The following is a 56,966-nucleotide window of genomic DNA, read 5'->3' as shown; positions in this document are numbered from 1 at the left end:
GAACGGTCGCATCGGTGGAGCTGTAGCCCCGACCGATTCTTCGTGTCACTGCCTGCGGACCACGAATGGCAGCGCGGGGACCGCCTGGCGGCGCCACGGCACCGCCAATGGGGAACGGTCGAAGGGGCGAGCGGGTCGACGATCTAGGCTCGTGGGCATGCAGCGCATCATCGGTATCGAGGTCGAGTACGGGATTTCCTCCCCGACGGAACCGACCGCGAACCCCATCCTGACCTCGACCCAGGCGGTACTGGCCTACGCGGCGGCCGCCGGTGTGCCGCGCGCCAAGCGCACCCGCTGGGACTACGAGGTGGAATCGCCGCTGCGCGACGCCCGCGGATTCGATCTGGGCCGCTTCAGCGGGCCGGCGCCGGTGATCGATGCCGACGAGGTCGGCGCGGCGAACATGATCCTCACCAATGGCGCCCGGCTGTACGTCGATCACGCGCACCCCGAGTACTCCGCACCCGAGTGCACCGATCCACTGGACGCCGTCATCTGGGACAAGGCGGGGGAGCGGGTCATGGAGGCTGCCGCCCGGCACGCGTCCAGTGTTCCCGGTGCCCCGCGGCTCCAGCTGTACAAGAACAACGTCGACGGCAAGGGCGCGTCCTACGGAACCCACGAGAACTACCTCTGCTCCAGGGAGACCCCGTTCTCGGCGATCATCGCCGGACTGACGCCGTTCTTCGCCTCCCGGCAGGTGATCTGCGGATCCGGGCGGGTCGGCGTCGGCCAGTCCGGCGACGAGTCCGGGTTCCAGCTGTCGCAGCGCGCGGACTACATCGAGGTCGAGGTCGGGCTCGAGACCACGCTCAAGCGCGGCATCATCAACACCCGCGACGAGCCGCACGCCGATGCCGACAAGTACCGGCGCCTGCACGTGATCATCGGCGATGCGAACCTCGCGGAGTGGTCCACCTACCTCAAGGTCGGCACCACCGCGCTGGTCCTGGACCTGATCGAGGCGGGCGTTGACCTGTCCGATCTGCAGCTCGCGCGCCCCGTCACCGCCGTGCACCTGATCAGTCACGATCCGACGCTGCGACAGACCGTCGCGCTCGCGGACGGGCGTGAGCTGACAGGTCTTGCGCTGCAGCGGATCTACCACGAGCGGTGCGCGGCGTTCGCCGAACGCCAGGGCAACGACGATCCGCGGGTGGCGGACCTGCTCGACAAGTGGGCCACCGTCCTCGACATGCTCGAGCGGGACCCGATGGAATGCGCACACCTGTTGGACTGGGTCGCGAAGCTCCGGCTGTTCGAGGGCTTCCGTCAGCGGGAGGGCCTGTCCTGGTCCGCACCCAAGCTGCACATGCTGGACCTGCAGTACTCGGACGTGCGCCTCGACAAGGGGCTGTACAACCGCCTGGTCGCGCGTGGCTCGATGGAACGGCTCGTCACCGAGCAGCAGGTGCTGGACGCGATCAGCAACCCGCCAACGGACACCAGGGCGTACTTCCGCGGCGAGTGCCTGCGCAGGTTCGGGGCCGACATCGCCGCGGCCAGTTGGGACTCCGTCATCTTCGACCTGGGCGGCGACTCCCTCGTCCGCATTCCCACCCTCGAGCCGTTGCGCGGCAGCAAGGCGCACGTCGGCAAACTGCTGGAGTCGGTGGATTCCGCCGCTGACCTGGTCGATCAGCTCACCAGCTGAGACGCGCGCACGCGACACGCTCGTCCACCACCTCAGGGTGCCTCGCACTCGGTAGGGTAGGGGTCCGTGCACGAGCGCACACTGGTTGTGCCGGTAATTGTGCAAGAGCTAAGAGGAGGTCGGCGGCTATGGCGCAGGAGCAGACCAAGCGCAGTGGCGGTGGCGACGACGACGATGCCCCGATCGGCGACGGTGCCGCGGGACAGGAACGTCGGGAGAAGCTCGCCGAGGACACCGACGACCTCCTCGACGAGATCGACGACGTTCTCGAGGAGAACGCCGAGGACTTCGTGCGCGCGTACGTGCAAAAGGGCGGCCAGTGACGGCGGATCATCAGCGGTCCGTGGCGGGGGGCGAGCGACTGCACTTCGGTTCACAGCTGTCCTCGTTCTCCGATCACCTCCGCAAGCATGCGCCGGAACTGTTGCCGGAGAACCGGATCGACCTCGGTCGTCAGCGCGCCGGAAGGGGTGGCTCGATGGATGCTGCGGACATCGCTCCGCACGGCACCACGATCGTCGCGTTGACCTTTGCCGGTGGCGTACTGATCGCCGGTGATCGCCGGGCGACCATGGGCAACCTGATCGCCAGCCGGGACGTGGAGAAGGTGTATGTCACCGACGACTACTCGGCTGCCGGGATCGCGGGCACCGCGGGCGTGGCGATCGAGTTGGTGCGGTTGTTCGCCGTCGAACTCGAGCACTACGAGAAGATCGAGGGCGTTCCGCTGACATTCGACGGTAAGGCCAACCGGCTCTCGTCGATGGTGCGCGGCAATCTCCCCGCGGCGATGCAGGGACTCGCGGTGGTGCCGCTGCTCATCGGCTTCGACCTGGACTCGGCCACGCCCGAGAAGGCCGGCCGGATCGTGTCCTACGACGTGGTCGGCGGACGCTACGAGGAGCGGGCCGGGTACCACGCGGTCGGTTCCGGATCGCTGTTCGCGAAGTCCGCCCTCAAGAAGCTGTTCGATCCGAGGGCGGACGAGGAGCACGCGCTGCGGGCCGCCATCGAATCCCTCTACGACGCCGCGGACGACGACTCGGCCACCGGCGGCCCCGACGTCAGCAGGGGCATCTACCCGACCGCCGTGGTGATCACCTCGGCGGGCGCCGTCACGGTTCCCCAGGAGCGGACGTCCGCGCTCGCCAAGGCGGTCATCACCGAGCGCACCGAGGAAGCGGGGGAGAACGCATGACATTGCCGTATTACGCCTCCGCCGAGCAGATCATGCGGGATCGCTCGGAGCTGGCTCGCAAGGGAATCGCCAGGGGCCGCAGCGTCATCGTGCTGACCTACGCGCAGGGCGTGCTGTTCGTCGCGGAGAACCCGTCGACCGCGCTGCACAAGGTGAGCGAGCTGTACGACCGGCTCGGGTTCGCCGCCGTTGGCAAGTACAACGAGTTCGAGAACCTGCGACGGGCGGGCATCGTGCACGCCGACATGCGCGGCTACTCGTACGACCGCCGCGACGTCACCGGCCGCTCGCTGGCGAATGCCTACGCACAGACACTCGGCACCATCTTCACCGAGCAGCCGAAGCCGTACGAGGTGGAGATCTGCGTCGCCGAGGTGGGCCGCGTCGAGCAGCCGAAGCACGCGCAGCTCTACCGCATCACCTATGACGGATCGATCGTCGACGAGCAGCAGTTCGTGGTGATGGGCGGCGCGACCGAACCGATCAGCACCGCCCTCAAGGCGTCCTACCAGCCGGACCTCGAGCTGGGGCCCGCGGTCGAGGTCGCGGTGAACGCGCTGCGAGTCGGAACGGCGCTGCCGGGGAACGGCGAGGCCGAACCCCGCGCCATCGGGGTCGAGGCTCTGGAGGTCGCGGTCCTCGATCAGACCCGACCGCGGCGGGCTTTCAAGCGGATCACCGGCGCGGCGCTGGCCGGATTCCTGCCCGCCAACATGGTCGGTGGATCGGACTCGGCGAAGGAACCCGAGGCCACCCCCGAGAGCGGCGAGGGCACCGGGTCCGGCGAGAACGGGACCGACAAGGCCTGACCGGCTCTACCGGTACGTCACCGGTAGAGCCGTAACGCCAGCGGCCTACTGGTGAACCGGAAGCGGTTTCCCTTCCCGACCACCTCGCCGTCGGTGGCGAGCGAGATGGCCTCACCGTGTACCCGCACGTCCAGGTCGGCGACCATGGTGCGCTCGTACTCGGCCGAGCCGCCGAGGGTGCCGGTCGCGGCGGCCCACAACAGGCGGGTCCGCGACCAGGGCCGGTCGGCCCGCAGGGAACGGACGTCGAGTAGGCCGTTGTGCAGCTCCGGCCGCGACATCGGGACCTGATCGGACGGCGAGTAGCGACCGTTACCGACGAAGAGCATCCACACCGCGATCCGTCGGCCGTCCATGGACACCTCGAGGGGCTGCGCCTGCGCGAGGACCCGGACCATCGCGGCGGCGGCCGCGGGCCACTTGCCCACCCGGTGCTCCCAGCGTTCACGCAGCCGGACCGCGTCCGGGTAGCCACCGAGGCTCGCGGTGTTGACGAACATCATCGGGTCCTGCCCGTCCGCACTGACCTCCGCGACGTCCAGCCGTGTCGCCCGACCCTCCGCAACGGCCTCCCTGGTGGCCTCGATGTCCTCGACCCCGGTGTCCCTTGCGAAGTGGTTGAGGGTGCCACCGGGGAACACCGCAAACACGAGATCGTTCCGGATCGCGGCAGCCGCCGCGGCCACAACGGTGCCGTCGCCGCCGCACACGCCGAGCGCCCGCGGCCGCACCCTCGCGATCGCGTCGTCGAGCTGGGTTTCGAGATCGGTGTCCGGATCCGCCTCGACGAGCGTCGCCTCCGGCAGTAGCTCGGACAGCTCGGCGGCCGGATCGTCGTCGGCCGTCCCCGATCCGGGGTTGACGAGGACGAGCAAGCCGGCACCGTTCGGCATCTCGGGCGCCGCCACCGTCGGCCCAAGCGTGGCCGGTTCCTCGGTCCGCACGGCCCACCAGCGACGGGTCGAGAGGGCGATGCCCCCGCCGACGGCGGCACCCACGACCACATCGGACGGCCAGTGCACGCCGATGTGGACCCGTGAGTAGGCGACCGCGGCGGCCACCGGGGCGAGCAGCGCGGCAGTGGCGGGCGATTCGAGGGCAACGCCGGTCACGTAGGCGGCGGCGGACGCCGAGTGGCCGGACGGGAACGACGAGGAGGTCGGGACCCGCCGCGCCTGCCGGTGCTCGGCCACCCACCCCACGGGCGGGCGTCTGCGGGGGAGTATCGGTTTGAGCACGGCGTTCGTGAGCGCGCTCGCACCGCCGAGCGAGAGCAGACCGCGCACCGCCGCACGCCTGGGCCTGCCGCCGATCGCGAACAATGCGGCGCTGATCCCGAACCACAGCACGCCGTGATCGGCAGCTCGGCTGAGCGCCCTGAGGCCGCGGTCAGACGCGAGCGGCGCCATGGGCAGGACCCGCTCCGACGTGGTCATCCGTTCAGAGTAGACGGCGCGAAACGCCGCGGAGGTATGTATGCGGTGAGCCGGTCCAGGGGGCTCCCGGCGCTGTACTGTCAGAGTGTGGAGCGACGAATCATGGGCATTGAGACCGAGTTCGGTGTTACGTGCACCTTTCACGGCCACAGGAGGCTGAGCCCCGACGAGGTGGCCCGCTACCTGTTCCGTCGCGTGGTGTCCTGGGGCCGCAGCTCCAACGTCTTCCTTCGCAACGGCGCCCGCCTCTATCTCGACGTGGGATCGCACCCCGAGTACGCCACCGCAGAGTGCGACAGCCTGGCCCAGCTGGTCACCCACGACCGGGCGGGCGAGCGGGTGCTCGAGGATCTGCTGATCGACGCGGAGGAGCGGCTCGCCGAGGAGGGCATCGGCGGGGACATCTATCTGTTCAAGAACAACACCGATTCGGCGGGCAACTCGTACGGCTGCCACGAGAACTTCCTCGTGGTGCGGGCCGGCGAGTTCTCGCGGATCTCCGACGTGCTGCTGCCGTTCCTGGTCACCCGTCAGCTGATCTGCGGCGCGGGCAAGGTTCTGCAGACGCCCAAGGCGGCGACGTTCTGCCTCTCGCAGCGGGCGGAACACATCTGGGAGGGTGTCTCGTCGGCCACCACCCGCTCCCGGCCGATCATCAACACCCGCGACGAACCGCACGCGGACGCGGAGAAGTACCGGCGCCTGCACGTGATCGTCGGCGACTCGAACATGTCGGAGACCACCACCATGCTCAAGGTGGGCACGGCGGCGCTGGTGCTGGAGATGATCGAGGCCGGGGTCTCGTTCCGCGACTTCGCGCTCGACAATCCGATCCGGGCGATCCGCGAGGTCAGCCACGACATGACCGGTAAGCGCCCCGTCCGGCTGGCCGGGGGCCGCCAGGCCAGCGCGCTCGACATCCAGCGCGAGTACCACGCCCGCGCGGTGGAGCATCTCAAGACCAGGGCACACGATCCGCAGGTCGACCAGGTGGTCGAGCTGTGGGGCCGCACCCTCGACGCCGTCGATTCCCAGGACTTCGCGAAGGTCGACACCGAGATCGACTGGGTGATCAAGCGCAAGCTGTTCCAGCGCTACCAGGACAAGCACAACCTCGAACTGTCCGATCCGAAGATCGCCCAGCTCGACCTGGCGTACCACGACATCAAGCGCGGCCGCGGCGTCTTCGACCTGCTCCAGCGCAAGGGGCTGGCCAAGCGTGTCACCGAGGACGAGCAGATCGACGAGGCGGTCAACACACCGCCGCAGACGACCAGGGCCAAGCTGCGCGGCGAGTTCATCTCAGCCGCCCAGGATGCCGGCCGGGACTTCACCGTGGACTGGGTGCACCTCAAGCTCAACGACCAGGCGCAGCGGACGGTGCTGTGCAAGGACCCGTTCCGGTCGGTCGATGAGCGCGTCGAACGCCTCATCGCTTCGATGTGAGTGCCGGGCGGTCACCGTTCTGGCACTAGGCTGCTGAGCCGTGGCGATCACCAAAGTCGAGCGGTTGATGAACCTGGTCATCTGTCTGCTCTCAACCCGGCAGTTCCTGACCGCCGAGAAGATCCGGCACAGCGTGGCGGGCTACGACGAATCGGCCAGCTACGAGGCCTTCAGTCGGATGTTCGAGCGGGACAAGAACGAACTGCGCGATCTCGGGGTTCCGCTCGAGACCGGCCAGGCCTCCCGCTTCGGCACCGTTGAGGGCTACCGGATCAACCGGGACGCGTACGAGTTGCCGGACATCGATCTGAGCAGCGAGGAGGCCGCCGCCGTCGCGATCGCCGTGCAGCTGTGGGAGTCGCCGGAACTGAGCTCCGCCGCCCAGGGCGCGCTGCTGAAGCTGCGCGCGGCCGGTGTGGTGGTCGACCAGGATTCGGCGTCGGCGATCATCACCGCCCTGCCCGCCCGGTCGAGGGGGTCCGAGCCCGCGCTCGAGAAGCTGCTGGCCGCGGTCGACGCCGGACAGAGCGTGCGCTTCGAGCACCGATCGGCCCGCAACGAGCCGCTGCGCACCCGGACCGTGCAGCCGTGGGGTGTGGTGACCCACGCCGGCCGCTGGTACCTCGTCGGGCACGACACCGACCGGGACGCCACCCGCACGTTCCGGCTGTCCCGGATCGGCGACGACGTCACCGCGTTCGGGCCGGTGAACTCGGTGCACAAACCCGATGGCGTCGACCTGCGCCAGATCGTAGACCGGATCGTCGGATCGGGCGGGGTCACCGGCATCGCCACCGTGTGGGTCGCGGACGGTCGCGCTCAGGAACTGCGGCGGCTCGGCCGCGCGGGCTCGGAGCGGACCGTCCGGGGACGACCGGGCACGATGCTCGAGGTCCCGGTGCGGTCCTGGGACTGGGTGGCAAGGCTGATCGCAGGCTATGGGGAGGACGCGCTGGTGTTCGAGCCCGCGGAACTGAAGGAGGACGTCCTGGACAAGCTCCGATCGGCGCTGTCGACGTCCGGTGGCGACGGGCGGGCAGGCCGATGAGCCAGAAGCTCTCGTCCCGGCTCGCCCGGCTGCTGAACATGGTCCCGTACTTCATCGCCAATCCGGGGATGAGCGCCGCGGAGGCCGCCGCGGAACTGGGAGTCAGCACAGCCCAGCTGATGGACGACCTGAACCAGCTGTGGATGTGTGGGCTGCCCGGGTACGGACCCGGCGACCTCATCGACCTCTCGTTCTCCGAGGAGAGCATCGAGGTGACCTTCTCGGCAGGCATCGACCGGCCGCTGCGGCTGACCTCGACGGAGGCGACCGCACTCCTGGTGGCCCTGCGCTCGCTCGTGGAGATGCCGGGCACCGCGGACCCCTCGGCCGTGCAGGGTGCGATCGCCAAGATCGAATCGGCGGCGGGGGTCGCCGCCGGCGGATCCGTCACCGGCGTGGCGGACCAGCGCGAGCGGGCGGAGGACCCGGTCGCCGCAACCGTGCGCTCCGCGGTGCGCCGGGGCATGGCCTTGGAGCTGACCTACTTCTCCGCGTCGCGGGACGCGGTGTCGCAACGGGTCGTGGACCCGGTGCGCATCGTCCTCGTCGACAACCAGAGCTATCTACAGGCGTGGTGCCGGCAGGCCGGCGGCGTCCGGCTGTTCCGGTTCGACCGGATCGACGCGGCAACCGAGCTCGACGAGCCCGCCGCCGCGCCCGAGGCGGCACTCGAGGACGGCCATTCGATGGACCTGTTCCACGACGACCCGACGCTGCCGCAGGCCCGGCTGCTGATCGCGCCGGAGCACGCCTGGGTCATGGACTACTACCCGATGACAGACGTCATCGTGGCCCCGGACGGCTCGATCGAGGCGTCGATGCGATACGGCTCGCAGGACTGGATGACCCGGCTGATGGTGGGGTTCGGTCCCGGGGTGCGTGTGCTCGGCCCCGACGATCTGGCAGCGTCCGTGCGAAACCGTGCAGAGGCCGCCCTTGCCGCCTATGGTGAGGCCTCGACCGCTGACTGACCCGCACTCTCCGCGGGGGCCTGGCCGCTCTGGTCCGGTAGCATCGAATCATCTGATACCTGGAGGTAAAAATGGGAGCCATGAGCCCCTGGCACTGGGCCATTGTGGCGCTTGTCGTCGTCATCCTGTTCGGTTCGAAGAAGCTTCCCGACGCCGCGCGCGGCCTGGGTCGTTCGCTGCGGATCTTCAAGAGCGAGGTCAAGGAGATGCAGAACGACGGTGCCACCACCGCCGCCGCGCCTGCACCCGCCGCCCCGCCCGCCGAGCTGCCCCCCGCGGCACCGGTCGCCGATCCGACGCAGTCCGCGGTCACTCACACCGAGCCCCGGACTTCCTAGTCCCGATTCCGACGGTCCCGGGGCTGCGTCTCGCGCCCCGGGCCGACTGCTGACCAGAACCAGGGCCAACTGTGCGCATCCCATTCGACCCGCGGCGGAGCAAACGCAGGGTCAATCCAGACGGCAGCATGTCGCTGACCGATCACCTGTACGAGCTGCGGACCAGGTTGCTCCTGTCGATTCTCGCGGTGCTGATCACCACCGCGTTCGGCTTCTACTGGTACTCGCACGAGATCTTCGGCATCCAGAGCCTCGGTGACCTGATGCTTGGGCCCTACTGCTCGTTGCCGCAGGCGAACCGCGCCGAACTCACCAGCGACGGCGCCTGCCGACTGCTGGCGACCGGACCGTTCGAACAGTTCATGCTCCGGTTCAAGGTGGCGTTCACGGCGGGCATCGTGCTCGCCTGCCCGGTCTGGCTGTACCAGCTCTGGGCATTCATCACCCCAGGGCTGTACGCGAAGGAACGCCGGTACGCGATCGGGTTCGTCGCGGGCGGCGCGGCGCTGTTCGTCTCGGGCGCGGTCCTCGCCTACGTGGTGGTCTCGAAGGCGCTGCACTTCCTGCTCACCATCGGTGGCGACGTCCAGGTGACCGCGCTCAGCGGTTCCGAGTACTTCGGCTTCGTGATCAATCTGATCATCATCTTCGGTGTCAGCTTCGAGATCCCGCTGCTGATCGTGGCGCTCAACGCCGTCGGAGTGCTCAGCTACGACAGGCTCAAGGCCTGGCGCCGCGGCATCATCATGGGCCTGTTCTTGTTCGCCGCCATCGCGACCCCCGGCCAGGACCCGTTCTCGATGCTCGCGCTGGCGGCCGCGTTGACCGTCCTCGTCGAGTTCTCCATCCAGATCGCGCGAGTGAACGACAAGCGCAAGGCCCGCAAGCAGGAGGAGGGCTGGGGCGCTCTCGACGACGACGAGGCCTCGAGCATCTCCGGGGCGACGCCGCTCGACGACGCGTCGACGATCTCCGGTGCGACACCGCTCAAGGACCTCTCCGATACCCTCTGATACACCGGACCCGATGCACGGGCTGCCCTCACGACCTCCGTTCGCCGGCCGGTTCGATGGCAGCCCGTTCGTCGTTGGCGGTACCGGCCGTGTCGTTGGCTAACCTGGCTGTGTGGAACTCGAGACCTTCGCGGCGCAGCTGAGCTTTCCGCTCGATCCCTTCCAGAAGGAAGCCTGCCGGGCGCTGGAGGCGGGGCACGGGGTGCTGGTGTGCGCTCCGACGGGCGCGGGCAAGACGGTGATCGGCGAGTTCGCCGTGCACCTCGCCCTCACCTCGGGCCGAAAGTGCTTCTACACCACCCCCATCAAGGCGCTCAGCAACCAGAAGTACGCCGACCTGGTCGACCGGTACGGCAAGTCCTCTGTCGGCCTGCTCACCGGCGACCTGAGCATCAACCCCGAGGCGCCGGTGGTCGTGATGACCACCGAGGTGCTGCGCAACATGCTGTACGCGAACTCACCGGTGCTGCGCGGGCTCTCGCACGTGGTGATGGACGAGGTGCACTACCTGGCCGACCGGTTCCGCGGCGCCGTGTGGGAGGAGGTCATCCTGCACCTGCCCGAGGAGGTCCGTCTCGTGAGCCTCTCCGCGACCGTCAGCAACGCCGAGGAGTTCGGCGCCTGGATGGAGACCGTGCGCGGGGACACCGAGATCATCGTCGACGAGGTCCGGCCGGTGCCGCTGTGGCAGCACATCATGGTGGGACGGCGGCTCTTCGACCTGTTCGACACCGACGCGCAGAAGGCGGACAGCGGCGCCAAGCTGATCGTCGACCGCGAGCTGGTGCGGCACCTCAAGCAACGCCAGGCGCTGGACCGGGCCGACTCGTGGCAGCCGCGCGGACGCGGGCGCGGGGACCGGAGCGGCTCGAACGGCAACTTCCGGCCGCTGGCCCGTCCCGAGGTGATCGCCCGTCTCGACGAGGAGGGCCTGCTGCCCGCGATCACCTTCATCTTCAGCAGGGCGGGCTGCGACGCGGCGGTCGCCCAGTGCCTGCGGTCGCGGCTGAGGCTGACCACCGAGGAGCAGGTCGAGGCGATCACCACGATCATCGACAAGCACACCGGGGAGTTGCCGCGCGCCGACCTCGAGGTGCTCGGCTACTGGGAATGGCGGGAGGCCCTCGAACGGGGCATCGCGGCACACCATGCCGGGATGCTGCCAGCGTTCCGCCACACCGTCGAGGAGCTGTTCGTCAACGGGTTGGTCCGGGCCGTGTTCGCGACGGAGACGCTTGCGCTTGGCATCAACATGCCCGCCAGGACGGTCGTACTCGAACGTCTGGTCAAGTACAACGGCGAGACCCATGCCGAGCTCACCCCCGGCGAGTACACCCAACTCACCGGCAGGGCGGGCAGGCGCGGCATCGACATCGAGGGCCATGCCGTCGTGCTCTGGCAGCCCGGGATCGAGACCACCGAGGTGGCGGGACTGGCCTCCACCCGCACGTTCCCGCTGCGGAGTTCGTTCCGGCCTGCGTACAACATGTCGATCAACCTCATCGACCGGATGGGGGCGGCCGAGTCACGCTCGCTGCTGGAGCGGTCCTTCGCACAGTTCCAGGCGGATCGGTCGGTGGTCGGGATCGTCCGCACGATCGAACGCAACAGGGTCACCCTCGCGGAGCTCAGCGATCAGCTCGGCGGCGCCGACGGCGAGTTCTTCGAGTACGCCCAGCTGCGGGAGCGAGTGCGCGCACGCGAACGGCAGCTGGAGAAGCAGGGCCGCACGGATCGCAGGCAGGACGCGGTGAGCTCCCTGACGGCCCTCCGGCGCGGCGACGTCATCGCGATCCCGGTGGGACGGCGGTCCGGGCTGGCCGTGGTGCTCGAGACCGATACCGATCCGAACGACCCTCGTCCGCTGGTGCTCACCGAGGACAAGTGGGCTGGGCGGATCTCCGCGGCCGACTTCCCGGCACCCGCAAAGTCGCTGGGCAGCATGCGGTTGCCCCGCCACGTCGACCACCGAACCGCGCGCAGCAGACGGGATCTCGCCTCGGCATTGCGCAGCACCGGGATCGTGCCGCCGGGCCGGTACAGCAAGCGGAAGTCGCCGGCGGCCAGCGACCGCGAGCTGGCGACGCTCCGGCGGGCGCTGCGTTCGCACCCGTGTCACAGCGCGCCGGATCGAGAGCAGCTGAGCCGGATCGGCGAGCGGTACAACTCGCTGGCCCGCGAGACGGAGACGCTGCGGCAGAAGGTCGCGGCGACGACGAACTCGTTGGCCCGGACCTTCGACCGCATCGTCGCACTGCTGGCCGAACGCGAGTACATCGAGCAGGAGGGACACGGGATCACCGAGAACGGGCAGCGGCTGAGCCGGATCTACTCCGAGAGCGACCTGCTCGTCGCGGAATGCCTGCGGGGCGGCCTGTGGAAGGGACTCGGACCGGCCGAGCTGGCGGGGGTGGTGTCGACGATGGTCTACGAGTCGCGGCAGGACGGCGACACCGGTGACCGCGGACCGACCGGACCGTCACGGCACGCGCTCACCCGGACGTTGCAGGTGTGGAGCGAGATTCGCGCGGACGAGGTTCGGCACAAGCTGCCGCTCACCAGGGAACCGGACTTCGGATTCGTCTCGGCGATCTACAAGTGGGCAAGAGGGGAGCCGTTGGTGGACGCGCTGCTCGCCGCGGGCGATCGCGGGCAGGCCCTCTCCGCAGGCGATTTCGTCCGGTGGTGCAGGCAGGTGATCGATCTCCTCGACCAGGTGCAGTCGACCTCGCCGGACCGGGAGGTGCGCGCCGCCGCGACCAAGGCGGTGCACGCCATCCGGCGGGGCGTGGTTGCGATCGACGCTGCCTGAGCGAGTCGAACGTGATCGCGTTCGACGGCTTCTGCGACCGCCACGCCGTTTGACCTCGGGGTGTCGAGCCGAGGGGGACTACGGTGTACCTCAACACAACCTTCAGGGGAGGCAACGATGAGTGGCCCGGTCGGACCCAGCCAGCCAGACGAGCGCGGGGCGTCAAGCGAGGACCAGCCCGGTGCCGGTGAGCAGTCACCCGCCGAAACCGAGGCGCCCGAAGCCAACCCGCTGGAGGCAGTAGGCGAGCCGTCACAGCCGGGGGGCGAGCACACGCCACAGCACGGCAGCGACCAGACGCAGCAGTTCCAGTGGCCGCAACAGTCCGGTGCGGAACCCACGCAGGCGTATCCGTCTGCGCAGCAGCCGTATCCGGGACAGCAGTACCAGCCGCGGCAGTACCCGGGTCAGCCGCAATACCCGGCGCAGCCCGCGACCGACCCGCAGCAGTGGAGCCAGCAGGCCTGGGGCGCACAGCAGCCCGGACAGCCACAGACCGGCGCCCAGCCGCAGTACCCCGCTTACTCCGCGCCGCAGCAGCCGTATCCCGGTCAGCCGCAATACCAGCCGCAGCCATACCCGGGTCAGCAGCAATACCCGGCGCAGCCCGCGACCGACCAGCAGCAGTGGAGCCAGCAGGCCTGGGGCGCACAGCAGCCCGGACAGCCACAGACCGGCGCCCAGCCGCAGTTCCAGGCGTACAACGCGCAGCAGCAGCAGTACCCCGGCCAGCCCGGTCAGTATCAGCAGGGTGGATACCAGCCCGGCCAGCCGCAGTGGGGCGCACCGGTCGCCGGGCAGCCGGGAGGCGGTTCGTCGAAGGCTCCGCTGTGGATCGCCCTCGGCGTCGGCGCCGTGGTGGTGCTCGGCGCCATCGCCGTGATCGCCGGGATGGCGTTCGTCGGCGGTGACACGTTGGACCGGGCGGCGGCCGAGCGGGGCGTCGAGCAGGTGCTCACGGGCTCCTACGGCATCAAGGACGTCGACAACGTGACCTGCCCCGCCGACCAGAAGGTCGAGAAGGATGAGAGTTTCACCTGCGAGCTGACCGTCGACGGCGAGCCGCAGCAGGTGACCGTGACCTTCACCGACGACTCCGGCACCTACGAGGTCAGCAGGCCGACCAGCAAGTAGGTCTTCCCGGGCCGTCCGATCCGACCGTCCACCCGTCCGCCCGACCAGGGCGTCGGGTGGACGGTCGGATTCGTTTTCCGCCACGGTGTCTCGCGTGTTGACGGATTCGGGTGCAGCGTCGCCAATTCTTTGAGAAGGTTCATTGACAATGGCTTTCCAAGGCCTGCGGCCGGCGCCGTCGTGGTCGCGCGTGACACCTGGAGGAAATGTGACGAATGCTCAACCACCCGACATGAAGTTGCAGCGCACAAGCCGCGACATGGCCGTGGTTCCTGGCGCCCTGGCCAGGTGGCTCGCCACCAAGCTCCCCGAGGGAGCGGAGCCCACCGTCACCCTTCATTCCGGGATCGACGCCAACGGGATGTCCTCCGAGACCCTCGTTTTCGACGCGGCATGGTGGGAGGACGGCGAGCACCGCACCGCCGAGTATGTGGCCCGCGTCGTGCCGTCCGCCGAGGACTTCCCGGTCCTCGAGACCTACGCATTGCAGCACCAGTTCGACACGATGCGGATCGTCGGCGAGCTGAGTGACGTCCCGGTACCCCGCGTGGGTTTCATGGAGCCGTCGGGTGAGGTGCTGGGGATGCCGTTCTTCCTCATGGACCGTCTCACCGGAGTCGTCCCACCCGACGTGATGCCGTACAACTTCGGCGGCAACTGGCTTTTCGACGCATCGCCTGCGGACCAGCGGCGCCTGCAGGACAGCACCGTCAAGGCGCTCGCGGGATTGCACGCGATCCCGGCGGCGGACGAGGCGTTTGCCTTCCTCGACCCGAAGCAGGCAGGCGCCACCGCGTTGCAGCGCAATCTCGCCCGCACCCGCGCCTGGTACGAGTTCGCGGTCCGTGACCTCGAGCGCTCACCGCTGATCGAGCGCGCCCTGGCGTGGCTCGAGTCCACCCTGCCGGAGACCACCGAGTCCGTGCTTGTCTGGGGCGACGCCCGCCTCGGCAACGTGATGTATGTCGACTTCGAGCCGGTCGGAGTCCTCGACTGGGAGATGGCGAGCATCGGCCCGCGCGAGCTGGACCTGTCCTGGCTGATCTTCGCCCACCGGGTCTTCGAGTCGATGACTACTACCTTCGGCCTCCCTGGCATGCCGGACTTCATGCGCGAGGAGGACGTCGTGGCCGAGTACGCCGAACTGACCGGCGCCCCGATCGGCGACCTGCTCTGGTATCACGTCCACAGCGCGGTCAACTGGGGCGTCCTGTTCATGCGTACCGGCGCGCGATCCATCCACTTCGGGGAGATCGAGCGCCCCGAGGACGTCGAGTCGCTGATGCATCACCGATCACTGTTCGAGAGCCTCCTGGACGGTCTGGACGAGGTGGCCCCGTGAGCGAGCAACTGAACGAACTCGGCTACTACGCGGTCACCCGGCACCCGGCGGACGCCCGGGTGGTCTTCTCGGAGGCCCGCGCGGCGGAGGAGCTCGGGCTGGGCTCCTGTCACGTCGGAGAGCGGTTCACCGTGAAGGACGCAGGGGTCCTGTCCGGTGCGTTGGCGGGCTGCACGAGCACCCTGGGCATCGGCCCGTCGACCAACCCTCACACCAGGCACCCAACCGTCACGGCCACCGTGGGGTCGACCATGCACGCGCTGACCGAGGGGCGCTTCTCCCTGGCGTTCGGCCGAGGCATGGGCGCCTATTGGAAGGCCGTCGGTCTTCCCGTGCTGACCGAGGCCCGGCTGCGTGATTACACCGACATCCTGCGGCGCCTGTGGGACGGGGAGACGATCCTGAACCACGATGGCCCGGCCGGGAAGTGGCCGATGTTGCGCCATGCGAACGGGCTGGCGGACGCGCCACCCATCGGCTTCGTGGCGGTCGGCCCCAAGACGATGGAGCTCGCCGGTGAGATCGGTGACTTCGTGGTGCTCCACACGTTCTTCTCCGACGAGGCGACGGTCGCGTCCGTCGAGGCCGTGCGTCGCGGCGCCGAGCGCGCGGGCAAGGACCCCGACAGCGTCCGCATCTGGGCCTGCCTGGCGACAGTCGGCGACAACCTGCCGGAGGAGGACCGCCTGCGCCGAAGGGCCGGGCGGCTCGTGACCTACCTGCAGGCCTATCCGGATGTGCTGATCCGCGCCAACGGCTGGGACCCTGCCGTGTGGGAGCGGATTCGCCAGACCGGGCTCTACATGAACGCGGCCGCCGTAGGGCCCATCGACGCCAGCGCATCGGTCGAGACACTGGAGCAGCTCGCCGCGATGATGCCCGACGAATGGCTGGATTCGGCAGCCTCGGGTTCGCCCGAGGCCTGCGCGAAGACCATCGCCCGGCAGTACGACCTGGGCGTGCACTCGGTCATCATGCACGGCGCGACCCCGCAGGAGCTCGCGCCGGTCGTGGCGGCCTACCGCGCCGATCGACCGACGCTGCGCCGCGCCGTCGCCGCGAATCCGGGAAGATTCGCCTGATCGACCGCCGGTAAACTGTGCGCAAGACCGGGGGGCGTCGCCCCGGTCTTGCGCACACCCGACACGTAGGACGGACGGAGATGTCAACAACGTCGACTCCTGTTGGCGCGGCTCGGGTGCCCCGGACCTGTGGGTCATGACGAGTGAGTCCCCGCAGGCAGCCCGGGCCCTGGAACAGTGGCTGGTGGCCGTCCCGACCCCGGTCACGACATCGGCCGCCGGTACGCGGCTGAACAAGCGAGGCCTCGAGACCAGGGCACGGCTGCTCGAGGTGGCCATCCGCTGCCTGGCCGAGGAGGGCAGTGAGCCGGTCTCGGCGAACCGCGTCGCCAAGGAAGCGGGCGTGACCTGGGGCACGGTGCAGCACCAGTTCGGCGACCTCGACGGGCTGTGGGTCGCGGTGATCACCGAGATCCATGCCCGCAGTTGGGCCGAGATCCCGGGTCCATGGCCCGCCCTGAGCGGTTCGCTGCGCGAGCGGGTCGAGGGCGCCATCGACTCCGTATGGATCTACCTCGACACGCCCGAGGGACGGGCGCTCACCGCGTTGCGGACGTGGCTGCCGCCGCGACGCTCGGACATCGTCGCCGAATACCCGAGGACGGCAGCGGCATTCGCCGCCCGCGAGCACGACTGGATCCAGGGCTTCGACTACCTGATGGACGGTCTCGACCTGGACCCGGTCAAGCTGGACCAGGTGCGGTGCCTGCTACCCGCGGCCGTGCGGGGCCTGAGCAACGAGCGCCAACTCGGCTTCACCTCGGACCTCGATGTCGCCCGTCGGACGCTTGCCGAAGCGCTCGTGGCCTTCCTGATCTGAGCCACCACCGACCTAGGGCGTGTCTGACAAAGCGTGGATCCATGCGATTGCGGCGTGGATGAGGACGGCAGCTCGGTAGACGATCGCGTGTTTGTCGTATCGGGTGGCGAGGCCGCGCCATTGCTTCGTTTGGCAGAACCGGCGTTCGATCACATTGCGGTTCTTGTAATCGTGGACGTCGAGCCCGACCGGTGTGCCGCCGCGTGAGCCGCGGCGTTTGCGATGCCCCTGCTGGTCTTTGGGCTCGGGGATGACGGCCTTGATGCCGCGCTCGCGCAGGTGCTGTCGGATCGCGCGCCCTCGACCATCGACCGCGCATCCGAGAACTTCCGGCCCGGGCGTCCCGTCGGTTTCGGGAGCATCCCCTCGATCAACGACCCTGGGCATCCGAGAGCAACTGAAAACGCGACACGGGACCAGAGTTCCAGCCAGAACGCTCAACCTGTGCCAGACCCGCCCTAGCCGCACCCGGCCGATGGCTTCGGGTCAGGTCCGCTTGCGGCTCGCGATCTCGTCAGAGAGCTGCTGCACATGGGCGGGGTCCGCGTTCCGGGCAAGGGCGACGTAGTGGTCCATGACGGCCGGCCGGTAGCGCACGGGCAACGTCTGTCGTGGGGCGAGTCGGGTGAGCTCGGTGATCGTGAGGCTCTCGTCTGCGATACCGCGGAACGAGATGCCGTCGGCGGTCTCCACATCGAACATCAGGACCACGCGTGGATTGCTGTTGACCTCCCGCCAGTCGACGAGAACGCCGAGCGCAAGCGCCCCCGTACGCAGTTCCGCATTGCGCTTCATTGCATCACTGCTCATGAGCGGGTTCGGGGCGACGCCCGGGAAGTCGGGCCCGACGCCGAGCGATTCCCGACTCAGGTCGGGCCTGAGCTGTTCCATCAGATCGTTGAGCTTCTTCTCCGAACCGAACATCTTCGAACCGAACATCCTGCCGAGCATCCTGCCGAACATCCTGACCCCTCCCTCACAGCGGTGCCGGAATCTCGGCCTGGCGCTTCGCCCTCACCGCGACTGTACGTCGCCGGCCATTCCCTTCCTGCCCGGGCGTCCCGTCGGTTTCGGGAGCATGAGCATCCCGTCGATCAACGACCACTGGGCATCCGAGAGCAACTGAAAACGCGACACGGGACCAGAGTTCCAACCAGAACGCTCAACCTTTGTCAGACGCGCCCTAGCCGCCATACCCGTTCCGTGGGGCGGCCATCGCCTTCGTCAGGCGGCCGATCGACGCCCCGATCGCCAGTTCGTCAGCGAGCGCCGCGAGCCGCTCCGCATCCACGGGAGCGGCAGGCAACGGGTCCGGCCGCGACATCTCGACCGCCGCATCGGTGGCCACCCGCACCACCGGCAGCGCGGCATCGAGATAGTCCGAGGCCGCGGTGAGCTTGGCCCGGATCCCCTTGGCCAGACCGGACTTCGGATCGTCGACCGCCGCGCGAAGCGCCTCGACCGACCCGTATTCGAGCAGCAGCGAGGAGGCGGTCTTCTCGCCCACTCCCTTGACGCCCGGCAACCCGTCGGAGGGGTCGCCGCGCAGGAGGGCCAACTCCGCGTAGCCGATGCCCGGTCGATCCGCGGGCACACCGTACTTCTCGGCCACCTCGAGCGGACCGAAGAGTTCGGCCTTCGACAGTCCGCGCCCGACGTACAGCACCCGCACCGGCACCGGCTCGTCGGCGACGACCTGCAGCAGGTCCCGATCGCCGCTCACCACGACGACCGTGTCGGCGCGTTCGCGGGCGGCAAGGGTGCCCAGCACGTCGTCCGCCTCGAAGCCCTCGGCACCGGCGGTGGCGATACCGGCCGCGGCCAGCACGTCGAGGATCATGTCGACCTGCGGCGTCAGCGTGTCCGGCACCTCCTCGACGTCGGGACCCACCTCGGTCTCGACCGCGACGCGATGGGTCTTGTACGAGGGCACCGCGTCGACCCGGAACTGCGGGCGCCAGTCCAGATCCAGGCACACCGCCAGCCGCTCGGGCTGATGCCTGGTGATCAGTGAGGCGACCATGTCGGTGAATCCGCGGACCGCGTTGACCGGTCGCCCGTCGCGGGAGGTGAACGATTCGGGGAGTGCGTAGTACGCGCGGAACCACAGGCTCGCGCCATCGAGCAGGAGCAGGGGGCCAGTCATGGCCCTCATCCTGCCAAACCGAACTAACCTGAGTGGCATGAGTTCCCACGGCGGTTCCGCGAGCACCTCATCCGACAGTCCAGAAACGCAGGCGCCCGCGCGCTTCCCGACCGCGATCTACGCGGAACGCCTGCGCCGGGCCGCCGAACTCACCGCGGCGGCGGGGCTCGACGCCCTGCTCATCACCCCTGGCCCTGATCTGCGGTACCTGCTCGGTTCGCGGGCGGATTCCTTCGAGCGGCTCACCTGCCTCGTCATCCCCGCCGACGGATCCACTGCCTCCGTGGTGGTTCCGCGGCTGGAGTTGGCGGCGCTCGGCGATTCGGCGACCGCGGAACTGGGTCTGACGGTGCGGGACTGGGTGGACGGTGTCGACCCGTACGCCTTGGTCGCGTCGGGGTTGCCCTCGCCGGCACGGACGGCGGTCGCCGACGCGATGCCCGCGCTGCACGTCATCCCGCTGACCTCGGCCTTCGGCGCACCGCCGGTTCTGGCCACGGACGTGCTCCGCGAGCTCCGGATGATCAAGGACCCGGCCGAGATCGATGCGCTGCGGCGCGCGGGTGCGGCCATCGACCGGGTGCATGCCCGGATGGCGGAGTGGCTGCGTCCCGGTCGCACCGAGGCAGAGGTGGCCGCGGACATCGACGCCGCGATCATCGAGGAGGGCCACACCGCGGCGGAGTTCATCATCGTCGGGTCCGGTCCACACGGGGCGGACCCCCACCACGAGGTCTCGGATCGGACGATCCAGGCGGGGGACGTGGTCGTCGTCGACATCGGCGGCCCGGTCGCGCCCGGCTACAACTCCGATTCGACCCGCACCTACTGCCTCGGTGAGCCCAGTGCCGAGGTGGCCGCCCAGTTCGCGGTGCTGGAGCGGGCGCAGCGGGCCGCCGTGGACGCGGTTCGCCCCGGCGTCACGGCAGAGTCCGTGGACGCCGCTGCCCGCGACGTGCTGGCCGCGGAGGGCCTCGCGGACGCGTTCGTGCACCGCACCGGCCATGGCATCGGCCTGTCGGTCCACGAGGAGCCGTACATCGTGGCGGGCAATCGCATCGAGCTCGCCGAGGGCATGGCCTTCAGCATCGAACCGGGCATCTACTTCCGCGGCGCCTGGGGCGCGCGGATCGAGGACATCGTGGTGGTCACGGCGGACGGCTGCGAGCCGATGAACTCCCGTCCGCACGGACTGACGGTGCTCGGGGGCTGACGGCGCACGTCAGAGGCCGAGCGCGGTGACGGCGTTGCCGTGCAGGCCCGCGTGCTGGCGGGAGTAGATCGCGATCATCCGCTGGTCGGTGTGTCCGCTCTGGGTCATGATCTGTTCGGCGCTCGCGTCGTTGCGGACCGCCTGGGTCACGAATCCGGCCCGGAGGCTGTGCCCGCCGAGCAGGGCAACGAACTCCTCGGCGTACCCGGCCCCGACGGCGCGGCGCTTGATCATCGACGCGATCGCCTGCCCGGACAGGGCTTTGGTGCCCACGCCACCGGTACGGTGCACGGGCCGGAACAACGGCCGGACCTCGGACTCACGGCGCCCGAGTGCGCCGCGGCAACGATGCGTGAGGGGTTCGGGGTCTGGCTCGGCGAGCAACGCACTGACCGCGGGTTTGCCGTCCCGGTCCCACGCGTCCAGCACTTCTCGCCACCGCCAGTAGGCGCATACAGGGCAGGTGATCTCGGCAGAGCCGTAGGGCAGTGTGACCGTACGTCCCGCCGCGGCTTGATCGGTCTTCGACCGGCGGATCGTCACGTACAGTCCGTCCGCCCTGTGCGGGACGACGTCGCCGACCGCGAGCCCCGACAGCTCCGATCGCCGCATCGCGCCGGTCAATCCGAGTAGCAGCAGCGCAGTGTCCCGCCGCTCGGCAGCCCGGTCGGCCCACGAGCCGTGTGCGGACTGGGCACGCATGGACTCGACGATGCTGCGGATGTCGGCGGTGAGCAGCGGCTCGCGCCGAACCGGCGGCGTGGCCCGGGTACGGGCGATACCTCGCAGGATCTCGCGCACGGTGGGGGACTGCCCCGGCTTGGGATGGCCGGCGAGCGAATGGACCTTGTTGATCGAGGCGACCCAGCGCGTCATTGTCGACGACGCGTAGGCGGGTCGGCCGTCCGGCCGTACCTCCGAGGACTTCTCGGTCAGGAACCAGCCCACCAGGTCGGGAGAGGCGGGCAGCGGATCCCGGCCGACGCGCTTGCACCAGCGGATGAAGCTGGTCCAGTCACTCAGTTGCGCGGCGCGTGTGTTTGGGGAGACGGATTCGACGCGCAGGCGATGCATGGCCGCGGCGGCGTCGACCGGGACCGCGAGTGCTCCGGCCGACGAGTCGCCAGCGGTGAGGGATTCGAGTTCGGCCGACACGACTCAGGACGATACGTGGCCGAACCGACAGTTCGCGGCCGGCAGGACCATCCAGGGCGTGCATCTCGGCCAACCGTCACATGACGTAACGAAACCGGGGTGTCGGCGCCCGGAATGCGCTCCGGACGCCGACACTCGCGGGGCATCTTCGTTGCCACTGCGGCACTCCGCCGCAAGTCCTCGCTCGTCCCGTCCCATCGTCGGCAGCCCACTTTTCCGAATCCGTTTCGCCGACGGTTCGGCGCACAATTCCGACCCGAAATCCTCTCAGCTAGTAACTCACGATAAGTGGGGATTATGACGATCAAGATTCATCATTTCATTACATGCCTTGTTACGTAACCTGATACGTTACGTAACTATAAGACGGATCGGCAACGAACAGGGGAGTGCACGTGAACACCGAGGACGAGAAGGACGCGGAAACCGCCGAGGAACCGAAGGTGCGCCCAGGCCGGCCCCGGCAGTACGCCAGCGACGCAGACCGCGTCAGGGCCTTCCGCTCGCGCCGGAAGGCCCGCGAGCAGCAGGGCGAACTCGACGCGCTCGCGAACGCGACGCCGAGCGAGGTGGTCGGGGTCCTCGAACGGACACTCGAGGACCTCCGAACCGTCACCGCCAATTCGATCGAGCAGTTCAATGTGTTCGCCCGGCAGATCACCGCCGCCGTGGACAAGCTCAGCGACCCCGACGCGCTCGACGTTGCACTGCACCGCGCCACTGTCGAACTCGCCCAGACGAAGGCGAAGTACGAGACGGACCTGGCCGAGCTGCGGACACGGCACGAGGCCGCGGTGGAGGATCGGGTGAACGCAGAGGCCACCGTCGACGCGGTCGATGCCGAGCTCTCCTCCGCGGTAGAGAATCACCGGCTCGAACTCGAACGACTGTCCACGGACCACCAGGCCGAGCTCCGGAATCTGGAGCAGACGCATGCCGGGGCGCTGCGAGCCGCGACCGAGCGGGTGGCGGCCGTCGAGGCGGATCGCGACACCCGCCTGTCTGCCGCGGAGTCCGACCTCGACGATCTGCGCGGTAGGTTCCGCGAGGCGCAGTCCCAGGCGGAGGCGGCCGAACGAAGGGCCGCGGCCGCCGAACAGTCCGCGGCCGTATCGGAGCAACGTGCCGAGCAGGCAGGCGTGGCGGCCGAACAACGCCTCGAGCAGGTCGTCGCCTCGGCGGAGCAACGGATCGCCGACATGCGCGCCGCGGGCGAGCTCGCTGCGAACACTGCCGCGGCAACGATCGCGCGGCTCGAGAAGTCCGTCGACCACGAACGGTCGGCGGCCTCGTCCGCCCGTGAACGCGCCGACACTCTCAGGGACGACCTCGAGCGGGCCCGCCTCGACACCGGCGAGGCGCGTACCGCCGAGGCCGCACTGCGGGAGAAGTTGGAGGAGCTACGGCCCCGCACTCTCGAAGGTGAGCCGGCAGAGACCGCGACCACGTGACGTTATCGAGGACTGCCCGACCCCGGCGATTCCTTGACAGGCCCCGGCCGCATGGAACCATGGTGAATGGGTATTCGCGACACGCACCGCGACCACAGGAGCGCCGTCATGACTGTTTCCTCACCGACAAGACAGGGTTTCGGATCGATCCGCGCGGGCGGACTGAACTGGGATTCCTTCCCGCTGAGACTGTTCGCCAAGGGGAACTCACTGTTCTGGGATCCGGCGAACATCGACTTCCGGCGCGACGCCCAGGACTGGCGTGAGCTCAACAGCGAACAGCAGCGCAGCGCGACCTACCTGTGCACCCAGTTCATCGCGGGTGAGGAGGCCGTCACCGAGGACATCCAGCCGTTCATGAAGGCGATGTCCGCGGAGGGGCGGCTCGGCGACGAGATGTACCTGACGCAGTTCTGCTTCGAGGAGGCCAAGCACACCGCCGTCTTTCGGCTGTGGATGGACGCGGTCGGCCTCACCGGCGATCTGCATCCCTTCGTCGCGGAGAACCCCTACTACCGCACCCTCTTCTACGAGGAACTCCCCGGCGCTCTCGGCGTGCTCGAGACCGACCCGAGTCCGGCCAACCAGGTGCGCGCCAGCGTCACCTACAACCACGTGATCGAAGGCAGCCTCGCCTTGACGGGCTATTTCGCCTGGCAGAAGGTGTGCACCAAGGAGGGGATCCTGCCCGGGATGCAGGAGCTGATCCGCCGGATCGGCGTCGACGAGCGCAGGCACATGGCGTGGGGCACCTTCACCTGTCGGCGTCACGTCGCCGCCGACGACTCGAACTGGGACGTGGTTCAGCAGCGGATGACCGAGCTGATGCCGCTCGCCCTCGGCATGATCGACTGGGTCAACAAGCAGTTCGAGGTCCAGCCGTTCGGGCTCGACGAGCAGGAGTTCATCGACTATGCGGCCGACCGGGCGCAGCGCAGGCTGGTCGCCATCGAGTCTGCCCGCGGCCGCCCGCTCGAGGAGATCGATGTCGACTACTCGCCGGAGGCTCTCGAGGACCAGTTCGGCAGGGAGGACGCGGCCGTGTTCGTCGAGGCCAGCGAATGAGCTCGGCTAGACGATGAAGGTCCCGGTCGACGGACTGTTCGAACAGATCGGGGCGCTGCCCAGGTTGATCGATCCGAACGCGGTCGCGATCACCTCGCCGTGCCCGGTGTAGACCGTCTTGGACAGGTACGGGTACGCGCCCTCGAGGTTCACGATTCCGCTCTGGCCGGTGGTCGTGTTCACCCACGCGACGGTGACCTGTCCGGCCGCGGGGATCGGCGGGGCGGCAGGGAAGGACTGGAACCTGATCTCGCCGGGCGCGATCCCCGGTTCTGGCCCCGACTGCCCGGTCGCCGCGGTGAGCGACATCAGGCTGCCCTGATTGGGACAGCCGATGGTCAGCACGGGCAGACCGAACGGGTGGGGTGGCAGGGCGGTGGCCGGCCCGGCCACCAGTCCGCCGATGAGGGCTGCGGCGGCCGCGGGGGCAGCCAGCGTGAGGATCATTCGAGTCGTGCGTAGAGCGCGCATTGCTGCTCCCTGGGTCCGAATGTCATTGCCGGACCGGTCGCGGCGGGGCACACGGCCGGTCCCCGACGAGCAATGTATGACCTGGATCACATTAGCCGCCCCCGGCGGGACGCGTCGAGCAGCGATGCTCAGCGGCCGAGCAGTGTGCCCAGGCCCATGACCCGCTGCACCGCGATCTCCACGACGACCCGGGTCGGGTTCTCCCTCGGCTGGCGGTACCGGGCGGCGTAACGGGAGACCGCGTCCGCGACCGCCTCGGGGTCGGACCGCACGGTCGCGGGCCCCTCCAGGGTCAGCCACCGCGGGCCCTCGATCTGGGTGACGGCGGCGTACCCGCGGCGTTCGGCGTTGATCGCCTTCTGCGAGCCGCCGTTCGTGATCACCCTGGCGAGCCCGCTCTCCGGATCCCAGGTGAACCCGACCGCCACCACATGCGGGGTGCCGTCCAGGCGCAGCGTCGAGAGGGTGGCCAGGTGCCGATCGGTGAGGAAGGCGAGCGCCTCGGCGGACAGATCTGCTGGGTTGAAGGGGGTGCGGGCCATGTGCCGACCGTAGTCCAGCACACTTGACGGTATGAGTGTCGGATCAGTCGTCATCCTCGGGGGCCGCAGCGAGATCGGTCTCGAACTGGCCACCAGACTCGCCCCCGGGCGGACCGTCGTCCTGGCCGCGAGGCGAAGCGGGGACCTCGAAGACGAACGCCGGGCGGTGCTGGCCGCCGGAGCCACCTCGGTCGAGACCGTCGAGTTCGACGCCGACCGCCTCGCCGACCACGCCCGGGTGCTGTCGGAGATCGTCGAGCTCGGCCCGATCGACGTGGTGGTGCTCGCCTTCGGCATTCTCGGCGACCAGGCCCGCGCCGAGACGGACGCCCAGCACGCGGTGAACGTCATCCACACCGACTTCGTCGCGCAGGTCGGCGTGCTCACGCACCTCGCGCAGCTGCTGCGTGCGCAGGGATCGGGGCGGATCGTCGTGTTCTCCTCGATCGCGGGCGCCCGGGTGCGGCGCGCGAACTACGTGTACGGCTCGGCCAAGGCCGGGCTCGACGGCTTCGCGAGCGGGCTCGGTGACGCCCTCGCGGGCAGCGGCGTGAGTCTGCTGCTGGTCCGTCCCGGCTTCGTCATCGGCAAGATGACCGAGGGGATGAGCCCGGCACCGATGTCGAGCACCCCGGGGCAGGTCGCGGATGCGGTGGTCAAGGCGCTGAGCCGGGGCCGCGAGCGCGTGTGGATCCCCGGCATGCTGCGCCTGGCCATCTTCGTGATGCGGCTGGTGCCACAACGTATCTGGCGACGGATGCCGCGATGACCGAGCTGCTGACCGTCGTCGGCATCGGTGCGGACGGATGGTCCGGGCTGTCCCCGAACGCGCAGCGCGCGATCACCGACGCAGAGGTGCTGATGGGGTCGCCGCGCCAGTTGGACCTGGTTCCGGACGGCGACGACGGATCGGACGCAGTGCGGGTGTCCTGGCCGTCGCCTCTCGTGCCCGCGCTGGCCGGCCTGCTCGCCGAACACGAGGGCAGGCGGGTGTGCGTGCTCGCCAGCGGCGACCCGATGTTCCACGGCATCGGGGTGACCCTCACGAACCTCGTCGGTCCCGAACGGATGCGGGTGATCGCGCACCCCTCCTCCGCCTCGTTGGCCTGCGCCCGGCTCGGCTGGGCGCTGCACGAGACCCCTGTCGTGAGCCTGGTGAACCGGCCCGTCGAGGTCATCACCCCGGAACTGGCCGACCATCGGCGGTTCCTGGTTCTCAGTCGCGACGCGGGCACCCCGACGGCGCTGGCCGCGCTGCTCCGCGAGAACGGCTACGGCGGTAGTGAACTCGCCGTGCTCGAGCAGCTCGGCGGCGATCGCGAGCAGATCGTGCGGGGCCGGGCGGATGGCTGGGATCATCCGACCGGCGACCCCCTCAACGTCGTCGCGGTCCGCTGCGTGCGGGGCGTCGCGACACCGCGACTGACCCGCGTGCCCGGCCTCCCCGACGAGGCCTACGAGTCCGACGGCCAGCTCACCAAGCAGGAGATCCGGGCCCTGACCCTGTCCGCACTCGCCCCGGCCCCCGGCGAGCTGCTGTGGGACGTCGGCGGCGGAGCGGGCAGCATCGGAATCGAGTGGATGCGTGCCGACGCCGGCTGCCGTGCAATCGGTTTCGAGCGCGATCCCGATCGCGCGGCCCGGATCGCGACCAACGCCCGACGGCTCGGCGTGCCCGGGCTCGAGATCCGCGGCTCCGCACCCGACGCACTCGCAGGTGCGCCGACCCCGGACGCGATCTTCCTCGGTGGCGGCGTCACCGCGCCCGGGGTGTTCGAGACCTGTTGGGACCGACTGCCGCCCGGCGGCCGGATGGTGGTAAACGCGGTGACCGCGGAATCCGAGACCCTCGTACTGCGTTGGCACGGGCTGCACGGCGGCACGCTGCGCAAGTTCCAGGTCTATCGGGCCGGGCCGCTCGGCGGGTTCACCGCATGGCGGCCGCAGCTGCCCGTTGCCCAGTGGATCGCGACAAAGGAGGAATCAACCCAGTGACCGTCCATTTCATCGGAGCGGGCCCCGGCGCCGCCGACCTCATCACGGTGCGAGGCCAGCGGATCATCGGCCGGAGCCCCGTGTGCCTGTACGCGGGCAGCCTGGTCCCCGCCGAACTCCTCGCGATGTGCCCCGAGGGCGCGGAGATCGTCGACACCGCGCGCCTGAGCCTCGACGAGATCACCGACCGCCTCATCGCCGCCGACCGGGCCGGGCTGGACGTGGCGCGGTTGCACTCAGGCGACCCGTCCATCTACAGCGCGGTCGCCGAACAGGCGCGCCGCCTCGACGCGGCGGGCGTCGGCTACGAGATCGTGCCCGGGGTACCGGCATTCACCGCCGCCGCGGCGGCGCTGGGGCGCGAACTGACCGTCCCTGGGGTGTCCCAGTCGATCGTCCTCACCCGGGTCTCGACGCTGTCCACCGCCATGCCGCCGGGCGAGGACCTGGCGACCCTCGGGGCGAGCGGGGCCACGCTGGTCATCCACCTGGCCGCGCACCGCATCGATCAGGTCGCCGAGGAGTTGCGCGCCCCCTATGGCGAAGACTGCCCGGTCGCGGTCGTCGCATTCGCCAGCCGACCGGACGAGATCATCCTGCGGGGGACGGTCGACTCGATCGCCGCCCAGGTACACGCGGCCGGGGTGACCAAGACCGCCGTGATCATCGTCGGCCGGGTGCTGAGCGCCGAGGGATTCCCGGACAGCTACCTGTACTCGGCCTCGCGGCGTCGAACCGACCACTGATGGCGCCGACGGTGCGCGTGCTGATCCTCGGCGGGACCTCCGAGGCCCGATCCCTGGCGGCCCGGCTGTCGGAGGCGGCGGACGTCGAGGTCGTCTCGTCGCTCGCCGGGCGGGTCCGCGATCCGAGGCTCCCCGAGGGCGAGGTGCGGATCGGCGGTTTCGGGGGAGCGACGGGCCTGCGGGACTGGCTTCGCGACAACGGCATCCGTGCCGTGCTCGACGCCACCCACCCGTTCGCGGCCCGCATCTCGAGCAACGCCGCCGCAGCCACGACCGAGGCGGGACTCCCGTTCGCCGTGGTGCAACGGCCACCGTGGTCGGCCCGCCCGGGGGACAGCTGGCTGGAGGTGGACTCGCTCGAGGCTGCCGCGGCCGCGCTGCCGGAGCTGGGCCGCCGGGTATTCCTCACCATCGGCAGGCAGGGCGTGGACCGATTCGCCACGGTGGCCGCCGACTTCCTGGTCCGAGCGATCGATCCGCCGGAAGGCCCGACACCGGCCCGGATGACGCTCCTGCTCGACCGGGGTCCCTTCGACGTCGGCCGTGAGTCCGCGCTGATGCGAGAGCACCGCATCGACGTGCTGGTCTCCAAGAACAGCGGGGGCGACCTGACAGTCGCGAAACTCACGGCGGCGCGCGAGCTCGGCATCCCGGTCCTGATGGTGCGTCGGCCGCCGAATCCGCTCGGCGTCACAGTGTTCGACGGCGTCGACGAGGCGGAGCTCTGGCTACTCGCGGTCGCCGGCTGACTCGTCCTCGGCGGGAACCTCGACCGCCTTGTCCGCCACCGCCCGCGCCAACGCGTCCAGATGCTTTTTGGTCCCCTCGGTGTCGCGATCGACCAGCCACCGCAGCACCAGTCCGTCCAGGGTCGCGAGACCGAAACGAGCGATCGCGGAAACAGGTTCGGACCACGCGGTTCCGGTTGCCCGCGCACATTCGTCCATGAAGGCCGCGACCTCGGCCGTCATGTGCTCCCGTTGGGCAACGGCGATCGCGCCCGCCCGGGGGAAACCGGCCGCGCGATGGCGGAGTGACTGGGTCATGATCTCGTACGTCAGCAGTCGACGCTCCGGGTTGGCCTCGATCACCGGCCAGCCCCACTCGAGCCCGGTTCGGATCAGCGCGTACAGGCCTTCTCGGCCACGTAGCTCCCAGTCGGCGAGGGTGTCGAACGTGATTCGGGCGGAGCCACTGAGCTCGAGGACGAGTTGCTCGGCCATCGCGACCACGAGCTCTTCCTTGTTCTCGAAGCAGTACTGGACCATGCCGATCGACACGCCCGTGTGCGCGGCGACCGCCCTGATGGTGACGGCGTCCATGCCGCCACGTTTGGCCAGTTCCAGCGCGCTCATCACCAAGGTGGCGCGCCGCTCATCCCCAGTGAGCCTACTTCCCATTCAGCGATCCTAGCGCTTGACAGGCACTCTGTTGGACAATTGTCCAACAGAGCGCCGCGTGTCGTCCGTTTGTCTGGGATCCCAACCGCGTCAACCGGGTTCGGCGCCGCAATCGCGTCGCCTCAGATGGCCATCAGCGCCGCGTTGACCACGACGGCCTGGGTGAACAGCGTCCAGTCGTTGATGATGTGCGCGCCGGCCGAAACCCACAGATTCTTCGTGCGGATGTAGGCCAGGGTCAGCACCACCCGGGCCCCGCCGATGATGATGAACGCCTGGGCGAAGTTCCAGTCGTAGGTCGGCAGGTGGGCGGCCGCGAACCAGGCCGAACTGAGCAGCCAGGCCAGGACGATCGCGGTCTTGCGGGAGACCTTTGCCTTGGCGAACAGGAAGTACAGCACCGCGAGGAACGGCAGGATGGTGAAGACCTCCTCACCGACCAACTGGAACCCGGTGCCCACGTAGAACGCGACGGTGTCGAGCGTGCTGCCCTTGCCCGCCTCGTCGATCGCCTCGTTGGAGGACACACCGAAGAGGGACGAGACGATGAACGCCAACGCGAATGTGACGACCAGATTGAGAAGGGCGAACCCGATCATCGTCAGGACGTCGCGGCCGCGCACTCTGCGGAACAGCGCCCGCCAGTGCTCTCGCGTCACGGTCGCCAGCACGACCAGCGGGATGCCGACGAACAAAATCCGCGGAATCAGAGCCACCACGTTGTTGGGCTGCGGGATGAGTACCAGTGCGGCGAAGCCCACCACCACGGAGGCCCACACCAAGAGCCACTGCCGGATCGACAGCGCCGTGGGGACACCGTTGTAGAACGGGAAATCGGCGTCGTCGCGACGCTCGATCAGTCGGCCGAACCGCTCGGTCGGCGGCATCGACTCGTGGGCAGGCTGCACGTGTGCGTTCGAAGAACTCATTCGCTACTTATCGGATCTCAGGCCGGGTAGCGGCGAGGCGTGAACACCATCGTGCCCTCGGCGCCCTTGACCACGGTGGTCAGCGAGGAGCCGATGATCAGCAGGCAGCGCATGTCGATCTCGGACGGGTCGAGCTCACCGAGGGTGACGATCCGAACGCTCTCCTGCGGACCCGCGACGTCACGGCCGATGATGACCGGAGTCGCGGGATCGCGATGCTCGAGCAGCAGGTCCCGCATCGCGCCCACCTGCCAGGTGCGCGAGCGCGAGGCCGGGTTGTACACGGCTATCGCCATGTCCGCCGCGGCCACCGCGGAGATCCGCTTGGCGACGATGTCCCACGGCTTGAGCCGATCGGAGAGCGAGATCACCGCGTAGTCGTGACCGAGCGGGGCACCGACGCGGCTCGCGACGGCGTTGGCCGCGGTCATGCCGGGCAGCACCCGGACCGGGACGCCGGACCACTGGTCCTCGGCGGCCATCTCGATCACCGCGGCGGCCATCGCGAACACGCCGGGGTCACCGGAGGACACCACGACCACCCGCGCTCCGCGCTTGGCCAGGTCCAACGCCATTGCCGCACGCTCGGATTCGACCTTGTTGTCGCTCGCGTGCCGGTTCTGGCCGTCGATCACGGGCACCCGGTTGACATAGGTGGTGTACCCGACGACGTCGGTCGCGCGAGCCAGCTCCGCGCGCACCTCGGGGGTGGTCCATGCCTCGTCGCCTGGCCCGAGCCCGACCACGGTGACGTAACCCGTCGACGGACCTGTCGCCGCGGCCCGATCCGCCGCGGCCCCGTTGTTCGACGGACTCGGCACCAGTGCGATCGAGAAGTAGGGCACCTGCGACTCGTCCACGTCGGCGGCCGCGATCACCCGCTGTTTGGGGGTGCTGGCCCGTTCGACGTAGCTCGCCTCGGCGAGCCGGCCGGAATCGGTGAGCGCCTGCCGCACGGCGGGAAAGGTGCGGCCGAGCTTGAGGATCGCGGCCGAATCGGTCTCCCGCAACCTCCTGGTCAGCTCCTCGACGGGAAGGGTTCCCGGCAGCACGGTGAGGATCTCGTCGCGCTCGACGAGGGGAGTGCCGAGCGCGGCGGAGGCCGCGCTGATCGAGGTGACGCCCGGGATCACCTCCGCCTCGAACCGGTCCTGCAACCGCTTGTGCATGTGCATGTACGAGCTGTAGAAGAGTGGGTCGCCGGCCGCCAGCAGCGCCACCGTCCGACCCGACTCGAGATGCTTCGCCAACCGCTCCGCGGCCACCGCGTAGAACTCGTCGATCGCGCCCTGGTAGCCGCCGGGGTGATCGACCGTCTCGGTGGTGACCGGGTAGACCAGGTGTTCCTCGATCTGGCCGTCCCGCATGTAGGGCTGCGCGACGGCGCGCGAGATGCTGCGGCCGTGCCTGGCGCTGTGGAACGCGATGACGTCGGCCTCGGCGATGATCCGGGCCGCCTTCACCGTCACCAGCTCCGGATCGCCCGGGCCGAGCCCGATGCCCCAGAGCTTGCCGGGGGTGACGTGATCCACCATCACTCCACCTCGCTGGCGATGGCGTTGAGCGCGGCCGCGGTGATCGCGCTGCCGCCGCGGCGGCCACGGACGACCAGGTACTCGGAGCCGCCGCGGGCGATCAGCTCGTCCTTGGACTCGGCGGCGCCGATGAACCCCACCGGTCCACCCACGATCGCGGCCGGGCGCGGTGCGCCCTGATCGATCATGTCGAGCAGGTGGAACAGCGCGGTCGGGGCGTTGCCGATCGCGACAACCGCGCCGTCCAGCTTGTCGCCCCACAGCTCGAGCGCGGCGGCGGATCGGGTGTTGCCCAGCTGCTCGGCGATCACGGGGACCCGGGGATCTGCCAGGGCGCACAGCACCTCGTTGTTCGCGGGCAGCCGCTTGCGGGTGACCCCCGCGGCGACCATGGTCGCGTCACACAGGATCGGTGCGCCGGCCCGCAGCGCGGCACGGGCGGACTCGACGACGCCGGGGGTGAACGCGATGTCGTCGACCAGGTCGACCTGTCCCGACGCGTGGATCATCCGCACCACCACCTGCGATACGTCCGCCGGGAACCGGCCCAGGTCAGCTTCGGCCCTGATGGTGGCGAAGGACTGACGGTAGATCTCGGCGCCGTCGCGGATGTAGTCGGTCATGCGCCACACGATATGGGGTCAGCGCGGCCGTCGGTCCACCCGGTAGCCGTCGCCGGTGGCCACCACGTCGGCTACCTCCCCGCGGGGCCTGCCGCATTTGCGGTCGCAGCCCACCCAGTGCTGCCTGCCCTCCACCGGCAGCTCCCCGGCCGCCACCGCCGCACCGAGGTCGCCGCGGACATCGGCAAGGGACTTGGCGCAGCCGGGGCTTCCCGTGCAGGCACTGACCTGCAGCCAGGGCGAGGCGGCGTCGAAGATCAGGCCCATCGGCGCGAGCACCCGCACGACCTGCTCCGCGGTCCATTCGTCGAGGTCGCACAGCAGCACCGATCGCCAGGGCGTCACGACAAGGGGCTTGCCGACCGCGGCCAGGAACTCTGCGGTGCGCGCGGGGATCGCTCCCAGTGCGAGGCCGGCGGCCAGGGTGACGCCACCGTCGCCGTGATCGAGCCAGCCGATCGGTCCGGCCCCGTCACCTGTCACGTCGACGGGCTCCACCGTGGCCCGCAGGCCGAGACCGGCGAGGATCCGCTCGGGACCGCCGTCGATCTCGTGCAGCCGCCACTGCTCCCCCCGGATCTCCAGCAGGTGTCGGGCGGCCTCGAGCAGCACCGACACCCCGTCGGCCGCGGGGATCCGGGCGCCGGAGTCGCGGCCGGCCAGGACCAGGGTGACCTCGTCGGCGCCGACGGCATGTAGCCCGAGGTCCGCGGACAGCCCCGAGACGTCGCCACGGCCGTCGTCGAGGGAGAACATCACCCGTCCCGGCAGCTGCGCCAGCACCGGGTCGGCGCAGAGGCCGCGGTCGAGTTCGCGCACCCAGTCGCGCACGTCGACCAGCCCACCGATCCGCCCGGACAGGGGACTGGCGAGGATGTTTCGCACCCGTTCGTGGGTGGCCGAGGGCAGCAGGCCGATCTCGGCCAGCCGCTCGGCGAACCGGTCGGGGTCGGTGACCGCGCGCAGCTGCACATTGCCGCGCGAGGTCAGCTCCAGCTCACCTGCCGCGAGTTCGCGGGACGCCTCGGCCAGCGCCTGCAGCTGACCGGGTTCGAGGAAACCGCCGGGCAGCCGCACCCGGGCCAGCGCGCCGTCCGCCGCCTGGTGTACCTGGAGGGCTCCGGGGCAGGCGTCGGGGCGGGAACGGTCGGGGGTGTTCGGTTCAGCGGACATCGTCTCCAAGGTTACGTCCCTGCACCGGTAGCATCAGCGGCGCTTGCGGCAGCTCGAGAGGAAACCGGTGGGAATCCGGTGCGGTCGCGCCACTGTCACCCGACCGCCTGCCCGCGGGCACCGGGGAGCCAGACCCTCCGCCGCTGCCGTTCCGAACCGATGGGGCGCGAAAACCCCGAGGAGGCCTCACCGTGATCCTGCTGCTGTCGACGTCCGACACCGACCTGCTCAGCGCCCGTGCCAGCGGCGCGGAGTACCGCTGGGCGAACCCGTCCCGGCTCCTGGTGGACGACCTGCCCGGTCTGCTCGAGGGGGTCGAGCTGGTGGTCGTGCGCATCCTCGGTGGCCGCCGCGCCTGGGAGGACGGGCTCGACGCCGTCCTCGCCGCAGGCCTGCCGACGGTGGTGCTCGGCGGCGAGCTCGCCCCGGATGCCGAGCTGATGGAGCACTCGACGGTGCCGGGCGGCGTGTCCGCCGAGGCGCATTCGTACCTGGCCGAGGGCGGCCCGCAGAACCTGCTCCAGTTGCACCATTTCCTCACCGACACCGTGCTGCTCACCGGGTACGGATTCGAGCCGCCGGTGCACACCCCCACCTGGGGTCACCTGGAGCGGGGCGCGGTCGCGGAGATCGACGGCCCCACCATCGCGGTGCTCTACTACCGCGCCCAGCATCTGGCAGGCAACACCGAGTACGTCGAGGCGCTGTGCCGCGCAATCGAGGCCGCAGGCGCCAACGCGCTGCCCCTCTTCTGCGCCTCGCTGCGCACGGCCGAGCCGGAGCTGCTGACGACGCTCGGCACCGTCGACGCGATGGTCGTGACCGTCCTCGCGGCGGGCGGCACCAAGCCCGCGGGCGCATCGGCGGGGGAGGACGACGAGGCCTGGGATGTCACCGAACTGGCCGCGCTCGACGTGCCCATCCTGCAGGGCCTGTGCCTGACCAGCAGCCGCGAGGCCTGGGAGTCCAATGACGACGGCCTCTCGCCGATGGACGTGGCGACGCAGGTCGCGGTGCCCGAGTTCGACGGCCGGCTGATCACGGTTCCCTTCTCGTTCAAGGAGATCGACGCCGACGGCCTCACCGCGTATGTGCCCGACCCCGAGCGGGCGGCCCGGGTCGCCGGCATCGCGGTGCGGCACGCCCGGCTGCGGCACATCCCCCTCGCGGAGAAGCGGATCGCGCTGATGCTCTCCGCCTATCCCACCAAGCACGCCCGTATCGGCAACGCCGTCGGCCTGGACACCCCGGCCAGCGCGATCGCGCTGCTCACCGAGATGCGCGCTGCCGGATACGACCTCGGGCCGCTCGACGGAGACGACGCGCTGCCCGGTCTGGCGGCAGGCGACGGCGACGCCCTGATCCATGCGCTCATCGCGGCGGGCGGGCAGGACCCGGACTGGCTGACGGCGGAGCAGCTCGAGGGCAACCCGATCCGCATCTCCGCGGCGCGGTACCGGCAGTGGTTCGCCACGCTGCCGCAGGACCTGCGCGAAGGCGTCGAGAAGCACTGGGGCGCTGCGCCGGGCGAGCTGTACGTGGACCGGTCGTCCGACCCCGACGGCGAGATCGTCATCGCCGCGATGCCGGTCGGCAACGTGGTCCTGATGGTGCAGCCGCCCCGCGGCTTCGGCGAGAATCCCGTTGCCATCTATCACGATCCGGATCTGCCGCCGAGCCATCACTACCTCGCCGCCTACCGTTGGCTGGCCGCCCGTCAGGACGAGGGCGGCTTCGGCGCGGACGCGGTGGTACACCTGGGCAAGCACGGGAACCTGGAGTGGCTGCCCGGCAAGACGCTCGGCATGTCCGCGTCCTGCGGCACCGACGCCGCGCTCGGCGAGCTGCCGCTGATCTACCCGTTCCTGGTGAACGATCCGGGCGAGGGCACCCAGGCCAAGCGCCGCGCCCACGCGACCCTGGTCGACCACCTGATCCCACCGATGGCCCGCGCCGAGAGCTACGGCGACATCTCGCGCCTCGAGCAGCTGCTCGACGAGCACTCCAACATCTCGGCGCTCGACCCGGCGAAGCTGCCCGCGATCCGCCAGCAGATCTGGACGCTGATGCGTGCGGCGAAGATGGACCACGACCTGGGCCTCGCGGAGCGCCCGGACGAGGACGTCTTCGACGACATGCTGCTGCACGTCGACGGCTGGCTGTGCGAGATCAAGGACGTACAGATCCGCGACGGGCTGCACATCCTCGGCAAGGCACCCGAGGGCGACGCGGAGGTCGAGCTGGTGCTCGCGATCCTGCGGGCCCGGCAGATGTGGGGCGGCGAACGCACCGTCCCCGGCCTGCGCGAGGCGCTGGGGCTGAGCGAGGACGGCGACGAGGCCCGCACCAAGGTCGACGCCATCGAGGAGATCGCGCACCGGCTGGTAGCGGACCTGCAGGCCGCTGACTGGGCCCCGGCCGCCGCGGCACGGATCGGCGCCGACCACGGCGAACAGGTGGTGGCCGTACTGGAGTTCGCGGCGGCGGAGGTGGTGCCTCGGCTGCGGCAGACCGCAGGCGAGATCGCCCAGGTGCTGCGCGCGCTCGACGGCCGGTTCATCGCCGCCGGGCCCAGCGGGTCGCCGCTGCGCGGTCTGGTCAACGTGCTGCCCACCGGCCGCAACTTCTACTCGGTGGATCCGAAGGCGGTGCCGTCGCGGCTGGCATGGGAGACCGGTCAGGCGATGGCCGAGTCGCTGCTTGCCCGCTACCTGGCCGACCACGGCGAGTACCCGCGCTCCGTCGGGCTGTCCGTCTGGGGCACCTCCGCGATGCGCACCTCCGGCGACGACATCGCGGAAGTTTTTGCCCTGCTGGGTGTCCGGCCGGTCTGGGACGAGGCGTCGCGCCGCGTCACCAGCCTGGAGGTCATCTCGCTGGAGGAGCTGGGCAGGCCCCGCGTGGATGTGACCGTCCGGATCAGCGGCTTTTTCCGGGATGCCTTCCCGCACGTGCTGGCGCTGCTCGACGACGCGGTCCGGATGGTCGCTGCCGTGGACGAGCCCGCCGAGAGCAACTACATCCGCGCCCATGCGCAGGCGGACCTGGCCGAGCACGGTGACGACCGCCGGGCCACCACCCGCATCTTCGGGTCCAAGCCTGGCACCTACGGCGCGGGCCTGCTGCAGCTGATCGACTCGAAGAGCTGGCGCAACGACTCCGACCTCGCCGAGGTGTACACGACCTGGGGCGGCTACGCCTACGGCCGAGGCCTCGACGGCGCGCCCGCCTCCGACGACATGCGCACCGCCTACCGGCGAATCGCGGTGGCAGCCAAGAACACCGACACCCGAGAGCACGACATCGCCGACTCCGACGACTACTTCCAGTACCACGGCGGCATGGTCGCCACCGTCCGCGCGCTGACCGGGAAGTCGCCGGAGGCCTACATCGGCGACAGCACCCGCCCCGAGGCCGTCCGCACCCGCACGCTGTCGGAGGAGACCGCCCGGGTGTTCCGCGCGCGGGTGGTCAACCCGCGCTGGCTCGAGGCGATGCGCAGGCACGGCTACAAGGGCGCCTTCGAGATGGCCGCGACCGTCGACTATTTGTTCGGGTACGACGCCACGACCAACGTCGTCGCGGACTGGATGTACGAGAAGCTTGCCGAGACCTACGTGCTGGACGAGCAGAATCGCAAGTTCATGACCGAGTCCAATCCCTGGGCCCTGCACGGGATCGCGGAGCGGCTGCTCGAGGCCGCCGAGCGCGACATGTGGGAGCAGCCGGAACAGCAGACGCTGGACGGGCTGCGACAGGTCTACCTGGAGACCGAAGGTGAGCTCGAGGGGGAGTAGTCGGGCCGGTTGCCCCTAGGCTGATGCCCATGAGCCCCACGCTGAGCGAGATCGGTGCCGCCAAGTACGTCCTGCTGACCACCTTCCGCAAGGACGGCTCGGCGGTCCCGACCCCGCTGTGGGCGGCGCTCGACGGCGACCGCCTGCTGCTGTGGACGGTCACCGACTCCTGGAAGGTCAAGCGGATCCGTCGGAACCCGCAGGTGACGGTCGCGCCCTGCGACGTGCGCGGCAATCAAAAGGGTGACGCGATCGAGGCGACCGCGGTGGTGCTGGACGACGCCGGGACGGAGCACGCCCGCGAGGTCATCACCCGCAAGTACGGGATCCTCGGCTGGCTCACGGTCAAGGGCAGCCTGCTGCGCCGCGGTAAGACCGGCACAATCGGCCTGGCCGTCACCACACCCTGATCGCCGGTCGACACAAGAAGGACGAGGCCCGCACCGGCGATTCGCCGGTGCGGGCCTCGGACTTCTGAGGTGATCGGTCAGCTACCGAAGGATGAGCCACCCAGATCTGCGCTGCCGAACTGGCTGAGATCGGGGAGTCCGGGGATCGGGATGATCGGGTTGAGCGAGTTGAACCGGAGCGTCACCTTCGCCTCCTCGCCTGCGGCGGCGAGCTTTTCGCTGCCACCGGAGGGGACCAGGAAGGACCCGCCGCCGCCACCGGCGCCCGCGGCGCCGCCGCCACCACCGAAGTAGCCGGCGCCGCCGGCACCGCCGGAGTCGGCACCCGCGCCACCGTCACCGAGCACGCCTGCCGCGCCGGACGGAGATCCGGTGCCGCCCGCACCGCCCGCGGTCGCGGTGCCTGCCTTGCCGCCCGCGGCACCCGCCGCGGAGACGCCTGCATTGCCGCCTGCCCCGAGGCTTCCCGCACCCCCGCCGGGAGCGACGAGCGTGCGGGAGCGCAGGCCCTTCTCCCGGTCCTGCTTGATCGACTCGGTGGCGGTTCCGGAGAAGCCGCCACCGGAACCGCCACCCTCACCGACGAGGATGTACAGCTTCGATCCCGGGGTAACGGGGAGGTCCGCGGTGACACGACCGCCGAGCCCGCCTGCGCCGACCCCGCCCTTGCCTGCCTCACCGATCGCGGTCACCGTCACCGAGGTCACGCCGGCGGGGATGTCGAGGACATGCTCGCCTTCGACGTTGACCATGCAGTTGACGAGAATCCCCGACTGCGCGCATCCCACGATCTTGTCGCCGGCGGCGGCAACGCCGGTACCGCCGGTGACCGCGGCCGCGACGGCTGCCGTCATACCCACCGTCGCGGCCAGTCCCACGGTTCGCCGCATCCCCATCGAGCCCGCCGCCCACACACGCCCTTGCATCAACAAACCTCGCAGAGTCCTAATCGATCCGGGGCGATCGCCACCGGCGCTGGAAGCATGCCATGTTCCCGGACGCGAGGTGGGCACATTGACGCAGCGAACTGGACGCTGGGTTTACACCCCGCGTCAGGACGCGGAGCTACCCACGCTTCCCGAGCCGCCGGAGCTGCCCGCGCTGCCGGAGTCGGAGCTTCCCGCGCTGCCGGAGCCGCTGCCGCTGTCGGAGCTGCCACTGGCGCCCACATAGGACGAGTCGAACTCGACGACGACCCGCGCGACGGAAGCGCCTGCCGGGGCGAGCGCGGTGCTGCCACCGGCCGGGACCAGGAAGGATCCGCCGCCGCCGTTCAACCCGCCACCACCACCGAAGTAGCCGCCGCCACCGCCCGAGCCGACCAGACCGCCCGCGCCACCGGTGCCGAACGCACCGTCGGTGCCGCCGATGCCGGCCGTGCCCCCCGCGGTATCGGTACCGGCTTGTCCGCCTCCGGCGCCGGGCGCCGCGGCGCCCGCGTCACCGCCCACACCCGCGCCGCCGCCACCGCCACCGGGCGCAACCAGCAGGCGTGAGTTCATGCCGGCGGTCCAGCTGCCCTCGGCAGATTCCGTTGCGACCGCGGCGAACCCGCCGCCCGGGTTCAATCCCGACCCGCCGCCGTTGCCCACCATGATGTAGAGCCGCTGCCCTGGCGTCACGGGGAGGTCGGCGGTGACCACGCCGCCGCGTCCACCCCGAAATCCGCCACCGTTGGCACCGTTCGCGGTCACCTTCACCGAGGTGATGCCTGCCGGCACATCGACGAAGTACTCGTGGGGGCCGTAGCTGTCATAGGAGCACGTGGTGTGCCCGATCTCGGTGGCACAGAAGACGGTCGCGGATGCCCCGCCCGCGCTGATCAGGCCCGCCGACGCGCACGCCGCGGTAAGCCCCATTGCCGCGGCAACCTTCACCGCACGGTGCCCCCACACCGAACCCTGTCGAACCCGACCCATCATCGATTGCTCCTCCGAGATCACGCCGATTCGGTGGCGGTCGCCACCGGCGGGGGGAAGCATGGCACGAGATTTCGCGCCGCATATCGAGAATGGGTGAGATGATTCCGCGGGCGCCTGAAAGTCAGTCGTCGTTGAAGCCGCGCAGCCTATTGAGCTCGCGCCGTTCATGTTTGGTGGGTCGACCGGATCCACGATCCCGGCGCGGCAGGGCGATCAGTTCCTCACGCGGCGGCGGAGGAGGTGTCCTGTCGATCACGCACAGCGCGGCCTCGGGCGCCCCGACCCGCTTGCGGATGAGCCTGGCCACCACGACTATCCGTTCGGTGCCCGCGACGCGGACCCGCACCTCGTCGTCCATCTGCACCGGCTGCGCGGGTTTGGCCGACACCCCGTTCACCCGCACGTGGCCTGCCCGGCACGCGGCGGCCGCGGCGGAGCGCGTCTTGAACAGGCGCACGGACCACGCCCAGCTGTCCACCCGCACGCTGGTGGCTTCCCCGCTCGACATGCCGTCCAGGGTACCGAGCGGACCGTTCAGCCCCGATTCGCTCCGTCGCCCGCAGGCCCGACCGCCAGCCGGACGGGCGGCAGGTAGTCCGAGACCGGGGTCCGGTGCCACCACACGCCGCTGTCTCGGCGCTCCCGCCGGGTGCTGAACCGGTAGCGGAACAGGCGCGCCCGCACGAAGGTGGGCGGCGACTCCGCAAACGGGTTGTGCCGGATCAGCGCCAGCGTCGCGGCGTCGTTCTGGAGCAGTTTCTCGGCGAACGCGACGAACCACCCCCTGGCGTAGCCGGGAGAGATCGCGGCGAACCACATCAGCCAGTCGAGGCGCAGGTGGTACGGAGCGAACTGGCGGGGCCGCCGCCGGAGGTCTCCCGGCTTGCCCTTGAACTCGTACTCCCGCCAGACCGCGTCGGGGGTGAGGTGCGCGGCCTCGGTGCCCTCCACGATCACCTCGTACCGGATCCGGGTGACGTGGCCGAACGCGCCGTAGGTGTTGACCAGGTGCCAGGCATTGAACGAGGCATTCATCAGTTGGCTGTGCGAGGCCAGGTTGCGCGCCGGCCAGTAGCTGAGCACGAGGACCAGGGCGGTCACCGCGATCACCACGACCACGAAGGCAGGCGGGGTGGTCCCGGTCTCGGCGGGTGTGCCGATCGGCAGGACCACGCCGAGCACGCTGTCCGGCAGCACCGACACCGCCAGCACCAGGGCGAGCCAGTTCAGCCACGCGAAGTTGCCGCTGGCCACCAGCCACAGCTGCGTCACGATCATCAAGCCCGCCGCGATCGCGGCGACCGGTTGCGGGGCGAACAGTCCGAAGGGCATCACCAGCTGCGCCAGGTGATTGCCCGCGACCTCGACCCGGTGCAGCGGCCGGGGGAGTCGGTGGAAATACCAGCTCAGCGGTCCCGGCATCGGCTGCGTCTCGTGGTGGTAGTACAGGCAGGTCAGGTCGCGCCAGCAGGAGTCCCCGCGGATCTTGATCATCCCGGCGCCGAATTCGAGCCGGAACAGCAACCACCGCAGTAACAGCAGGATGGCCAACGGTGGCGCGGTGTCGGCGTTGCCAAGGAAGACGGCCAGGAAACCGACCTCGAGCAGCAGCGACTCCCAGCCGAACCCGTACCAGACCTGGCCGACGTTGACGATCGACAGGTACAGCAGCCACATCGCGAACCACACCAGCATGTGCGCGGGCAGCGGGAGCCGGGCGGTGACACCCAGCACGCCGAGTGCCGCCAGCCCGGCCCCGGTCCACGCAACGGCAGCGAAGAACCGATCGGAGTAGTACAGGTGGAACAGGCTCGGTGACCGCCGGAACGATGCCGTCGCCAGATGGTCGGGGACGGGGAGCATCCCGTTGCTGCCGATCAGGGCCCGGAACTGGTTGACTGCCACGAGAAACGCGGTCAGGTAGATGGCGGCGAGGCCTTCCGTGAAGAGCAGCCGCCCGAGCCAATAGCCATCCGCGTTGAACCAGTCCACCGTCGCCGCCTGGGGCGATCGCGGGGGATTCCCGCCTCTGCCGGACGTTACTCCTCGATACCCCCGATGGCGTGGGTGCGAATCCCGCGGCGAGAAGTCAGTCGAGGGCGTCCAGGTACGACCAGCGCCCGTCCTCGCGCACGAACCGACTGTGCTCGCGGAGCGAGTCCCGCTGCCCGGAGTGCACGTAGTGTGCCTCGAACTCGACCGTGCCCTCGTTTTCCAGCAGCCCGCCGCCCGTGTGGCCGAGGATGTCGAGCCGGGTCCAGCGCTGATCGGGGTCGAGGGTCAGCCGCCCCGGGCGCGTACTCGGGTGCCAGGTCCGCAGCAGATAGTCGGCGTCGCCGACCGCGAATGCGCTGTACCGGGACCTCATCAGCTGCTCGGCGGTCGGCGCCTCCGCGGCACCGGAATGAAACCGCCCGCAGCATCGCTCGTAGGTCTCACCACTGAGGCAGGGACAGCGGGTCATCACTGTGCCCGGCTCACGGACGACATGTGGAAGTCGGGGATCCGCAGCGGCGGCATCGCGGTTCGGGTGAACCAGTCCTTCCACTCGCGCGGGAGGGTGCTCTCGGTGGCCCCGACCTCCGAGACCCGCCGCAGCAGGTCGAGCGGGCTCTCGTTGAAACGGAAGTTGTTGACGGCGCCGGTGACCGCCCCGTCCTCGACCAGATACACCCCATCCCTGGTCAGGCCCGTGAGCAGCAGCGTGGCCGGGTCCACCTCGCGGATGTACCAGAGCGTGGTCAGCAGCAGCCCGCGCTCGGTCCGGGCGACCATCTCGTCGATGGTCGCCGCACCGCCGCCGGTGAGCAGCAGGTTGTCGCCGGGCACGGCCACCGTGGCCCCGAACTCCTGCGCCGCGTGGCGGGGGTAGGCGAGCGCGTTGACGGCACCGTCACGGACCCAGTCGACCCGATCGACATCCATGCCGTTGTCGAAGAGGGAGAGGGAGTCGCTCGATGTCGTCGTCGCGACGAAGGGTGCGTACTCGAGTCCGGGCGCCATGGGGTCCGAGCGCAGGGTGAGCGGGAAATCGCTGAGCCGCTCACCGACCCGGGTGCCGCCCGCCTTCGACAGCGCGGTGTGCCCTTCCTCCGCGCCGCGGCCCTCCATCGTCCACATCAGGTAGATCATCAGGTCGGACACGGCGGAGGGAGGCAGCAGGGTCTCGTAGCGACCCGCGGGCAGGTCGACCGTGCGCTTGGACCAGTTCAGCCTGGTGGTCAGCTCAGCCAGCAGGCTCGGCACCGACACGTCCTCGAAGTCGGCAGTGCCCGCGCCGACCCACGCGCTGGCGTCACCGCGCTTGCCGTTGATCTCCACCGAGCCGGTCGGCTGGGTGAAACGCCTGCGTACCCCGCTGGAGGTGCCCAGCCAGGTGGTGTGGAGTTGATGGTGCGCAAAGCCGTACAGCCGGTCGGCGCCGTCGAACCCGTCGGCGAGATCACCCGCCAGTCGGCCGAACACGTCGATCCCTGTCGACGCCGCGGCCGCGGACCAGTCCGGGTCGGGAACGCCTGCACCCGACATCAGGTCCATCGCGTCCTCGGCGGGTGGGGCGGTCCGCGCCGCCTCCTCGCTCGCCCGCACGACCTCCGGGATCTGCTTCGGGTCAACGGTGCTGGAGCTCACCGTCCCCACGTGCGCGCCCTCGGCGTCGCGGACGATCGAGATGACGGTCCAGTTTCGCGAGGTCGACACGCCGTTCGTGGTCATCGAATTGCCGGCCCAGCGCAGCGATGCCTCGCTGGCATCGGTGACCAACACCATCGATTCGTCCACCGTGCGCAGCGCGAGGGCCCGCTCGATCACGTCCTGCGCCTGGATCATCATCGGCCACCCTCCGCCTGCGTGTTGAGCACGTTCACACCGCGGAACAGCGCGGAGGGACAACCGTGGCTGACCGCCGCCACCTGACCAGGCTGGGCCTTCCCACAGTTGAACGCGCCACCCAGCTGCCAGGTGGAGGCACCGCCGACGGCCTCCATCGAACCCCAGAAGTCGGTCGTGGTGGCCTGGTACGCCACATCCCGGAGCTGCCCATCGAGAACGCCGTTCCGGATCCGGAAGAACCGCTGACCGGTGAACTGGAAGTTGTACCGCTGCATGTCTATCGACCAGCTCTTGTCGCCGACCACGTAGATCCCGTCCTCGACGCGGCTGATGAGATCCTCGGTGGAGGTGTCGCGCTCGGGATCCGGCTGCAACGACACGTTCGCCATCCGCTGGATGGGTACGTGGTGGGGCGAGTCCGCATAGGAGCATCCGTTGGAACGTTCCAGGCCGAGCCGCGGAGCGAACACCCGGTCGAGCTGATAGCCGACGAGGGTGCCACCGCGTACCAGATCCCAGCGCTGCGAACCGACGCCGTCGTCGTCGTACCCGACACTGGCGAGCCCGTGCTCCTCGGTGCGGTCGGCGGTCACGTGCATGATCTCGGTCCCGTATCGCAGGGTGCCGAGCTGGTCCGGGGTCGCGAACGAGGTACCCGCGTATGCCGCCTCATAGCCGATGGCGCGGTCGTACTCGGTTGCGTGGCCGATGGATTCGTGAATGGTCAGCCACAGGTTGGTCGGGTCGATGACCAGGTCCGTCGGGCCAGACGTCACCGATGGCGCCTTGGCCTTCTCGGCAAGCCATTCCGGGATCCGCGCGAGTTCCGTTGCCCAGTCCCAGGAACCCGGGCCGACTCCGGCACCCAGGTACTCCCAGCCACGCCCGGCCGGGGGCGCAAGGGTCCGCATGGTCTCGAAGCTGCCCGCCGACTGATCGACGGCGGTCGCCTCCAACTGCGGATGCAGACGGACCCGCTGCTGGGTGATGGTCGACCCGGCCAGGTCCGCGTAGAAGGTCTGTTCCTTGACCTGCATCACGCTCGCCGTGACGTGGTCCACGCCGTCGGCGGAGGACAGCCGCGCCGAGTAGTCGCCGAGCAGCTCGATCTTCTCGGCCGTCGGGACCTCGAACGGGTCGACCTCGTAGCCGGAAACCCAGACCGCATCCGGGTATACGGGCTCCGGGGCCAACTCCACCCGTTCCCGGTTCAGCGCCCGCAGCGCCCTGGCCACCTCGACCGCCTGCGCCGCCGTGCGGGCCGCGGCGTCGGGGGTCAGTTCCGCGTGCGAGGCGAATCCCCAGGTCCCGTCGACCACCACTCGCACCGCCACGCCGAGTTCCGCGCCGTCGACCGCGGACTGCACGGCACCGTCCCGTAGTCGTATCGACTGGGTCAGCAGCCGGTGCACCCGTAGATCGGCGTGGGTGGCGCCCGCGGTCCGGGCGGCGGACAACGCGGCGTCCGCGAGGGCGCGCAGCGGCAGGGCGAGGAAGTCGGGGTCGACGTCGCGGGTGGCGGTCACGGGTCACACGCTACCTACTGGGCGAACTGCTGCCAGCCCAGCCGGATGACCATCACCACGACCACCACCAACAGCACGATCCGAATGAAGCCCGCGCCCTTGGCAAGTGCCATTCTGGCGCCGAGCACCGCGCCGAGCACGTTGCAGGCTGCCATGGCGAGTCCCAGGGTCCACCACACGTTCCCGGTGGCCGCGAAGAAGATGAGGGCGCCGAGGTTGGAGCCGAGGTTGATCACCTTGGCCATCGCGGCGCTGCGCACGAACTCCGTTCCCAGCATCACCGCGAAGGTGACAATCAGGAAGGTGCCGGTGCCGGGGCCGAGGAGCCCGTCGTAGAACCCGATCACGCCGCCCGCGACCAGCACCGTCGTCCACACCCGCATCCGACTGGGCTGGTGATGGGCGAGCGTCGTGCCCAGTGTCGGTCGCATCGTGACGAACACCGCGATCGCGACCAGCAACACCATGACGATCGGGATGAACAGCGCCTTGTCGATCAGCGACACGGCGGCCGCCCCGAGTCCGGCGAACAGCGCGGCCAGCACGGCGGCCGGGATCATCAGCCGCCACTGCATGGCGACCTTCCGGCTGAAGGTGAACACAGCCGCGGCGGTGCCGTTGACGGCCGTCAGCTTGTTCGTCGCCAACGCCATCTGCGGGCTCAGCTGAGGCATCGTGATCAGGATCGCCGGGAGCAGGATCAGGCCACCCCCGCCGACCACCGCATCGACCCAGCCGGCCGCGGTGGCCGCCACCATCAACACACCCCAGTCGAACCATGCCATGGGTCAGACCCAATCACAGGACCGGCCGAGGCCCGCAACTCCTAGGCTGTGATCATGCGGAGGTTCAGCCTGTGGCTGCGGGGCAAGCCGTTCGTCGCCGACTCGATGCTCGCGACGATCCTGTTCGTGCTCGAAGGGTTGTCGGCACCGAACAGCCAGGCCCCGTGGCTGTTCCTGCTGCTCGGCCTGGCGTTGTGCACACCGATCGCCTTTCGGCGCCGCCATCCCGTGCTTGCCGCGGCAGCCCTCCTCGGTCTCTCGATCCTCACCACAGTCATCAGCAGCTGGATCGGCGACGAGGCGGTCGCGCATGTGGGCCAGCTCGGTTTGGCCGTGATGCTCTACACGCTCGTCGCCTACGTCGGCAGGAGGCCGGCGGCGCTCTATCTCGTCGGGCTCGCCGCCGACTCGGCACTGGCGATCCGGCTCCTGCACCAGGACTTCTGGACCACCGCGGCATTCGTCTCGCTGTTCTATGCGCTGTCCTGGATCACGGCGGAGTTCCTCGGTGCGCGACGGTTGTACGACGAGGAGGTCGCGGCGCGACTGGCCGTCGCCGAGTACGACCGCGACCGGCGGGCCGAGGAGGCGGTCGCGGGGGAGCGCACTCGCATCGCGCGCGAACTGCACGACGTGGTCGCACATGCGGTGAGCGTCATGGTGGTGCAGGCGGACGGCGCCTCGTATGCCGTGCGGCGCAACCCGGATGGCGCCGAGCGTGCGCTGGGCAACATCGCGAGCACCGGCAGGCAGGCGCTCGCCGAGCTGCGTCGCACGGTCGCGCTGCTGCGCACCGAACAGACCCCCGCCGAGATGCCGCAGCACGGGACGGCGGGAGTGGCGAAGGTCGTCGACATGATGCGTGACGCGGGCCTGCGCGTAGAGCTCGAGATGACGGGGGAGCTCGATGACATCAGGCCCGCGCTCAGCCTCGGCATCCACCGCGTCGTGCAGGAGTCGCTGACGAATGTGCTCCGGCACGCGGGCAGTTCACCGCGGGCACGGGTCCGGGTGCGCAGGCGCGACGAGGACGTGCTGGTGGAGATCACCGACAACGGCCGGGGGTCGAGCCAGTTCACACAGGGCTCGGGGAACGGGCTGGTGGGGATGCGGGAACGGGTGGCCGTCCTCCAGGGCAACCTCGAGACCGGCCGGGAGCCGGACGGGAGTTGGCGGGTTCGGGCGGAATTGCCTCTGCACCCGGAGGATTAGGCATTCACTCCGTGTCGACGGTCCGGTGAACTGGGGGTGGTCAAATCAAATACATGCGACTACGTTACTCATCGGTATCAAGAGACCTGGATCACTTCCATCATCAAGAGTGGGGTGGCCATGCCAGACGACCGAGGGGATCCGAATTGTCCGTGACAACGGGGACTAGACGTTTGCTACTCGCTGCGGGCGCGCTCGCTGCCGCGGTGGGATTCGCATCTCCCGCGGCGGCGGCCCCATCGCAGCCGCTCGAGTACGTGAACCTAGGCGACAGCTTCAGCGCCGGCTCCGGGGTGTCCCCGATGGCCCCGACTCAGATCTCACAGTGCTGGCAGTCCGAGCAGAACTTCTCCCACCTCATCGCACAGCAGCTCGGCTACACGCTCACCGACGTCAGTTGCGGCGGCGCGAAGACGGAGGACTTCTACGCGCCGCAGTACGCCGGGACCCGCGCCCAGTTCGATGCGCTGACACCGACGACCGAGCTGGTCACATTGATGATCGGCGGCAACAACAACAGCACCTTCGCGGGGGCGATGGCATCCTGCATCGGCGCCATGGTCTCCACTCCGGGCGCGCAGGCGCCGTGCCGGGCGCAGTACGGGACGAGCCTCGCCGACCCGATCGAGGCCAAGACGTATCCCGCATTGGTGAAGGCCCTCGGCGACATCCACGAAAGGTCCCCGCGCGCCCAGGTCATCATCGCCGGTTACCCGTGGCTGGTGCCCGCCACCGGTAGCTGCTTCCCGCAGCTACCCCTCGCCCCGGGCGACGTGCAGTACCTCCGCGAGCTCCAGGCCTCGCTCAACGACGCGGTGCGGCGCGCGGCGCAGGAGACGGACACCACCTTCGTGGACATGTCGCAGGTGTCAGACGGGCGCGACGGCTGCCAACCCGTCGGGCAGCGCTGGATCGAGCCGATGCTGAACGCGACGCAGCCGGTCCCTGTGCACCCGAACGCCGACGGCGAACGGGCGCTCGCCACCGAGATGATGAAGGCGATTGACGCTCGTTGACCTGGTGATCATCGCGCAGACCGGCTAGAGGTGACTGGCGGCGAACTGTGCGGCCTCGACGGTCGTCCCGTTCACGGGATACAACGCATGCAAGACGTTGGGGCGACCGAGAGGGGAACCATCGCAGATGTTGTCGCCGGGAGCGCACAGATCGATCGTCTTGGGACCGAACAGCGGCCCGATGACGATCGGCGGATTGCCCGCGTCGCGCATGAATCGATCCGAGGGCTTTCCGAAAAGGGCGACGGCGGCGACGTGGCCGGCCACATCCGGCGACAACGGCCCTGGCAGGGCCGGCTCAGCAGATGATCCGGCGAGATCTCCTGCTGCGGTGACAAACCCGGCAACGGCCGCGCCCTGTGAATAGCCCCCGACCACAATCCTCGTGTTGGGGCAGCTTGCCGCCATGTCCTGAATCCGAGAATGCATGTCCCACATCCCTTCGACGAAGGTGCGGAAGAACGCTTGCCGGTCGTCGAAATTGCTGCTGGCTGGGTAATTGACGGCGTACTCCCCGATCGATCGCGCACCCGCGAACAAGCGCAGCGATTCGATGAATGAGAGCCCCGTCGTGCCGACGCCGTCCTCTTGGCCGGTACCCCGGGCGAACACCACCTCGACATCAGGGCATGGCTGGGCCGACGCCGGCGGGGGTTCGAAGGATACGCAGAGCAGCACCGCAGACATCGCCATCGCGGCGCCGAGGAATCGAGCGATCGTGCGCGTCCCCATCGGCCAACACTACATTCGGGGACGCCACGTCGACATGCTTCCTCACGGCAGTCGGCAGCGGTTCGTACTGCGAACTTGTCGGACCCTGGCGGTAGATTCGAACATATGTTCCCTAGGCTCAAAGCCCGTCTTCGTGATCTGACATGTGGGTTTGCGTTGTGGACGGGTGTCCTCGACTAGCTGATGTGTTCACTGCGGAGTTGTCCGTGTGCGAGCGCGAGTTGGTGGCGCAGCTGCCTGTTCCCGGTTGCGAGTTCGGTGATCCGCACGCTCATCTAGCGATTCCAGTTCGTCGAACGTGGCTTCCGCTCGTTCACCGTGCGAGAGCGCTGCGTTGTCGGGCCGCATCGAACGGATCCACAAGACGGGCACTCAGATTTCGCGAGCCGTCCAGTTAGCAGGCCACGAAGCGCTGTGAACATCGTGGATTCTTCAAAGCACTGGACCGGTGCGGTGTCTTCTGCGCCGGGTGATCACATCGCCGTGCCCGAGGTCTCCGACATGCGCCGTTCGCGAGCGATCAGGAAGAGCGGAAACATCACGCTGATCGCGATCACGAACGACAGCACGACGTACACCCACACGTACTTAATACCCAGCCTGCGGGCCTCGACGACCATGAACACGACGGCCGCGAGCACAACGAGCCACAGGTCGTTGGTCAACGAACTGCTTGCGTAGTTCGCGTAGCTGTCGACGACGAATCCGCCAAGATCATTGCCGTCCGCGAGGTACGCGATGTTGTTCCACCACGTTGCGATCAGTGCTACGAATGCGATCACGCCGTAAAAGACACAGAGATTCCTGCGAGCAGGGGACATGCGCGAAGGTTAGCCCCCAACGCCGCTCGGCGTCCCCAATTCTTCGTGTCGCATTGGTCGGGACGATAGGCGCCTCGGGCGAGCGACAGTGCCCGGTCAACGTCGACGAGCGCCGGCCGCTGCGGGATGAACCGCCGGATTGCGAGGGTCAGATGGCCTGCCTTGTGGACACCCTCGACAACACTGCGGACTCGAGTATTGGAGTGTCCCAACGCATTCGACAGCTACATGGAGGACGCGATTGGCGCAGCCCAGGGGAACATGAGTGCGAACGATGGCATCGAGGTCTCGGAACAGGTGCACGGCTACCTGTCCGCATTGGCCACCGCCATCGGCGGGCTCACCGAATGCGATCTGACGGGGTTGCCGGACGGCGAACTGACGTCGGTCATGCAACGGGTCGAAAAGTCCCTTCGCCGGGCCGACGCGGTGGGGCACCGGCTGATTGTCGAAACGGCCGAACGTTCCCTACCCGGGAAGCTCGGCCACAAAACCTTCAACAAGCTGCTCATCGGGGTGCTTCGGATCTCCGCGGCTGATGCCTCCGCGAGGGTCACCGCAGCGAAAATCGCTCGGCACCTGGCATGCACTGTCCGGCCAGCCACTACCCGTGGACCTGCCCGAAACCGCTACCGCGCAACGCGACGGAGACATCGGCGCCGACCACGCACGCGCGATACGCGAAGTCATCCGCAAGATCCCCCACACCGTCAGCAGTTCCGACGTCGCAGTCGCGGAGCAGATCCTCGCGGAACTGGCGCGCACGGCACCGCCCGAGGACGTCGAGAAAGCCGGGCACGAGTTGCTGGCGCACCTGAACCCCGACGGCAACCTCACCGACGACAAGGACCGCAAGCGTCTTCGCGGGATCCGCCTCGGCCGGCAGGACCAGAATTTGACGACACCGATCTCCGGGCACCTCGACCCCGAGACCCGCGCATTGCTCGACCCGATCCTCGCGAAATGGGCGCGACCGGGCATGAACAACCCCGACGACCCCGAATCACCCACCGGCGCCGCCGAACACCCCGGCGTCGACCGCGACAAGCTCGCGGCCGCCGCGGGCCGCGACACCCGCACCGCCGCGCAACGCAACCACGACGCAGTCAAGGAAGCACTGCGCGCCCTCCTCGGTTCCGGAGTCCTCGGCTCGCACCGCGGGTTGCCGGTGACGACGATCCTGACGATGACGATCGATCAACTCGAACAACAAACAGGTGTGGTCACCACCGCCTCCGGCGGGATCGTCCCCATCAAGGACGCCCTCAAGCTCGCCGAACGGTCACATCAGGTGCTGGTGCTCTTCGACCACAACGGCCGACCACTGCACCTCGGACGGAGCAAACGCCTCGCCACCGCCGACCAACGACTGGCTCTGATCGCCGCCGATCGCGGCTGCACCAGACCCGGCTGCGACGCCCCCGCCACCATGACCGCCGTCCACCACGTCCACGACTGGTCCAAGGGCGGCACCACCGACATCGGCGCGCTGACCCTCGGATGCGATGGCTGCCACGCCCTCATCCACGACGGACCCGGCGACTGGAAAACCCGCACCGCACCCAAAGACTCCGAATACGCCGGACGCACCGAATGGAGCCCACCACCACACATCGACCCCGAACAGAAACCCCGCGTCAACCACCGCCACCACCCGAAAGAGCTCCTCGACCGCGCCAGACGAAAAGCCAACGCCCACAAATATGCCGACACAGTGTCAAGGCGTGAGCAACCGCAGCGGCCGACGGGAAGCGACGGAATGGACGAGATCCCGTAGGGGGATAGGGTGGCGCCATGCCCATCACCGTGCTGCTCGTCGACGATCAAGAGCTGATGCGCATGGGCCTCAAGATGGTGCTCGAGGCACACGAGGACATCGTGGTGCTGGGGGAGGCGGGGGACGGGGCCGCCGCGGTCAACGCCACGCGGGACCTCGAACCCGACGTGGTGCTCATGGACGTGCGGATGCCGATCGTCGACGGCGTGGCGGCCACCACGCAGATCGTCGAATCCGGCTGCTCCAGCAAGGTATTGGTGATGACCACCTTTGACCTCGACGAGCACGCCCTAGGCGCGCTGCGCGCGGGGGCGAGCGGATTCCTGCTCAAGGACACCCCGCCCGAGGACCTGGTCTCGGCCATCAGGAGCGTCGCGGCTGGCGACGCGGTGGTCTCACCCAAGGTGACCCGGCGACTGCTGTCGCGGTTCATCGGCGACGACCCGGCCCCGACCCGGACACCCGAGATCCTCGACGACCTGACCGAACGCGAACTCGAGGTGCTCCGTCATCTGGCGACCGGGCTGTCGAACGCGGAAATCGCGCGGCAGCTCTATCTCTCCGAGGCCACCATCAAGACCCACGTGGGCAAGATCCTGACCAAGCTCGGCCTCCGCGACCGCGTGCAGGCGGTCGTGTTGGCCTACGAGACCGGGCTGGTCACGCCCGGCTCGTAGGCCGACCGGGCTAGGCGGTGAAGCTGCCCACCGTCGGTAGCGCGAAGCAGGTCTTGCCCGACTGATAGGTGACGTCGCCGTAGAGCGCAGCGAACACGGTCCCGGCGCCGGTTGCCACGGTCTTCGACATCGTCGGCACCCCGAGCAGGACGTCGTTGAGCGGCTCGATGCCGCCCTTGAAGGTGTCGGCATTGAACCAGACCACATTGAGTCCGGACTGCTTGGGGAAGTCGACGTGGGCGGGCAACGCCTGGAATCGCAACTGACCGCGCTCGATGAACGGCGGCAGGGGGAAGTTGGGACCGGCCTGCGCGGACGCGACGGTGACGGTCACCGGACTCTCGCCGACCCCGCAGCCGAGAGTCGGTGCGGGATACATGAAGTCCTGCGGCGCGGTCACGCCGAACTCGGGGAGACCGAGGGGACCGAGCGCCGCGGCGCCCAGAATGTTCTGGAGCACCGCCATCGCCTCGGGCGACTGCATGCCCGACTGCGTCAGGAGGGCTGCGGGCGCCGAGCCGGGCGGTTCCGCGGCCGCGGGGGACGCGCCCGCCTGCCCGGTGACCGCGAGGGCAAGGGCCGCGGCGGAGGCCCCGGCGACGGACATCGTGCGAAGGATCAAGGGGAGACGCATGTTGCTCCTCGGCTGGTGCGCGAACAGGGCGATCATGAACCCGACCGATGTGAACTGCATCACGCCCAATGTCTAAATGTCAACTAGAGGGTTTGGGTTGACCTCCACTGGAGGTGTGCATCCAGGTCAACTGGAGGGTTCTGGTTTACAGCGCAAACCCGGGAGAATTTCGGGGCCTCCGCACGTTGTTCGGGCAGAGGACCCGACAGGGGACCGAGGAAAGGCAGGCCGATGATCCCGGCGTTGTTCGTGCTCTACGTCGTCATCGAGGTGGCTGCGGTGATCTGGGTGGGCAGCACCATCGGTGTGCTGTGGACGATTGCCCTGTTCCTGCTCGGCTGGGCGATCGGCCTCGTCCTGGTCCGCTCGCAGGGCCGCAAGGTGATCGAGGGGTTCCGTCGTGCCGGCAGCGGCACCGGTTCCGCAGGCGGAGCCGTCGCCGACGGGGCGGTCGTCGCCGCGGGCACCGTTCTCCTGGTGATCCCGGGCCTCGTCACCACCGCGCTCGGGTTGCTCCTGCTGATCCCCCCGACCCGGCGGGTGCTCCGGCCGCTCGTGTTGATCCTCGGGGGTCGTCGACTCGGCATGATGACCGCGGCGGGCGGGGTCGGCGCCGAGGTGTACTCGCGAACCCGTCGCCGCACGGTGGTGGACGGCGTCATCGTCGAGGACACCATCGTGGAGGACGTCACATACGGGACCGAGACCGCCGGCTCGCCCGCGGGCACCGCCGAACCGCTCGCGATCGAGGGAGAGATCATCCTTCCGGATCCCGGTGACACGGCGGCGGGTCCACGGCGGGCAGACTGAACCCCCGTGGGTACCCAATTGTTGGTCGGCGGTCGCATCTACAGCCCCGCCGCACCTGATGCGACATCGATGGCCGTGACCGATGGCACCGTGGTGTGGGTCGGCGAGGACCGTCCCGGACGCGCGCTCCATCCCGACGCCGAGATCATCGAACTCGACGGGGCCTTCGTGACACCGGCCTTCGTGGACACCCACGTCCACGTGACGGCCCTCGGACTGATGTTGACCGGCCTCGACCTGACCGGCGCCCGATCCCGACGCGAGTGCCTCGACCTGGTGCGGCGCTATGCCGAGGAACAGGACGACGCGGTGATCTGGGGGCACGGCTGGGACGAGACCACCTGGACCGAGGAACCCGGCGCCCCGACGACCACCGAACTCGACGCCGCCGCACCGGGCCGGATGGTATACCTGGCCCGGATCGATGTCCATTCCGCTGCCGCCTCGTCGCTGCTACGGCGGGCGGGTGGCGTCGACGAGGCCGAGGCCCCGGTCACCGCCGAAGATCACCACCGGGTCCGCGCGGCCGCCAGGGAGCTGCTCACCGCGGCACAGCGCGCGCGGGCCAGGACCGCGGCGCTCGACAACGCCGCCGCCAACGGGATCGTCGCGGTCCACGAATGTGCAGGCCCCGACATCTCCGGTCGCGAGGACCTGCGTGAACTGCTCGCACACCCGCACGGGGTCGAGGTGCGCGCCTACTGGGGACAGCCCGTTCAGACCGCGGCGGAGGCGAAGGCACTCCTCGCCGAGACGGGGGCGGCAGGCCTCGGCGGTGACCTCTTCGTCGACGGCGCGATCGGATCCCGCACGGCCTGGTTGCACGAGCCGTACGCCGACCGCCCCCAGACGGGCAATGCCTACCTCGACGTCGACACGATCGCGGCGCACCTGCGGGCCTGCACCGAGGCGCGCATCCAGGCCGGCTTCCACGTCATCGGCGATGCCTCCGTCGCCGCCGTGGTCGAGGCGTTCGAGCGTGTGGCAGGCGAGCTCGGTGGGCCCGCGGTCGCGGCGTGTGGTCACCGTCTCGAGCACGTCGAGATGATCACGGCCGCGCAGGCGGCGACCCTCGGCGGCCTCGGCGTGGTCGCGAGCGTCCAGCCGGTCTTCGACGCACTCTGGGGCGGCGACCACGGTCTCTATGTCCAGGCCCTCGGGCGGGATCGCGCGGCGACCCTCAACCCGCTCGCCGCGATGGCGGCGGCTGGGGTGTCACTTGCCTTCGGATCCGACGCACCGGTCACCCCCGTCGACCCGTGGGCGATGCTCAGGGCCGCGGTCAACCACCGCACCGAGGGCAGCGGGGTCTCACCCCGCGCGGCCTTCTCCGCCGCCACCAGGGGAGCCTGGCGGGCCGGTGGTGTCCGCGACGGGCTCGCGGGCACGCTGGTCCCGGGTGCGCCTGCCTCGTACGCCGTCTGGGAGGCCGGTGAGCTGGTGGTCACCGCGGCCAAGGATTCGGTCCAGCGCTGGTCGACCGATCCGCGGTCCCGCGTGCCCGCGCTGCCGCACCTCGATCCCGAGTCCGCGAACCCGGTGTGCCTGCGAACCGTTCACCGCGGGGAGACCATCTATGAGCGTTGAGGTGACCGCCTCGACCCAGACCCGCTCTCGCAAGCCCCGATCGTCGACCATCCGCGACTGCGTCCTTGCGTTCGGATCCGGTGCGCTGCTGTTCGCGAGCTTCCCACCACGACCGTTGTGGTTCCTCGCCCCATTCGCCGTGGCCCTGCTCGTCCTGGTGCTGACGCGTTTCGGTGCGGGGGGCCGCGCCGGGACGGCCCAGGATCGGCCGCCACTGCGCCTACGAGGCGCATTCGGGTACGGATTCCTCGCCGGACTCGGATTCCTGCTGCCACTGCTGCCCTGGGTGGGGGAGTACGTGGGTCCGGCGCCCTGGCTCGCCCTCGCCTCCGCGGAGGCCGTGTTCTTCGGGCTGTTCGGCGTCCTCGCCGTCATCCTGGCCAGGCTGCCGCTGGCGCCGCTGTGGATCGCATGCGCGTGGACGTTGACGGAATGGCTGCGCTCGAGCGTCCCGTTCGGGGGCTTCCCGTGGGGACGGCTGGCGTTCGGACAGTCCGACGGCTGGCTGCTGTCGCTCGCCGCGATCGGCGGCGCCCCGCTGCTCGGGTTCGCGGTCGCGCTGACCGGCTCCGGGATCGCCGCGCTCGCGGTGGCGATCGCCCGCCGTCGCCCGACCCGGGACCTTCTCGCCGCCGGGGCGTTCGCCCTCGCCATGCCGGTCCTCGCCGCCGCGCTGTGGCCCGCCCTTCCCGATATGGAGTCGGTGGACGGCGCGGCGGGGGATCGGAAGGTCGTCGTGGCCGCAATCCAGGGCAGCGTGCCCCGGCTCGGGCTCGAGTTCAACGCCCAGCGCCGCGCGGTCCTCGACAATCACGTCCGGGAGACCCTCGCGCTGGCGGAGGACGTGCGGGCGGGCACGCAGCCGCAGCCCGACCTGGTGATCTGGCCGGAGAACGCCTCGGACATCGATCCGTTCCGCAACGCCGACGCGGCCGCCGCGATCGAGGCGGCCTCGCGTGCCGTCGACGCTCCGATCCTCGTCGGCGCCGTCCTGGTGAACGGCGACAGGACCACCACGAACTCGGTGATCGTCTGGGACGGCGACAACGGTCCACAGGACCGCCACGACAAGAAGATCATCCAGCCGTTCGGCGAGTACCTGCCCTACCGCGACTTCTTCCGCCACTTCTCCTCGTATGCCGACCAGGCGGGCAACTTCGTCCCCGGCAACGGCAACGGGGTCGTGACGGCCGCCGGGATCCCGGTCGGCGTTGCGACCTGCTACGAGGTGGCATTCGACCGAGCGCTCAGCCAGTCGGTCCGGGCCGGCGCCCAGTTGATCGCGGTGCCAACCAACAACGCGACCTTCGGGGATACCGAGATGACCTACCAGCAGCTCGCGATGTCGCGGGTGCGGGCGGTCGAACACGGTCGGGTCGTTGTGGTCGCGGCCACGTCGGGCGTCAGTGCGATCGTCGCCCCCGACGGGTCCGTACAGGAATCTTCGTCACTTTTCGTGCCCGCGACGCTTGTCGCGGAGGTTCCACTTCGGGCCTCCACTACGCTGGCTACTCGACTCGGCCCGATTCCGGAGATCGTTCTCTGTGTCGGCGCCACATTGGCCCTCGCCGTCGCACTCGTGCGGCGGCGTCGGTCGGCCGCACCGATCAACTGACGGCGGCGGACGCATCACGAAGGAAACCAGCCTCGGCTGGCAGGGAGGATCAAGATGGCAGCGGGTACGCCAGGCGGGGACACACCGAGCGCGCACACCTTGGTGATCATTCCGACGTACAACGAGCGGGAGAACATCGGGCTGATCATCGGCCGCCTGCACGCCGCTCTCCCGAACACACATGTGCTCGTGGCCGACGACGGCAGCCCGGACGGCACCGGCGACCTTGCGGACAAGCTGGCAGAGCAGGACACCGCAGGCCGG

At 69.4% G+C, this 56,966-nt stretch carries 55 protein-coding genes (2 of these 55 cut by a window edge); 32 read left to right on the top strand and 23 right to left on the bottom strand.

What is annotated here, in order from left to right; all coding sequences use genetic code 11:
• The 5 genes from C8K38_RS00600 to prcA form a co-directional block, all read left to right on the top strand.
• Window positions 1-26: the final stretch of a carbon-nitrogen hydrolase family protein gene (locus tag C8K38_RS00600; protein WP_097209760.1), read on the top strand. Its footprint begins 517 nt before the window's first position; only the last 26 of its 543 coding nucleotides appear in the window; its start codon lies beyond the left edge, outside the window; the stop codon is at window positions 24-26.
• Window positions 27-157: 131 nt separating this feature from the next.
• Entirely contained in the window at window positions 158-1,657 is a 1,500-nt protein-coding gene (gene dop, locus C8K38_RS00595) for a depupylase/deamidase Dop (protein ID WP_097209962.1), read from the top strand.
• 128 nt (window positions 1,658-1,785) lie between these two features.
• Complete coding sequence (locus C8K38_RS00590) at window positions 1,786-1,980, top strand: ubiquitin-like protein Pup (protein ID WP_077041654.1); 195 nt, start codon at window positions 1,786-1,788, stop codon at window positions 1,978-1,980.
• Entirely contained in the window at window positions 1,977-2,855 is an 879-nt protein-coding gene (prcB, locus tag C8K38_RS00585; RefSeq protein WP_097209759.1) for a proteasome subunit beta, read from the top strand. Before C8K38_RS00590 ends, prcB begins: the two co-directional genes overlap by 4 nt.
• Complete coding sequence (gene prcA / locus C8K38_RS00580; RefSeq protein WP_097209758.1) at window positions 2,852-3,664, top strand: proteasome subunit alpha; 813 nt, start codon at window positions 2,852-2,854, stop codon at window positions 3,662-3,664. The genes prcB and prcA overlap by 4 nt, the downstream gene beginning before the upstream one ends.
• A gap of 17 nt (window positions 3,665-3,681) precedes the next feature.
• Here prcA and C8K38_RS00575 read toward each other — a convergent pair whose 3' ends face one another.
• Window positions 3,682-5,100 (bottom strand): bifunctional phosphatase PAP2/diacylglycerol kinase family protein, encoded by a 1,419-nt coding sequence (locus C8K38_RS00575; protein WP_097209757.1) that lies wholly within the window; start codon window positions 5,098-5,100, stop codon window positions 3,682-3,684.
• An 87-nt stretch (window positions 5,101-5,187) separates the two neighbouring features.
• Here C8K38_RS00575 and pafA point away from each other — a divergent pair, with 87 nt between their 5' ends.
• The 10 genes from pafA (at window position 5,188) to C8K38_RS00525 (ending at window position 17,106) form a co-directional block, all read left to right on the top strand.
• Window positions 5,188-6,546 (top strand): Pup--protein ligase, encoded by a 1,359-nt coding sequence (pafA, locus tag C8K38_RS00570; RefSeq protein ID WP_181320850.1) that lies wholly within the window; start codon window positions 5,188-5,190, stop codon window positions 6,544-6,546.
• A 40-nt stretch (window positions 6,547-6,586) separates the two neighbouring features.
• A complete protein-coding gene (locus tag C8K38_RS00565) occupies window positions 6,587-7,594 on the top strand; it encodes a helix-turn-helix transcriptional regulator (RefSeq protein WP_179800404.1) in 1,008 nt (335 codons plus the stop codon).
• Window positions 7,591-8,565 carry a helix-turn-helix transcriptional regulator gene (locus C8K38_RS00560; RefSeq protein WP_097209755.1) on the top strand — a complete coding sequence of 325 codons (975 nt, stop codon included), beginning with the start codon at window positions 7,591-7,593 and terminating at the stop codon, window positions 8,563-8,565. The genes C8K38_RS00565 and C8K38_RS00560 overlap by 4 nt, the downstream gene beginning before the upstream one ends.
• Before the next feature lie 71 nt (window positions 8,566-8,636).
• On the top strand, window positions 8,637-8,903 hold the full coding sequence (tatA, locus tag C8K38_RS00555) for a Sec-independent protein translocase subunit TatA (protein ID WP_097209754.1): 267 nt from the start codon (window positions 8,637-8,639) through the stop codon (window positions 8,901-8,903).
• Between the two features lie 71 nt (window positions 8,904-8,974).
• Window positions 8,975-9,916, top strand: coding sequence for a twin-arginine translocase subunit TatC (tatC, locus tag C8K38_RS00550; protein ID WP_097209753.1), 942 nt, complete (start codon window positions 8,975-8,977; stop codon window positions 9,914-9,916).
• Window positions 9,917-10,028: 112 nt separating this feature from the next.
• Window positions 10,029-12,728, top strand: coding sequence for a DEAD/DEAH box helicase (locus C8K38_RS00545; protein WP_097209752.1), 2,700 nt, complete (start codon window positions 10,029-10,031; stop codon window positions 12,726-12,728).
• A gap of 117 nt (window positions 12,729-12,845) precedes the next feature.
• Window positions 12,846-13,862 carry a DUF4333 domain-containing protein gene (locus C8K38_RS00540; RefSeq protein ID WP_097209751.1) on the top strand — a complete coding sequence of 339 codons (1,017 nt, stop codon included), beginning with the start codon at window positions 12,846-12,848 and terminating at the stop codon, window positions 13,860-13,862.
• Between the two features lie 232 nt (window positions 13,863-14,094).
• Complete coding sequence (locus C8K38_RS00535) at window positions 14,095-15,204, top strand: phosphotransferase family protein (RefSeq protein WP_097209750.1); 1,110 nt, start codon at window positions 14,095-14,097, stop codon at window positions 15,202-15,204.
• A complete protein-coding gene (locus C8K38_RS00530) occupies window positions 15,201-16,286 on the top strand; it encodes a TIGR03857 family LLM class F420-dependent oxidoreductase (RefSeq protein ID WP_097209749.1) in 1,086 nt (361 codons plus the stop codon). The genes C8K38_RS00535 and C8K38_RS00530 overlap by 4 nt, the downstream gene beginning before the upstream one ends.
• Window positions 16,287-16,422: 136 nt before the next feature.
• Window positions 16,423-17,106, top strand: a complete 684-nt coding sequence (locus tag C8K38_RS00525) for a TetR/AcrR family transcriptional regulator (RefSeq protein ID WP_097209748.1) — start codon at window positions 16,423-16,425, stop codon at window positions 17,104-17,106.
• Between the two features lie 12 nt (window positions 17,107-17,118).
• On the opposite strand, the gene C8K38_RS00520 is transcribed toward C8K38_RS00525, so the two are convergent.
• The 3 genes from C8K38_RS00520 to C8K38_RS00510 form a co-directional block, all read right to left on the bottom strand.
• On the bottom strand, window positions 17,119-17,493 hold the full coding sequence (locus tag C8K38_RS00520; RefSeq protein WP_218840941.1) for a transposase: 375 nt from the start codon (window positions 17,491-17,493) through the stop codon (window positions 17,119-17,121).
• 99 nt (window positions 17,494-17,592) lie between these two features.
• Window positions 17,593-18,069 carry a hypothetical protein gene (locus tag C8K38_RS00515; protein ID WP_257016955.1) on the bottom strand — a complete coding sequence of 159 codons (477 nt, stop codon included), beginning with the start codon at window positions 18,067-18,069 and terminating at the stop codon, window positions 17,593-17,595.
• 220 nt (window positions 18,070-18,289) lie between these two features.
• Entirely contained in the window at window positions 18,290-19,252 is a 963-nt protein-coding gene (locus C8K38_RS00510; RefSeq protein WP_097209747.1) for a 5'-3' exonuclease, read from the bottom strand.
• Window positions 19,253-19,289: 37 nt separating this feature from the next.
• Here C8K38_RS00510 and C8K38_RS00505 point away from each other — a divergent pair, with 37 nt between their 5' ends.
• Window positions 19,290-20,465: a M24 family metallopeptidase gene (locus C8K38_RS00505; RefSeq protein WP_097209746.1), complete on the top strand. Its 1,176-nt coding sequence runs from the start codon at window positions 19,290-19,292 to the stop codon at window positions 20,463-20,465.
• Window positions 20,466-20,474: 9 nt separating this feature from the next.
• On the opposite strand, the gene C8K38_RS00500 is transcribed toward C8K38_RS00505, so the two are convergent.
• Window positions 20,475-21,620, bottom strand: a complete 1,146-nt coding sequence (locus tag C8K38_RS00500; protein WP_257016953.1) for a tyrosine-type recombinase/integrase — start codon at window positions 21,618-21,620, stop codon at window positions 20,475-20,477.
• A 395-nt stretch (window positions 21,621-22,015) separates the two neighbouring features.
• Here C8K38_RS00500 and C8K38_RS00495 point away from each other — a divergent pair, with 395 nt between their 5' ends.
• Together C8K38_RS00495 and C8K38_RS00490 are read left to right on the top strand one after the other, a co-directional pair.
• Complete coding sequence (locus C8K38_RS00495; protein WP_097209745.1) at window positions 22,016-23,071, top strand: hypothetical protein; 1,056 nt, start codon at window positions 22,016-22,018, stop codon at window positions 23,069-23,071.
• 108 nt (window positions 23,072-23,179) lie between these two features.
• Window positions 23,180-24,136 carry a R2-like ligand-binding oxidase gene (locus C8K38_RS00490; protein WP_097209958.1) on the top strand — a complete coding sequence of 319 codons (957 nt, stop codon included), beginning with the start codon at window positions 23,180-23,182 and terminating at the stop codon, window positions 24,134-24,136.
• Window positions 24,137-24,142: 6 nt separating this feature from the next.
• Here C8K38_RS00490 and C8K38_RS00485 read toward each other — a convergent pair whose 3' ends face one another.
• Window positions 24,143-24,607, bottom strand: a complete 465-nt coding sequence (locus C8K38_RS00485) for a hypothetical protein (RefSeq protein WP_097209744.1) — start codon at window positions 24,605-24,607, stop codon at window positions 24,143-24,145.
• Between the two features lie 128 nt (window positions 24,608-24,735).
• On the bottom strand, window positions 24,736-25,149 hold the full coding sequence (locus C8K38_RS00480; protein WP_097209957.1) for a PPOX class F420-dependent oxidoreductase: 414 nt from the start codon (window positions 25,147-25,149) through the stop codon (window positions 24,736-24,738).
• A 31-nt stretch (window positions 25,150-25,180) separates the two neighbouring features.
• Between C8K38_RS00480 and C8K38_RS00475 the strand changes: the two genes are divergently transcribed.
• From C8K38_RS00475 to C8K38_RS00460, 4 genes are read left to right on the top strand one after another with little or no spacing between them, the layout of a single operon-like run.
• A complete protein-coding gene (locus C8K38_RS00475; RefSeq protein WP_097209743.1) occupies window positions 25,181-25,918 on the top strand; it encodes an SDR family NAD(P)-dependent oxidoreductase in 738 nt (245 codons plus the stop codon).
• Window positions 25,915-27,144, top strand: a complete 1,230-nt coding sequence (gene cbiE / locus C8K38_RS00470) for a precorrin-6y C5,15-methyltransferase (decarboxylating) subunit CbiE (protein ID WP_097209742.1) — start codon at window positions 25,915-25,917, stop codon at window positions 27,142-27,144. Before C8K38_RS00475 ends, cbiE begins: the two co-directional genes overlap by 4 nt.
• Entirely contained in the window at window positions 27,141-27,890 is a 750-nt protein-coding gene (cobM, locus tag C8K38_RS00465; protein ID WP_097209741.1) for a precorrin-4 C(11)-methyltransferase, read from the top strand. Before cbiE ends, cobM begins: the two co-directional genes overlap by 4 nt.
• A complete protein-coding gene (locus C8K38_RS00460; RefSeq protein ID WP_097209740.1) occupies window positions 27,890-28,639 on the top strand; it encodes a cobalt-precorrin-6A reductase in 750 nt (249 codons plus the stop codon). The genes cobM and C8K38_RS00460 overlap by 1 nt, the downstream gene beginning before the upstream one ends.
• On the opposite strand, the gene C8K38_RS00455 is transcribed toward C8K38_RS00460, so the two are convergent.
• From C8K38_RS00455 to cobG, 5 genes are all read right to left on the bottom strand, one after another.
• The gene (locus C8K38_RS00455; protein ID WP_097209739.1) at window positions 28,619-29,290 is read right to left on the bottom strand and encodes a TetR/AcrR family transcriptional regulator; all 672 of its coding nucleotides are present in this window, start codon (window positions 29,288-29,290) and stop codon (window positions 28,619-28,621) included. The genes C8K38_RS00460 and C8K38_RS00455 overlap by 21 nt on opposite strands.
• A 122-nt stretch (window positions 29,291-29,412) precedes the next feature.
• On the bottom strand, window positions 29,413-30,219 hold the full coding sequence (locus C8K38_RS00450) for a CPBP family intramembrane glutamic endopeptidase (protein ID WP_097209738.1): 807 nt from the start codon (window positions 30,217-30,219) through the stop codon (window positions 29,413-29,415).
• Window positions 30,220-30,236: 17 nt separating this feature from the next.
• Window positions 30,237-31,754 (bottom strand): precorrin-3B C(17)-methyltransferase, encoded by a 1,518-nt coding sequence (gene cobJ / locus C8K38_RS00445; protein ID WP_097209737.1) that lies wholly within the window; start codon window positions 31,752-31,754, stop codon window positions 30,237-30,239.
• Complete coding sequence (locus C8K38_RS00440; protein WP_097209736.1) at window positions 31,754-32,377, bottom strand: precorrin-8X methylmutase; 624 nt, start codon at window positions 32,375-32,377, stop codon at window positions 31,754-31,756. Before C8K38_RS00440 ends, cobJ begins: the two co-directional genes overlap by 1 nt.
• Window positions 32,378-32,395: 18 nt before the next feature.
• On the bottom strand, window positions 32,396-33,550 hold the full coding sequence (gene cobG / locus C8K38_RS00435; protein WP_097209735.1) for a precorrin-3B synthase: 1,155 nt from the start codon (window positions 33,548-33,550) through the stop codon (window positions 32,396-32,398).
• Between the two features lie 191 nt (window positions 33,551-33,741).
• On the opposite strand from cobG, the gene cobN reads away from it, so the two are divergent.
• On the top strand, window positions 33,742-37,347 hold the full coding sequence (gene cobN / locus C8K38_RS00430) for a cobaltochelatase subunit CobN (protein WP_097209734.1): 3,606 nt from the start codon (window positions 33,742-33,744) through the stop codon (window positions 37,345-37,347).
• A 29-nt stretch (window positions 37,348-37,376) separates the two neighbouring features.
• Entirely contained in the window at window positions 37,377-37,757 is a 381-nt protein-coding gene (locus tag C8K38_RS00425) for a PPOX class F420-dependent oxidoreductase (RefSeq protein ID WP_097209733.1), read from the top strand.
• Between the two features lie 77 nt (window positions 37,758-37,834).
• Here the strand turns inward: C8K38_RS00425 and C8K38_RS00420 are convergent, their stop codons facing one another.
• The 8 genes from C8K38_RS00420 to C8K38_RS00385 all read right to left on the bottom strand — a co-directional run bounded on the left by C8K38_RS00420 (window position 37,835) and on the right by C8K38_RS00385 (window position 45,821).
• Complete coding sequence (locus tag C8K38_RS00420; RefSeq protein ID WP_143548362.1) at window positions 37,835-38,683, bottom strand: hypothetical protein; 849 nt, start codon at window positions 38,681-38,683, stop codon at window positions 37,835-37,837.
• A 126-nt stretch (window positions 38,684-38,809) separates the two neighbouring features.
• Window positions 38,810-39,679: a hypothetical protein gene (locus C8K38_RS27000; RefSeq protein WP_179800403.1), complete on the bottom strand. Its 870-nt coding sequence runs from the start codon at window positions 39,677-39,679 to the stop codon at window positions 38,810-38,812.
• 121 nt (window positions 39,680-39,800) lie between these two features.
• On the bottom strand, window positions 39,801-40,187 hold the full coding sequence (locus tag C8K38_RS00410) for an RNA-binding S4 domain-containing protein (RefSeq protein ID WP_097209730.1): 387 nt from the start codon (window positions 40,185-40,187) through the stop codon (window positions 39,801-39,803).
• 26 nt (window positions 40,188-40,213) lie between these two features.
• Window positions 40,214-41,671 (bottom strand): lipase maturation factor family protein, encoded by a 1,458-nt coding sequence (locus tag C8K38_RS00405; protein WP_097209729.1) that lies wholly within the window; start codon window positions 41,669-41,671, stop codon window positions 40,214-40,216.
• 97 nt (window positions 41,672-41,768) lie between these two features.
• Window positions 41,769-42,143, bottom strand: a complete 375-nt coding sequence (locus C8K38_RS00400) for a YchJ family protein (RefSeq protein WP_097209728.1) — start codon at window positions 42,141-42,143, stop codon at window positions 41,769-41,771.
• A complete protein-coding gene (locus C8K38_RS00395; RefSeq protein WP_097209727.1) occupies window positions 42,143-43,507 on the bottom strand; it encodes a metallopeptidase TldD-related protein in 1,365 nt (454 codons plus the stop codon). The genes C8K38_RS00400 and C8K38_RS00395 overlap by 1 nt, the downstream gene beginning before the upstream one ends.
• Window positions 43,507-45,036: a TldD/PmbA family protein gene (locus C8K38_RS00390; RefSeq protein ID WP_097209726.1), complete on the bottom strand. Its 1,530-nt coding sequence runs from the start codon at window positions 45,034-45,036 to the stop codon at window positions 43,507-43,509. The genes C8K38_RS00395 and C8K38_RS00390 overlap by 1 nt, the downstream gene beginning before the upstream one ends.
• A gap of 14 nt (window positions 45,037-45,050) precedes the next feature.
• Window positions 45,051-45,821 carry a TSUP family transporter gene (locus tag C8K38_RS00385; RefSeq protein ID WP_097209725.1) on the bottom strand — a complete coding sequence of 257 codons (771 nt, stop codon included), beginning with the start codon at window positions 45,819-45,821 and terminating at the stop codon, window positions 45,051-45,053.
• A 54-nt stretch (window positions 45,822-45,875) separates the two neighbouring features.
• Between C8K38_RS00385 and C8K38_RS00380 the strand changes: the two genes are divergently transcribed.
• Both C8K38_RS00380 and C8K38_RS00375 read left to right on the top strand, forming a co-directional pair.
• Window positions 45,876-47,033: a sensor histidine kinase gene (locus C8K38_RS00380; protein ID WP_097209956.1), complete on the top strand. Its 1,158-nt coding sequence runs from the start codon at window positions 45,876-45,878 to the stop codon at window positions 47,031-47,033.
• A gap of 152 nt (window positions 47,034-47,185) precedes the next feature.
• Window positions 47,186-48,049: an SGNH/GDSL hydrolase family protein gene (locus tag C8K38_RS00375; protein WP_257016949.1), complete on the top strand. Its 864-nt coding sequence runs from the start codon at window positions 47,186-47,188 to the stop codon at window positions 48,047-48,049.
• A 24-nt stretch (window positions 48,050-48,073) separates the two neighbouring features.
• On the opposite strand, the gene C8K38_RS00370 is transcribed toward C8K38_RS00375, so the two are convergent.
• Together C8K38_RS00370 and C8K38_RS00365 are read right to left on the bottom strand one after the other, a co-directional pair.
• A complete protein-coding gene (locus C8K38_RS00370; protein WP_097209723.1) occupies window positions 48,074-48,781 on the bottom strand; it encodes a cutinase family protein in 708 nt (235 codons plus the stop codon).
• Between the two features lie 473 nt (window positions 48,782-49,254).
• The gene (locus C8K38_RS00365) at window positions 49,255-49,563 is read right to left on the bottom strand and encodes a DUF2834 domain-containing protein (RefSeq protein ID WP_257016948.1); all 309 of its coding nucleotides are present in this window, start codon (window positions 49,561-49,563) and stop codon (window positions 49,255-49,257) included.
• A gap of 649 nt (window positions 49,564-50,212) precedes the next feature.
• Between C8K38_RS00365 and C8K38_RS00360 the strand changes: the two genes are divergently transcribed.
• Together C8K38_RS00360 and C8K38_RS00355 are read left to right on the top strand one after the other, a co-directional pair.
• Window positions 50,213-51,379 (top strand): HNH endonuclease signature motif containing protein, encoded by a 1,167-nt coding sequence (locus C8K38_RS00360; RefSeq protein ID WP_257016947.1) that lies wholly within the window; start codon window positions 50,213-50,215, stop codon window positions 51,377-51,379.
• Window positions 51,380-51,396: 17 nt separating this feature from the next.
• Complete coding sequence (locus C8K38_RS00355) at window positions 51,397-52,056, top strand: response regulator (protein ID WP_097209721.1); 660 nt, start codon at window positions 51,397-51,399, stop codon at window positions 52,054-52,056.
• Window positions 52,057-52,066: 10 nt separating this feature from the next.
• On the opposite strand, the gene C8K38_RS00350 is transcribed toward C8K38_RS00355, so the two are convergent.
• Entirely contained in the window at window positions 52,067-52,750 is a 684-nt protein-coding gene (locus C8K38_RS00350) for a hypothetical protein (protein ID WP_257017002.1), read from the bottom strand.
• Window positions 52,751-52,921: 171 nt separating this feature from the next.
• On the opposite strand from C8K38_RS00350, the gene C8K38_RS00345 reads away from it, so the two are divergent.
• The 4 genes in view from C8K38_RS00345 to C8K38_RS00330 are tightly spaced (at most 54 nt apart) and all read left to right on the top strand, a layout consistent with a single transcriptional unit that may run on beyond the window.
• Window positions 52,922-53,500 (top strand): FxsA family protein, encoded by a 579-nt coding sequence (locus tag C8K38_RS00345; protein ID WP_097209720.1) that lies wholly within the window; start codon window positions 52,922-52,924, stop codon window positions 53,498-53,500.
• 6 nt (window positions 53,501-53,506) lie between these two features.
• On the top strand, window positions 53,507-55,087 hold the full coding sequence (locus tag C8K38_RS00340; protein ID WP_257016945.1) for an amidohydrolase: 1,581 nt from the start codon (window positions 53,507-53,509) through the stop codon (window positions 55,085-55,087).
• Window positions 55,077-56,702 (top strand): apolipoprotein N-acyltransferase, encoded by a 1,626-nt coding sequence (lnt, locus tag C8K38_RS00335; RefSeq protein WP_097209718.1) that lies wholly within the window; start codon window positions 55,077-55,079, stop codon window positions 56,700-56,702. Before C8K38_RS00340 ends, lnt begins: the two co-directional genes overlap by 11 nt.
• Window positions 56,703-56,756: 54 nt before the next feature.
• A protein-coding gene (locus C8K38_RS00330) for a polyprenol monophosphomannose synthase (RefSeq protein ID WP_097209717.1) crosses the window boundary here: on the top strand, window positions 56,757-56,966 show its 5' portion. The gene runs 567 nt beyond the window's last position; the window shows 210 of its 777 coding nt (coding positions 1-210); it begins with the start codon at window positions 56,757-56,759; its stop codon lies off the right edge, out of view.

The sequence above is a fragment of the Rhodococcus sp. OK611 genome (assembly GCF_003050885.1).
GTDB classification, from domain to species: domain Bacteria; phylum Actinomycetota; class Actinomycetes; order Mycobacteriales; family Mycobacteriaceae; genus Rhodococcus_G; species Rhodococcus_G oryzae.
This window is presented reverse-complemented; position numbering and strand designations above follow the sequence as displayed.

Coding starts and splice junctions, on each gene's coding strand:
- dop (WP_097209962.1), top strand. CDS start 158: ATGCAGCGCATCATCGGTATCGAGGTCGAGTACGGGATTTCCTCCCCG.
- C8K38_RS00590 (WP_077041654.1), top strand. CDS start 1,786: ATGGCGCAGGAGCAGACCAAGCGCAGTGGCGGTGGCGACGACGACGAT.
- prcA (WP_097209758.1), top strand. CDS start 2,852: ATGACATTGCCGTATTACGCCTCCGCCGAGCAGATCATGCGGGATCGC.
- C8K38_RS00575 (WP_097209757.1), bottom strand. CDS start 5,100: ATGACCACGTCGGAGCGGGTCCTGCCCATGGCGCCGCTCGCGTCTGAC.
- C8K38_RS00560 (WP_097209755.1), top strand. CDS start 7,591: ATGAGCCAGAAGCTCTCGTCCCGGCTCGCCCGGCTGCTGAACATGGTC.
- tatA (WP_097209754.1), top strand. CDS start 8,637: ATGGGAGCCATGAGCCCCTGGCACTGGGCCATTGTGGCGCTTGTCGTC.
- C8K38_RS00540 (WP_097209751.1), top strand. CDS start 12,846: ATGAGTGGCCCGGTCGGACCCAGCCAGCCAGACGAGCGCGGGGCGTCA.
- C8K38_RS00535 (WP_097209750.1), top strand. CDS start 14,095: ATGAAGTTGCAGCGCACAAGCCGCGACATGGCCGTGGTTCCTGGCGCC.
- C8K38_RS00525 (WP_097209748.1), top strand. CDS start 16,423: ATGACGAGTGAGTCCCCGCAGGCAGCCCGGGCCCTGGAACAGTGGCTG.
- C8K38_RS00520 (WP_218840941.1), bottom strand. CDS start 17,493: ATGCCCAGGGTCGTTGATCGAGGGGATGCTCCCGAAACCGACGGGACG.
- C8K38_RS00515 (WP_257016955.1), bottom strand. CDS start 18,069: ATGTTCGGCAGGATGCTCGGCAGGATGTTCGGTTCGAAGATGTTCGGT.
- C8K38_RS00510 (WP_097209747.1), bottom strand. CDS start 19,252: ATGACTGGCCCCCTGCTCCTGCTCGATGGCGCGAGCCTGTGGTTCCGC.
- C8K38_RS00505 (WP_097209746.1), top strand. CDS start 19,290: ATGAGTTCCCACGGCGGTTCCGCGAGCACCTCATCCGACAGTCCAGAA.
- C8K38_RS00490 (WP_097209958.1), top strand. CDS start 23,180: ATGACTGTTTCCTCACCGACAAGACAGGGTTTCGGATCGATCCGCGCG.
- C8K38_RS00485 (WP_097209744.1), bottom strand. CDS start 24,607: ATGCGCGCTCTACGCACGACTCGAATGATCCTCACGCTGGCTGCCCCC.
- C8K38_RS00480 (WP_097209957.1), bottom strand. CDS start 25,149: ATGGCCCGCACCCCCTTCAACCCAGCAGATCTGTCCGCCGAGGCGCTC.
- C8K38_RS00475 (WP_097209743.1), top strand. CDS start 25,181: ATGAGTGTCGGATCAGTCGTCATCCTCGGGGGCCGCAGCGAGATCGGT.
- cbiE (WP_097209742.1), top strand. CDS start 25,915: ATGACCGAGCTGCTGACCGTCGTCGGCATCGGTGCGGACGGATGGTCC.
- C8K38_RS00460 (WP_097209740.1), top strand. CDS start 27,890: ATGGCGCCGACGGTGCGCGTGCTGATCCTCGGCGGGACCTCCGAGGCC.
- C8K38_RS00455 (WP_097209739.1), bottom strand. CDS start 29,290: ATGGGAAGTAGGCTCACTGGGGATGAGCGGCGCGCCACCTTGGTGATG.
- C8K38_RS00450 (WP_097209738.1), bottom strand. CDS start 30,219: ATGAGTTCTTCGAACGCACACGTGCAGCCTGCCCACGAGTCGATGCCG.
- cobJ (WP_097209737.1), bottom strand. CDS start 31,754: ATGGTGGATCACGTCACCCCCGGCAAGCTCTGGGGCATCGGGCTCGGC.
- C8K38_RS00440 (WP_097209736.1), bottom strand. CDS start 32,377: ATGACCGACTACATCCGCGACGGCGCCGAGATCTACCGTCAGTCCTTC.
- cobG (WP_097209735.1), bottom strand. CDS start 33,550: ATGTCCGCTGAACCGAACACCCCCGACCGTTCCCGCCCCGACGCCTGC.
- C8K38_RS00425 (WP_097209733.1), top strand. CDS start 37,377: ATGAGCCCCACGCTGAGCGAGATCGGTGCCGCCAAGTACGTCCTGCTG.
- C8K38_RS00420 (WP_143548362.1), bottom strand. CDS start 38,683: ATGCAAGGGCGTGTGTGGGCGGCGGGCTCGATGGGGATGCGGCGAACC.
- C8K38_RS27000 (WP_179800403.1), bottom strand. CDS start 39,679: ATGATGGGTCGGGTTCGACAGGGTTCGGTGTGGGGGCACCGTGCGGTG.
- C8K38_RS00410 (WP_097209730.1), bottom strand. CDS start 40,187: ATGTCGAGCGGGGAAGCCACCAGCGTGCGGGTGGACAGCTGGGCGTGG.
- C8K38_RS00400 (WP_097209728.1), bottom strand. CDS start 42,143: ATGACCCGCTGTCCCTGCCTCAGTGGTGAGACCTACGAGCGATGCTGC.
- C8K38_RS00395 (WP_097209727.1), bottom strand. CDS start 43,507: ATGATCCAGGCGCAGGACGTGATCGAGCGGGCCCTCGCGCTGCGCACG.
- C8K38_RS00385 (WP_097209725.1), bottom strand. CDS start 45,821: ATGGCATGGTTCGACTGGGGTGTGTTGATGGTGGCGGCCACCGCGGCC.
- C8K38_RS00380 (WP_097209956.1), top strand. CDS start 45,876: ATGCGGAGGTTCAGCCTGTGGCTGCGGGGCAAGCCGTTCGTCGCCGAC.
- C8K38_RS00370 (WP_097209723.1), bottom strand. CDS start 48,781: ATGGGGACGCGCACGATCGCTCGATTCCTCGGCGCCGCGATGGCGATG.
- C8K38_RS00355 (WP_097209721.1), top strand. CDS start 51,397: ATGCCCATCACCGTGCTGCTCGTCGACGATCAAGAGCTGATGCGCATG.
- C8K38_RS00350 (WP_257017002.1), bottom strand. CDS start 52,750: ATGCAGTTCACATCGGTCGGGTTCATGATCGCCCTGTTCGCGCACCAG.
- C8K38_RS00345 (WP_097209720.1), top strand. CDS start 52,922: ATGATCCCGGCGTTGTTCGTGCTCTACGTCGTCATCGAGGTGGCTGCG.
- lnt (WP_097209718.1), top strand. CDS start 55,077: ATGAGCGTTGAGGTGACCGCCTCGACCCAGACCCGCTCTCGCAAGCCC.